This is a genomic window from Candidatus Brocadia sapporoensis, assembly GCF_001753675.2.
Classification (GTDB): domain Bacteria; phylum Planctomycetota; class Brocadiia; order Brocadiales; family Brocadiaceae; genus Brocadia; species Brocadia sapporoensis.
Genome location: NZ_MJUW02000026.1, coordinates 1,000 through 54,019, shown reverse-complemented (window position 1 = coordinate 54,019; position 53,020 = coordinate 1,000). Strand labels below are relative to the sequence as shown.

The window sequence follows — 53,020 nt, the reverse complement described above, 5'->3', positions numbered from 1 at the left end:
TGGGCGATTCATGCCTAAAAATAACCTTTTTTCAGCTCGAATTGCGAAAGTCGGGTTAGCGCAGAACAGTTGAGATACAACCTTCAGGATATTTCGCAAGTAGCCGCCCGAGGTATTGAGGAGTTTTATCCAGACGGTGCTGGTAGAATTTTAGAGAATGCAGGATGAGGATTTCCCGGAAGCCATTTTCGTGTAATGAATGCGGGAATGACAAGGAGTTTATCCGGAATATGAGGTGTGAAAAAATCTACGATTTTTGTTAGATGTAGTTTTTCGTTTGACAAAGCCTTCTCATGGGAGGAGGCCCTGTAATGCTATTCTTTATTGGCGATCAATAGTCCAAGAATATCACTTGCCATTATCTTTGCGATGATTTCATTACCCGATTCGCCAAGATGACACCAGTCTATGTACATAGGTTGCCGTACATCTGCAAATACAAGGCTGATATCGTGAAATGAGCCCCTATATTTTTCAGCGAGTTCGCTCTTATGTACGGCTTCATATGTCTGGCCGACAAACTGCCCGATGGCTTGCATCTCCGCTCGTTTTCCAAGCTCGTAGGCTGCTGTCAATTGTGTTTTCTGAAATATTGTGGGTTGCCAGTAAAAGAGGCATTTAAAATGACATCGTTCGCTTAGAGCATTTACAATGTCTATATTGCTTCTATATATGGCGAGTAAATCTTGAACGAGAGTTTCGTTTTCTGGAGTTGGAATGTCGAAGGATAAAGATTCGGCAGTTACTGCTTTTGGGTACCGAAAACCTAACCTTTCGAGAAGTATCTTTGCAAAGCGAACTGTAGAGAGTTTCTTCGCTATGTTCTGGAGATCCATTTTTTCCCGCCGTGTAAACATGCCCGGCTGTGAGAGGTCGAACTCCTCCTCACGATGATGTTCATTTTGTGGAAGCCCGGCCACGTGTTGCTGATAAGCGGAGTACATATCGTTGACACCATCATAGAAGATTACAAGGTCAGGGAGTTTGCCTTTTTGCAATTGTAGCAGGAGCGTAATGACCTCCTGTGTGCTCACATATCCGGTTTCACCGAAATTCGTAACCTCGGCAGCAATGCCCTTTTGACGAAGTTCTTTTGCAACGACGGAAGGAATGGTGAAAGCGTCTCTCGCCCCCTCGCCCCACATGGTAGAACCACCAAACATGAAGATCTTTACTGGAGTTGGCGACCCTTGTGGCATTGTCTCCGTATAGACAGTAGCTCTAATGCCGTTGTCATCGATGTTTATATAGTTCCCGTGGTACGGTGGCCGTCGCCAATAAACATATGACCTCCACCGGACAACTCCCGAGCGGTGGAACTCCTGCCAGTAATTAGCCACCCAAGTTGCATCCGAATAGGTATCCGCTGTGATGCGGCAATCAGCGGCCGACGCGGCAGGCGCTCTCAACCGATCTCTGATAAAAAAAACCAGGGAAAGACTACCTTCTAACAAACAAAATAAAAGTATTGTGCTGCCGATTATCAACCAGGCATCTTTAATCAGTTTGCCTATCTTATCGATCTTTATCATGCTTCCTTTTGCAAATACACATTTTTAAGCCATACGTACAATTCTATATAACATATGACAAAGTAATGCGTTGTGACTCATTTCTCACATTTGAAGACATTGATTATTACAAGTCTTCAACCGGCCTCCGCGCTTATAACAGGAAAAAACATCTTTTTACAAAATCTTTTACTTCGAAGGGCTTATTTCTTTGTCTTCTGTTTTGCTTTTGCACTGGGTTTTGAAGATGTCTTTGCTTTTGTCTTTACATCTGTTTTGCCCGTGGATCTTTCTTTTCCCATGAGGATCTGCTCTGCTATTTCGCTGTCGGCATCCATGATGTATTTTAAACCGGTTACTTCTGCCGCTTCGCGGGTCAGGGTGACGACATCGTCACGAGTTAAATGTTTTAATCCAAATTTTCTTGAACCGCACATTAACTGCTGTAACCCTTGTGATAATCGCTGATAATACGAATAAACTCCCAATGCCCCTGGCGGTACTTCCCGGCCGTTAGAACAGAACAATCTTTTGGCTTTGGATGCTAAAACAAAAATTTCATCCATTGTCCTGCCATAGGGTTCTATTGTTTTATCAATGGAATTCTTATTGACCTGATCGGCGACCAATTTACCAACATGTGCCGCACACAACGGGGCACGAGCCATTCCAACTGCTTTGACGTAGGGAGCGCCAAGCGCCATGGCCTTAAAGATATCATCCTCAAACGCAAACCCTCCGGCAAGGATAACATCCGGAACATGCTGACCCTTTGACGCTAATGTATGGATATAATTATACGTGAGGGAAGCCAGGTATAGCGTAGGTACACCCCATTCGTTCATCATGTGCCATGGACTCATCCCGGTTCCACCGCCAGCTCCATCGACAGTCAAAACATCAACTCCGGCGATTGAACAGTAACGTACCGCCCTGGCAAGGTCAGCCGGTCGATAAGCACCTGTCTTCAGGAAGACATATTTTGCACCGGCCTTTCTTAAATTTTCAACACGCTTTACAAACCCTTCCTCGTTGACCATTCCTACCCTGGAGTGTCTTTCAAATTCTTTAAACGCCTTGCCGAAGACGGAGGCCACATTGTTATCATACGGGTCAGGAAGCACGATATAACCACGGTCGCGTAACAATCTTGCTTTTTCAAGGGTATTGATCTTAACCTCCCCCCCAATATCCTTGGCACCCTGCCCCCATTTCATTTCCACGGCTTGCACACCTAATTTGTTTATGCCGTATTCAAGGACACCCAATCTGCTATCTTCAACATTTTCCTGCATTACAATAACACCGTATCCGTCTTTTTGCCATTCCTGAAAGGTTTTTACGCGGGATTCGATATCAGGGCAGTGGGTTATTTTTCTGTTCTCTAGCTTGGTATTGACGTCCATGCCACCTACATTTTCACCAATCGTTAGTCCTGTCCCGGAAATTGCAGAGCCAATAGCCAGTCCATCCCAATGTGTTTTGGCAATATTCGTCGAACCCAAACCCGGAATTACGATTGGCAGTCTTAACTTAATCCCCTTATCCTTTCCCAATCTTGCTTCCGTGTTTACATTTTCAAAAATTGCCTTGTCGCTGTCGGCTTCAATTCCCACAGCCCCAACCGTTGTTCCCATGATATTTAAATGTGAAAAATCCAGCGGATATTCTTTATCTGCTCCTGCAGTAATTGTTCCAAAGGGTTGCGGATACAAATTTTCAGTTGCTCTAAAGGCAGATTTTCCAATCTCGCATAAACCCGGACACTCATCTACACAAACCGAACACATACCGCTGGCTGGAGTTCGGTCATTCGGTGTTCTATTTTTTGTACGTGTTGCTGCTGACGCGTTTGGCTTTGAAAAAGACATTTTCAAACCTCTTTCTTAAATGAATGAAATTTATCAAACTTACTGATACAGAAACATAGTCTCCTATACCCGCAATGTAAACTTTGGATATATACAACTTTTCAAATTTACTGTCAATACAATTCTCTTTGAGAAATGAGAACGTTATGTATGGTGAAGCATATTAAGTGCCAATATATGAAACAGGTTCTTCTTTTGTAGAAAATTTCCTTTCGTAATGTTGTATCCTGCTTAAATTGCATTGAGTTGTGGTAATAAAGAATTATAATTTATTTGTAAACAAAAAAACGAAAATATATAATGTTGTGATAAAGAGTGAGGATGTAAAGTAGCATGTTGGCTGAAAAAAACCTCTGAAACAAAAACTCGGAGTGAATATTCGCTGCGGTTCGCCGCATCATAACAAGGGGGGTAATGAAATGTGAAGACTAAGTTAAAAGCTGTGATACATAATCAAAATAAGGATTTCGTGAAAGAGAAGGTCGAAACAATTAAAAGGGAAGTGAGAAAGGTTATTGTCGGCCAGGAAGAGCTGATAGAGGGTATCATTATTGCTCTGCTTTCAGACGGTCATATCCTCCTGGAAGGGTATCCCGGACTTGGAAAGACTGTTACGGTAAAAACCATTGCCCGGATATTGGATGCAAAATTCCAAAGAGTGCAGTTTACCCCCGATCTTATTCCCGGTGATATCACCGGATTTGAAATGTGGGATATGGAAACAAGAAAAAGCAAAGTACAAAAAGGTCCTGTTTTTACCAATCTCTTACTTGCCGATGAAATTAATCGTGCGCCAGCAAAGGTGCAGAGCGCCTTACTTGAGGCTATGCAGGAAAAGCAGGTTACTATTGGCAGAGAGACCTATCCTCTGGAAAAAATATTTCTGGTACTGGCGACACAAAATCCGATTGAGATTTCGGGGACATATCTGTTGCCTGAGGCGGAAATAGACCGGTTTATGTTCAAATTGAAAATTCATTATCCACCCTACGGAAACGAAAGAGAAATCACAGAAAGGCAAATTCGGGATGAAGAAAAAGAGTTAGAGGTTGTTTTATCTCCGAAAGAGATACTCTCCTTTAGGCATACGATCTCCGAATGGCTGCCTTTGCATGAGAACTCGGTTACTATAAAATATATTACTCGTTTAGTCAGAGCAACGAGGCCTGAAGAAGGCAGCGGAACGTTAAAAAATCTTGTAATGTATGGTGCATCACCCAGGGCATCCATTGCCTTAGCACGAGCATCCCGTGTGTATGCCTTCATTCACGGGGAAGATATGGTATTGCCAGAACATATTCATGTAATGGCTTATCCTGTTTTGCGGCATAGAATCATCCTTACCCATGAGGCTGAATCTCAGGGTATTGATTCTGACGAGATTATTAAAAATATTCTGCATGAGGTACCCATTTTGGAATAAACCGGATGAAGAAGAGGATACGGCTTACTTTGCAACGGTTGATAGGGAACCTCTTTGCGGGAACATTTTCCAGTTATATGAATGCGCTCCATGGTTTGGAATTTGACGGGATCCGGCAATATCAAGCGGGAGACGATTGTAAAGCCATTGACTGGAAGTCGACGGTAAAGACAGGAAAACTTCATGTACGCATGAAATTTGTGGATAAACGGGCAACTATCATCTTTGTGGTAGACAAAAGCCGGTCAGAGAACTTCGGGTCTTTTATCCTCACAAAAGAGGAGGTTCAATCAGCCATCCTTTTCACTCTTGTTCGCGCAGCTTCGGAAGCCGGTAATGAAGTGGGCTTCCTTACCTTTGCCGACAGGGTAGAAAACTTTATTCAACCAAAAGTTGGCGAGAAAGAGGCACTGATCAATGCAAAAAATATATCCCAAGAGCGGACTTCGGGCAGTTGCACAGATCTCCACGCAGCATTTACTTTTTTGAATGAAAAGATTCTCCATCCAGCCCTCGTATTTATTTTGTCAGATTTCTTGGCGCCCTACAATTACGAGCAATCGCTGAAGACGCTTTCCCTGCTTCATGAGGTGGTACCCGTGATTGTCTCAGACAGAATGGAAACTGCTTTACCTCACTCAAATGGCTTTTTCATGGCACAAGACATGGAGACAGGCAGCACAAAACTGCTGGACATTTCAACAGCGCAAGCAGAATCTTTGCCTTACATAAATTTATTGAGAAAATTGAATATCGACTATATCTCATTACTTACGGATGAAAATGAGGAAATATGGACAAAAAAGATCTCTGAGCTTTTTGATAAAAGGATCCGGAGAGGGAGAAGGAGGAGAAGATGAAATATATCGGGATCGTTGTATGGGTGGGTATTATCACCGCTGTTTTTCTGGAACAGAGTTTCTTTTTTGCATATGCACAGGAACAACCTCAAATACAAGTCCCATCAGAGGAGAAGGCTGAATTTGCCCTGGCAGATCAACCACTTGAGATATGGACTTTCATTAATGATTACCGGATCATTACCGGAAAGACGTTGTATTTAACGGTTCAGGTTATGTGGAAGTTGGGGGTAACGGTTGATCTGGAAGGGATAGACAGGGTCAACCTTTCGCCATTCGTGATAGAAGATGTAACCCTTGGAGAACGCCAAATCTTCGACAATGAACATGATTATGCCGTCATTACCTATGCCCTGTCTTTGCCCTCAGACATCAGGGCAGGGATTTATTCAATTCCCTCCTTTTCTCTTTCATACCGGAACGAGGTTGATAAGACCGAAGGCATCGCAACCTCTGCACCTATTGCCATTAAAAAGGTGGCTATTCTTATGGAAGGCAAGGTGGATAGAGATGTCATTGCCATTGGCGATCATATTACCTATACCCTTACCATACGGCATGAAAAAAATATAAAACTTTTGTGGGAAAGCATTGAAAAACTGAATTTTTCCCCGTTTGAAGTTTTACACAGGAATATAAAAGAAAGTACGGAAAAGGCTATAGAGAAGGTACTCATAACCTATACGCTTTCCGTGTATGAATTGGGCGGGAAAAAAATGACTTCTGAAATCCCCGCGCTAACGGCTTTGTATTACGGAGAGTCGTCTTCTCAAACCGATAAGTCGAAAGGCGATGGGTCGCTTATCGAAACACATGAAGTGAAGACTGCCCCTATTCCCATTATTATAAATAGCCTGCTCAAGACGGTAGACGTGCCTTTAGAAGGAATCAAAGGTCCGATGTCCTATTCAGGAAAACACGCCTTTTTTCATGGATATTTACCTATGAGTATAGGCATTATTTTGTTTGTCTTTTTGGGGATAACGGGATTGCGTTCCCTCGCGGGAAAACTGTCGCCCGCTTTGCCAAAACCTGTAGTCGAAACTCCGCAGATCGCCATGGAGAAGCTGAAAAGCGTCCTGACAGCATTTCAATTTACCGACGATGATACACTCAACCGGCATATGATTCACAATATCAACAAGTCACTGCGGACGTATGTGGGCATGCTTATTGGCATTTCAAATGAAAGGGCACAGTCTGCCACGACATCGGATTTCCTGAAATACGACACCCAAAGGCAACTTCCGGAACAAATTTCAACGATCATTCAGGCCGTGTTAAAACAGCTCGATGAGCTGATTTTTGGAAGACATCTTGGAAAAGAGTCTGTAGATAAAGTGCTGCAGGGCGTAAAAGAAATTATCGAAAGGACCGGTCTCAAGATTTCTTAAATTCTCTTACGTTTAACTACGCTTTTAACTATTTTAACATACGATGAAACCCACCCCTGATCCCTTGTTCAGAGGGAGGGTGTATATAAGACAGTAATAAAAACTTAGAAATTCCTGGGCGTTAAATATAGCAAACCTGATGGTAGGTGCTGATATATGACCTTTGCAAACCCCTTACTTCTTCTCATCCTCGTTCCTTTTGGTTTTTTATGTCTCTTTTGGCATGAAAAGAAGTTTCTTGGATATTCCAGCCTTTTCTGCGTTAAAGAACCCGCGGGGTTCAGGAAAACGGTAGCCCGTCTCAATAAGCCCGTATTTTTGGGTGCCGTATTTTTTGCAGTTGTTGCCATCGCACACCCTCAGACAAGGTATTATCAGGAGGAAACCACCCTTCAGGGCCGGGAGATCGTCCTTGCTGTAGATACCTCTTTCAGTATGACGGGAACAGCTATTGAAACGATCAAAAAGATCGTCGGGGATTTCATAAAAAAGCGGCCAAATGATCTCATCGGTATTACCATCTTCGGCACAGATGCCGCCCTCATTGTTATGCCCACGATGGAAACCCAACTGCTGGAGAAATCTCTGGAGCGTGTACAGGCTTCTCAGGTAGGTTATCAGACGTCTATTGGAGAAGGTCTTTTTACTTCTCTTGCAGCGCTATTTGAAAAAGAGATGGGAAAGCAATTTACGATAAAAGAATTGAGAAACAGCATTAATAAAGAATACCTTTCCGATTATGCCATATCCTTTATCAAAGAGATGGAAAAGAGGCAGGCACTCAAAAACAAGCTCATTGTTCTTTTTACCGACGGGATATACAATATTGGCATTTCGCCCACACGACCGCTGCGTTTATTGAAAAGAATGGGAATAAAGGCATATGTCGTGGCAGTTAAGGCTTCTGATGTTACAGGTGTTGACCCGGAGGTTGCAGCCCAACATATTGAGGAATTAAAAGAGGCAGTCGAGTCAACGGGGGGGAGGTATTACCATGCAGAAAATTTTGAGGAGGTTGCAAAATTTTATAACGAGATCGACTCTATGGAAAAAGACAAAATTATCATAGAAACTGTGACAAAGAGAAAAGATCTTTATCTGTATCCCACCTTTGCAAGTATTATGCTCCTCTTTGCTGCTATTTTCATAGAACATGTCTGGATGAGAATACCGTAACGCAGCAAAGCCGCAACCAGATCCCCCTATCGTTCGACGGATCCTTCGGCAGACTCAGGATGTTACGCCGTGCATGGTGAGCCTGTCGAACCATCACAACGAAGTCAAGGGTAGCCAGGGGGAGTATAAAAACTTGCAAAAAAAAGATTTTGCACGGTGATACTATAGAACGGCTCGGTAAAGAAAGTCTTTTGTTTTTTTTCACACAAAGACACCGGGCTACTCATGCCTATTGCCAATCGCTCTTAGTGACCTTTGCCTTTGTATAATTGCCTCTGTTAAGACCTTCCTGTAATATCCTCCTTCTCAGGAGAATGGACATGGCTTTTACACTTCGTTCAGGAGAGGGATAGACGGGAAACTCGCGATCTTCAAAGAGCTGTTTGATCCTGAGGGTAAATGCTCCGCCCACCGTGCATATAACGGCTGGCTTTCCTGACCGTTTCATCGTATCAGTGACGAGATCCACCACCTTTGTCGTCATACCTTGTGGCGCCATAAGCGGTATAATAATGGCCGCGTCATATTCATCGCTCTCCAGCATGCACGCGGTTAATGCCATGTGATAATCCCGGTCGCATGCGCTTCCGGTTAAATCAACGGGATTGTTAACGACATAGAATGCTGATAAATTGCTGCGGAGTCTCTCCTTTAACTGCGTAGACGGAATCGGGACTTCGAGTCCACTCTCTGAGCAGTGGTCAGCCACAATGACACCAAAGCCACCGCCGTTGGTGACAATGAGGATACGGTTCCCCTTGGGCGGGTTCTGCATGGACAGGGCCTTAACACCATCGATAAATTCCTCCAGACCGTTCGCCTCAATAATCCCGGATTTCAGGAATGCAGCCCTGTAGATTGCGTAGTTACCTGCAATAGCACCCGTGTGTGATCTGGCGGCGGCGATACCGGCTGCGCCCTTTCCAACCTTGAGAGCAATAATAGGCTTTTTTTCCGAACACGACTTGGCAGCCTCGATAAACTTCCTCCCATGATCAACCGATTCCATATAAATAGCAATTACCCTGGTATGGATATCATTCTGTAAAAATGGCAAGAGGGTAGATTCCCCGACGTCGAGTCTGTTTCCATAGTTTACCATTTTTGCTATGCCCAACCCTTCCTGCGACGCCAGGTCCAGCAAGGCAATAGCGAAGGCTCCGCTTTGTGAGAGAATTGACAGGGATCCTTTTTTTGGGTAGCTTACCCGCTCCCATGACAGAAATGAAGTGGTAAAATTCGCATAATTGTCCAAAACGCCCAAGCAGTTAGGCCCAAGGATTCGTATGCCATTTTCACATGCAACGCGTTTAATGTATTCCTCCATTTCAATGCCTTCCACACCCATTTCCCGAAAACCAGCGCTGATAATGATAGCGTGACGAATTTGTTTCTGTGCCTGTTGCCGCACTACCTCCAGCACGAAAGACGCGGGGATGGCTATAACGGTTAATGCTACTTCATTCGGGATGTCCGGGATCGAGGGAAAACAAGGTAAGCCAAAGATTGTCTTATATTTTGGGTTTACCGGATATATCTTGCCTTGAAAACCCATGTCGAGGAGATTTTTCAGGATAATACCAGGCAAGCTGCCCGGTTTTTCCGTAGCACCTACGATGGCAACTGATGAGGGATTGAAAAAAACTTCCATATACGTTTGTCCTTCCATCTTTGCTAAAACGATGAAAACCACAGATCTTTCAGATGACGCAGATAACCAAAAATCGTAATAATCCAGTGGAGGCAAAGCATTTGAAATAGCCGGTTATATGAGCGCGCATTCCAAATTGGGCAAATGCTTGGTACCTACCCTTTCAAAAAACGTAACAATTTAGTTTTTTTAAAAACTCGCCATAGGAATAATGTTGCCTTGTAGGAGTAGGTTTGAAACCTGTCCCTACTGCATTTAATACCCGGTTTTTATTGGAAATTTTCAAAAAACCAAATTGTTACGTTTTTAAAAAATGGAATTCTAACCACGGAATTTTATACTCGGCAGAGGAAGACGGTAATGGAGAAGTTTTTTTGAACATTATCATAACAAAATCGCCGGGCGCTTTCAACGTTTGATCGTATGATATTCTCATGGCATATTTTGCCATTTTTTCAAAAAGGGATTTGGATTTTAATGGTCTGTCTCAAACTCAAAAAGAAAGAGTTCCCATTGCTTCCTAAAAAAGAGGTTTCTGCGAGGTAATACTTTAACAACAAAACAAACTTGACTATATCAAAGATATAAAGTAATATCACACCGGAATTGATTCGATTGCTCGAAATCCCGGGAACAATGTGCGAATGGGGATTTCTGTGAAGTCTTACCCCGAACCGAAGGGACAGAGAAAAACAATCTCTGCGTTGAGACAGAGCGATTGTGTAAAGCGAAAGCTATCTCCCTGGCCTTCGACCGGATATGTCGTACATTGTCATCGTTGTGAACGGTGACAATTGTTTCATTGGTGGTAGGCGCGGTCACTTAACAGCGGGTGCCGGTTGGTGCAAACGTTGGGCTGCATATAGTGTCGGCACATGGATACAACGCGTACAATCAAGCTTGTTGCCGTGTTTGAGGCGTTGAAAGGTCTTGTGGCCTTGTCCGCCGCATCTGGCGTCCTGATGCTGATTCACAAAGATTTGCATACACTGGCGATACGTCTGGTTGAGCATGCGCATCTCAATCCTGCATCCAAATTTCCCAACATCTTTATCGTAGCGGCCGGTCATTTGCAGAATGGTCGGTTGTTACTGTTAGCAGTAGGGGCTGCCGCTTACTCGGCAATTCGAATAGTTGAAGCGTATGGCTTGTTCTGTGGCAGGATTTGGGCGGAACTGTTTGCCGCAATAAGCGGTGCAGTCTATATCCCGTTTGAAATAGTGGCGTTAATCAGGCATGCTGGTTGGACAAGCTTGGGGGCATTATTGGCTAATGCAGTCGTGGTTTACATCATGGTTAATGCCATGGAGCGAGGACGCAGTGTCAATATCGGCAGACGACCTAACTAATTGCTGTGGGTGATCGGCCCTGACGGTTGCGCCTGATCTCTCTCATTGGATGCGTCCCCCAAAGGAATTCATAACATCCTGAGTATCGGGGATACCTGGCAGCCAGGAACGCCTCGCGACGTGTCTGGAAGGCGCATTGCCCAACTAAATCGTGGGGTGATGAACACGGCTCTGACCGGATGGTTACTTTGCTAGCATTCGGTGTCTTAGTGGATGCAGGAGATAGTTCAAGTTATGTCTTCGGTTACAGAGTGGCATGGACAAACCTTGTTTGTCCATGCCACTCTGTAACCCATTTAAATAAAATTTAATAAGGAGGATTAATATGTCAACCCACATTCGTAACCCGCTTTTGGATCTTTGGTGGCTGCTTCTGCTGCAAGGCATCTCTGCCTTAGTTTTGGGGCTTCTGCTCCTGACTCAACCCGTCAGCACCGTTGAAGTCATCGTCATTTTTACCGGAGCATACTGGCTCGTTAGCGGGATTTTTGCCATCATTCGCATTTTCACTGCGGCGGGGCGGGCGCACTGGGGCTGGTCACTGCTTATTGGCATAATTGGTATTCTCGCTGGCATCTTTGTGCTGAGAAACCCTCTGGTTAGCATTGTGCTTCTGCCCGAAGTGTTGGTAATTGTGATTGCTATTCAAGGAATCCTGATTGGTATTTTCGATGTCGTTCGCGGCTTTCAGGGCGATGGGCTGGGCGCATATGTTCTTGGCGTTATGAACATCCTGATTGGCTTGTGGTTGTGGTTCAATCCGCTTGCTGCTGCCATATCGCTGCCGTTCGTGTTAGGTATCTTTGGCTTGGTCGGCGGTGGCTTCCTCATTTATTATGCCTTCCAGATGCGCAAACAGATACGCTGATTCATACCAGGGAAAGGAGAAAATTTAGGGGGGCGTTATCGATAATGGCCAATTTTGATAAATTTTGGATAGATTCTTTAAGGCTAAACCTATTGCGTATTCGCGTTACATAAAATCGCGAATTAATTTGTTCAGTTTTTCCTGATTACCAAACGACTTCGTCATCCAAAGCATCCGGACTTTTTTCTTGTGCCGCCCAAAGAATTTTTTAAAGGCGAATTATCTTCAAACCTTGCTTTTGAATCGTATAAAAGTCTCTTTGGTTTTTTCATCAACAGTGACGTGAAAATTTTTACTAAGGCGCCTTTTTTGTCTCACCAGTGATGCCCTTAAAAAAGAAGGACATATTGTAGAAGTAAGCACGATCACTACAACAATTGAGGAAAATACAGCATCATTCAGTATTCCCATATCTCTGGCAATTCCAGACACAATTAATGTCCCATCCATCTTCATTACCATTGCTAAACCTACGGCCAGACGATTAATATTGTTCTCAATCGGGCAAACACTGCAAAACATCTTTCCAATAACGGCAGCGCCTGTTATTGCAAAAATAAGCGGAATTGCTTCTCTGTTCAAAAAACTGGTCAGATCTACCTGTGCACCTACCCGAACAAAAAGAATTGGCACAAGGAGCATATAAAATGGCCTTATAAACGATTCAATGGTACGATGCTCCTCATCATCGGAACTCCTCAACTTCACATTGCGCAGGAATAAACCCGCAACAAACGCACCCATTATTGTGTGAAGTCCTACAGATCCAAACATAAAGGCTAATAAAAGGGATAAAACCACCACAATAGGTATGTTCGCACCCTCAGTCATCCTTTTTGTGAGGAAGTTTCCAAATTTCTCACCATATTTTAATATCAGTATCCCGCTGAGTATCAGTAAAGCGATTGCTGTACCAAAACTGGCTGTCATGCCTACCAGAGAAACCCCGCCACTAACCGCAAATCCACTGACAACACCGAAAGTTAAAAACACAATAATATCGGTAAGAACCGTTGCTCCGGTTATTACCCTGCCTTCCAGTGAATTTATAGCCTTTAATTCCTTCAAAACTGCAAGTTTTAAACCAGTGGCTGTATTACAAAGAATGATTGCCAAAATAAGTTTTGTACCAACGGAAGTATCCGGAAGAAAAAAATGTCCAACCATAAGTCCCAGGCCCGCAGGGGCTATTATACCGCCTAAACATACCAGGAGAGAAGAAGTCCCCACCTGCAACAATGCCCTGAGATCAACATGGAGTCCGACTGTGAAAAGAAGTATCAACGTTCCGAAATATGAAATCATCTTTAGGAAGGGCATTGTCTTTAAAAAGTGAAAAAAATCCCATCCTGTAAAGGTGAAAATGTTACCCAAAATTATTCCAATCATCAAATTTCCCACCACTTCAGAAAATTTCACCATACGTGCCAGATAACCGCCAATTTTTGCAGCAATAAGGGTAATAGCAACTGCAAGGATCACATTATGTGTTGGGTCTTTATGCCATATGTCCCACGGAGATTTTATATCTTTCGCCTCGTCTGGCAGGGATTTCCCGCCGGCAATAATTTCATTATGAAATTCCGGTGTGGTGGTAACAATGGGTGCGTTTTCTTTTTTTCCCGCTTCTTGAACGATCTCTGAACGGGTAGGCATTTGCTGGAGTTCTTTGGTAGTCAGAGAATCCTCTTGTTGGCCATTTTCTTCTCTTGCCTCTGAGGAAGGAAGTTCTTTTCCTGTAAGAGACGGGAGCGGTTCGTTACCTTCTTTGTATGTCCGGATTGCGCCTTCCGCAATATCAGGAAGTTGCCGTTCAGCAGCAGATGTGGTTTCAGAACCCGGTATCGTTGATAATAAATGGGCATCCACTTTTTGATTTTCATCAGAGACTTTGTTCTCCGGGACCACGAAATGGTAATCTTCGTCCGCAACAAATCCTTTCTGAATATCTTTTTCCTTCGTTATCGTGGGAACTGGGAGAGTTTTTTCATCGGTAGCAGTTGAGGGAACGTCCTTCTCCGCGACGATAGGCTGGTGCCCGTTATCAGGTAATTTATCCGATAGATATTCTTCCTTTCCGGCAAGAGGCCGGGGAAGTCCGTTAGTTTTTTGGTGTACTCGGATTACATCTTCTTTATCGTCAGGAAGTTGTCGTTCGGCAGTAGGCGTGGTTTCAGAACCCGGTATCGTTGATAATAAATGGGCATCCACTTTTTGATTTTCATCAGAGACTTTGTTCTCCGGGACCACGAAATGGTAATCTTCGTCCGCAACAAGTCCTTTCTGAATGCCTTTTTCCTTTGTTATCATGGGAACAGAGAGAATTTTTTCATCTGTAACGGCTAAGGGCGTTTCCTTCTCCGTGACAACTGGCAGATGCTCATTATCCGGTAATTTCTCCGTCAGGCATTCTCGCTTTGTAGTCTCTAGATATTTCGTTAAATAGTTCTTTAGAGAAAATATTTCCTTAACAGCAGAATGCCAGGATTCCTCTTTAATAATGCCAGGAAATAGTTTGGAATCTTTAGAAAATGAAATATCCTCTGCCTCTGATGAAGGAGATCCAATTGCAATAAAGTAACAAAAGGAAATAAAGATGATGGCGTAAGCCAGATTAAAATTGATAGTGCGCATCGTATCGTAATATATAATGAATTTTGAGATGTTGGCAAATAGTAGAAGCTACAGTTTAATATAATCTCGTTTACTTATTTGTCAAGGAAACGTAAATGTTTTTTACTTACAAAAGTAACCATCCGATAGTTATACATTTCAACGGATTCGTTTTATTTCGTTATCACTGCTGTCAGGAGGCCGTTCCTGGTATTATATACCTGTTTAACAGACAAATTGTTCAAGTGAACGAATTCAAAAGGATACAGGAAATTCCATGGATATATCTTCTCATTCAATGAATCATAGCAGTTGTGTTGTGGAGAGTTAATTTTCACCATGAGTGAGAGTGTTGTTTAGAACAAAACGGCCATAAAGTTAACGAGTGATTTACGTATGCCTTTCATTTCGTTTAAAGTCGTCTCTGTTCGTTGCATATGTCGCTTGGCCTCGTATTGTGGCATTTGTAAAAAACTGAAATAAAAAAATAAAAATGTTGCAATGTTTTCCATGATGGATTATGTTGCAATGGGTAGTAAAAGTACGATGTTAACGGAAATTGTAAAAGACAGAAGCACAATGCGGTTGAGTCGAAAAGCAACGCCGTACAGGAAGTTGGAACGGCCAAAAATCCCTGCATATTCCCCGGTAACTGGTATAAAGGGCATTTGCATTTACGGGCAAGTGGAAAACTGACGGCGGAGCCGCGGCAAACGTTTTTTAAGGCAAGGGGCATAATATCAACTACTATTCTTTTGATTTAATTTTTTCAAAATTTTTTGTTTATCACCTAAATCCTGCAAATAAGGCGAAGCCTTATTTGCAGGATTTAGGTGATATTTAATACAATGATTAAGCAGGAAATAGATGCGTTGCCATTATGGTTTTTTCAAAATCTGTTGGAATATAAAGGAATACAACATTTTGTTTCATCAAGAGTCGGTGGTTACAGTGACCAGCCCTATAATTCCCTTAATTTAGGATTTCACGTTGGCGATAATCCGGAAACAGTGCTTAAGAATCGACAACGTCTTGCCTTGTCCGTTGGGATTCCAATGGAAAATTTTACTTTTGCCGGGCAGGTACATGGGGCTAAGGTAGAAACTATTACAGGCGATTTACGAGGTAGTGGAGTGTTTCATGAAAGCACAGCCATAAAGGCAACTGATGCTATGGTGACAAATATTTCTGATATTTGTCTTATGGTTCTTCAGGCTGATTGTGTTCCTTTTTTATTTTTTGATGCTAAGAAAAAGGTAATAGGTGTGGCCCATGCAGGATGGCGAGGGACTGTTCGCATGGTGGTACAAAATATGATCAGGGTATTTAAGGAAAAATTCTATTGCTCACCAAGCGATATTTTTGTAGGGGTGGGACCATCAATTGGGCCATGTTGTTATGAGATAGGCACAGAAACTATTGCTGAGATCAGGAAAGCCTTGCGGACAGAAGGTGATTATATCCAAGGTGATAATTTTTTGAGTAGCGGATATTTCAATCTATGGGAAGCAAATAAGGTTCAAATAATACAAATGGGTGTTCCGGAAGAAAATATTGAAGTTGCTCATATGTGTACTAAATGCAATTATACGCAATTCTATTCCTATCGCCACCAAAATACAAAAACAGGAAGATTTGGGGCAGGAATCATGCTTAAAAAGGTATAACACAATTCTCTGTTATTATCTTATAAAACGTATGGGCAAGCTTTTATCCCGTAGCAATAGAATTTATCTCAGATATTTCCCAAAAATAATATCCAGTTTCTTTTTGGTACTCTCTGGAATTAAGTCTTTGTGGGTTACAATGGCATCCTGAACTGCCGTTGTACATGTGCAGGTCCTTTTTTGCTCAATTTTTGGAATAACCGCCTTGAGAATTCGTTTTGCTGTTTCAGTGTTTTTGTTCAAATTCCCAATAATCATTTCCAGGGTTACGGCCTCTTCGCTTACATGCCAGCAGTCATAATCCGTGACCATGGCAAGGGTGCTGTAACAGATTTCTGCCTCCCGGGCTAACTTTGCTTCCTGAAGGTTCGTCATGCCAATAACACTTACGCCCCACTGACGATATACCTGAGATTCCGCACGTGTGGAAAACAAGGGGCCTTCCATGCATAAATATGTACCACCTTTATGAACATGCACGCCTATCGATTTCGCTGCATTCCACAAGCTGTTAGCTAGTGTGCTACATACGGGATCGGCAAAACTTACATGACCTACAATCCCTTCTCCAAAAAATGTGCTAATCCTTCCCCGTGTCCTGTCAAAAAATTGATCTGGAATCACCATGTCTAAAGGCTTGATCTCCTCCTTCATACTTCCTACAGCACTGACGGCAATGATGTGTTCTGCCCCCAACTTCTTCATCCCATAAATATTGGCCCTGAAGTTGAGTTCTGATGGTAAAATTGTGTGTCCTTTACCGTGTCTTGGCAGAAAAGCGACTTTACGGCCTTCAAGGATACCTACAGTAAAATTGTCAGATGGTTTTCCAAAAGGGGTATCTACCGATATCGATTTTACCTCCTTGATTCCTTCTATATTATAAAGACCGCTACCACCGATAATGCCGATTGTCTGCTCTTTCATTTTACAACCTCTCCTCTTTGTAAAACATTTTTGCCACAGAGGTACAAAAGATTCTAACCTTTAGTGCCTGCGATTTTAAAGGACTATACAGATAGTCAAAAATATGAACTGGTGAATTATGCTAAAATCCCCCTGTTTATGTCAATAAATAAAAATTGATGTGTTTTAAGTGCACGGATATAATAATCTTTTAAAATTCCCATAGCATCCTTTTGTTTTCAGCAACTGAAGGAAAGCTGAATGTTAAATGGCTTATGAGGGTATTTTAAGAGAAATTCACTGAAATCTTAATATCCTGTTTTCTGAAATTTTAAAGACGAGGAGTGTTACTCCTGAAAAACCACGAAATTGCATCATTGTTTGAGCGAATTGCTGACATCATGGAACTCAAAGGTGAAAATACTTTCAGGATCAATTCATACCGAAAGGCTGCACGGGTAATAGGCGATTTAACGGAGGATATTGAGGAGATTGCCAAAACACAAAAATTGACGGACATTCCTGGTATAGGAAAAGGTACGGCAGAAAAAATCATTGAGTATATTAATACTGGGAAGATGTCTAAATACGAAGAGGTGAAAAAAGGGGTCTCTGAAGAAACCGTCGGCCTTATGCAAATACCGGGTTTAGGCCCAAAGACCGTGTCCCTGCTATCAAGAGAATTAGGCATAGTCGGGTTGCGTGACCTTGAAAACGCCTTGCAGGCGGGAAAATTAAAAGGATTATTTGGAATTGGTGAGAAGAAAATTGAAAATATAGCCAAAGGTATTGAATTGTTCAAGATAAGTCAGCAACGCATATCTATTGGATTGGCGTATCCTATCGTGAAAAGGATTATAGCAGAGTTGCAGCGTAATCCTCATATGAAAGATATCCAGGCTGCTGGCTCATTGCGGAGAATGAGAGAAACGGTTGGTGATATCGACATCCTCGTATCTGGTGCGAAAGGAGCAGAGATTGTGAAGGCTTTCGCTAATATGCGGGGGGTAACGCAGGTATTGGCAGCGGGAGATACCAGAGGAAGTGTTAGGGTTGAGGAGGGTGTGCAGGTAGACGTGAGAGTTGTTTGTGAAGACGACTTTGGTTCAGCGTTGCAGTATTTTACCGGTTCAAAGGAACACAATATTCATCTGCGTGAGATTGCTAAAAAGAAGGGATTTAAGATCAATGAATATGGCATTTTTAAGGGAGATAAGAAGGTCGGAGGACGGTTCGAACAAGAAATTTACAGGATACTAGGGATGGACTGGATACCACCCGAGTTGCGTGAGAATAGAGGGGAAATCGAGGCCGCCCAAAAGGGCACGTTGCCAAACCTCATTAAACTTTCAGATATTAAGGGAGATCTCCACAATCACTCTAACTGGAGCGATGGTACCCCTACCCTCGAAGAGATGGCCGTGCATGCCATGAAGATGGGTTATCAATGTCTGGCGGTTTCAGACCATTCAAGGTCACTTCATGTGGCAAATGGTTTGAAGGAAGAAGAACTGCTTGAAGAGATTGAGGAGATTGACAGGCTTAATAAGAAGTTTAATGGGTTTACGTTGCTCAAGGCAAGTGAGGTAGATATCAAAGCCGATGGAACATTGGATTACCCTGATAAACTGTTGGAAAAATTAGACGTTGTTGTTGCTTCTATTCATAGCGGTTTTAAACAAGGGAGAGAAAAGATTACTGAACGAATGGTTGCAGCTATTCATAATCATTATGTAAATATTATTGCCCATCCCACAGGTCGTTTGATCAGCAAACGCGAGGGATATGAAATAGATATGGATAAGGTAATTGGTGCTTGTTCAGAGACAGGAACAGCGCTCGAGATTAATTGTTATTATGACCGGCTTGATCTCAACGATATCAACTGTAGAAAGGCCAAGGAGTCGGGGGTCATGATTGCCATTAGTACGGATGCCCACCATGTGGACCAAATGTGGATGATGGAGCTAGGTGTGGGGATAGCTCGAAGAGGCTGGGTGGAAAAAAAGAATGTAATAAATACGCTTTTCATTGATAAATTGAAGGCTTTTTGTCTGAAAAAAAGAGGCAGAAATAAGAGGAGCGATCCGGAGATATGATTGCTGAAGAGATCCTTGTCAGGCGGCAGGATGAATAATAATCATCATATATCTAAACTAGGTATCTTTGTTTATTTTCAGAAGGTTCTTTATCAAAATATTTTATATTTGAAATTAAAGTTTTTAAAAGTATAATTATTTGCGTTAAGAAAAGTAATTTTAAATATTTTCTTTTTTTTCTTGATTTATTTATAAATCAAGTTATAATTACCTTTCTTAGTTGAGTAGTTGTTTTATTGCTCTTTTAAAAAATAGAAGTCAAATGCGTGCGAGTAGTGCTGCTGATGTAAAATCAGCTATTTGAGTTCATAAGAAGTTAAGATGTTCAAGTTCTACTTGAAACCTTTATAATATTTTATGAAGGGTATGATCTTGGCTCAGAACGAACGCTGGCGGCGTGGATTAGGCATGCAAGTCGAACGAGGGAGCGTCCCGAAAGGGATGCAAACCGAGTGGCGTAAGGGTGAGTAATGCATTGATAACCTACCTCCAAGATGGGAATAACAACGTTCCAAGCAATTGGGGCTACCGAAAGGGTTGCTAATACTCAATAAAATTATTGTTGCTTCGGCAATAATAGTCAAATAGGAGGAATCGAAAGGTTCCGCTTGCTTGAAGAGGGGTCAATGTCCTATCAGCTAGTTGGTGGGGTAATAGCCTACCAAGGCGAAGACGGGTAGCCGGCCTGAGAGGGTGGTCGGCCACACTGGGACTGAGATACTGCCCAGACTCCTACGGGAGGCTGCAGTCGAGAATCTTTCGCAATGCCCGAAAGGGTGACGAAGCGACGCCGCGTGTGGGAAGAAGGCCTTCGGGTTGTAAACCACTGTCGGGAGTTAGGAAATGCAGGTGCGTTAATAGCGCACTTGCTTGACTAAGGCTCCAGAGGAAGCCACGGCTAACTCTGTGCCAGCAGCCGCGGTAATACAGAGGCGGCAAGCGTTGTTCGGAATTATTGGGCGTAAAGAGCACGTAGGCGGCTGTGTAAGTCGGTTGTGAAAGCCTTCCGCTCAACGGAAGAACGGCATCCGATACTGCATGGCTTGAGTGTGGGAGGGGAGAGTGGAACTTCTGGTGGAGCGGTGAAATGCGTAGATATCAGAAGGAACACCGGCGGCGAAGGCGACTCTCTGGTCCATAACTGACGCTGAGTGTGCGAAAGCTAGGGGAGCAAACGGGATTAGATACCCCGGTAGTCCTAGCCGTAAACGATGGGCACTAAGTAGAGGGGTTTTGATTATCTCTCTGCCGGAGCTAACGCATTAAGTGCCCCGCCTGGGGAGTACGGCCGCAAGGCTAAAACTCAAAAGAATTGACGGGGGCTCGCACAAGCGGTGGAGCATGTGGCTTAATTCGATGCAACGCGAAGAACCTTACCGGGGTTTGACATGGTAGAAGTAGAAGCCTGAAAAGGTGACGAACGGTATCCAGTCCGTAACTATCACAGGTGTTGCATGGCTGTCGTCAGCTCGTGTCGTGAGACGTTGGGTTAAGTCCCCTAACGAGCGAAACCCTTGTCTTTAGTTGCCAACAGATAATGCTGGGCACTCTAAAGAAACTGCCGTCGTCAAGACGGAGGAAGGTGGGGATGACGTCAAGTCATCATGGCCCTTATATCCCGGGCTGCACACGTGCTACAATGGTCGGTACAAAGGGATGCTAAGCCGTAAGGTGGAGCGAAACCCAGAAAGCCGATCCCAGTTCAGATTGGAGGCTGAAACCCGCCTCCATGAAGTAGGAATCGCTAGTAATCGCGGATCAGCTACGCCGCGGTGAATATGTTCCCGAGCCTTGTACACACCGCCCGTCAAGCCACCCAAGCAAGATGCACCCAAAATCACCGGCCTAACCTGAAAAGGAAGGAAGTGCCTAAGGTGTGTTTTGTGAGGAGGACTAAGTCGTAACAAGGTAGTCGTAGGAGAACCTGCGGCTGGATCACCTCCTTTCTAAGGAGTAATCATATGCCTGCTTCGCACGCAGGACTTCTAATTTTAGGGATCGTGGGCCCAGAGGGATTGAGATAATCTTGGGCCTATAGCTCAGTTGGTTTAGAGCATTCCCCTGATAAGGGAAAGGTCAGTGGTTCGAGTCCACTTAGGCCCACTATCTTGTAGCAAAAGATTAGAAAGAGGGGATGTAGCTCAATTGGGAGAGCGCTGCCCTTGCAAGGCAGAGGTTAGCGGTTCGACCCCGCTCATCTCCACCACTTTAAATTGTTGTAAAAAATTTAAGGTGTAAAATTTTGTTGTTTTGTTCTTTGAAAAGTGAATACTTAACGGGTAGCAATTAGATCCTCAATTGTGTGTGATTAGAAGATTACATAAATTGTCAAGCTATGAAGGGTACATGGTGGATGTCTAGGCGCTGAGAGATGATGAAGGACGTGGAAGACTGCGATAAGCTTCGGGGAGTTGTCAAACAAACTGTGATCCGGAGATTTCCGAATGGGGAAACCTACCATAGGTTTATGCTGTGGTATCGGTATCTGAATATATAGGATATCGAAGATAACGGAGAGAAGTGAAACATCTCAGTAACTCCAGGAAAAAAAAGAAATGATCGATTTCCTTAGTAGCGGCGAGCGAAAGGGAAAAAGCCCAAACCGATTGTGTGTCAAACCCTTGTGTGTTGCATAATCGGGGTCGTGGGAATTACATTAGACAGTACAAGGACTGTCTGGAAAGTTACAAACGTAGTTTTTAACCGAATAGTGCAGGAAAGCCTAACCATAGAAGGTGATAGTCCTTTAGGTGAAAAAAATTACGCTTTCTTTGTAATTTCCCAAGTAACACCCGTCTCGTGAAAGCGGATGTGAATTAGGGGAGTCCACTCTCTAAGGCTAAATACTACTCAGCGACCGATAGCGCACAAGTAGCGCGAGCGAAAGATGAAAAGCACCCCTGTTAGGGGAATGAAAAAGAACCTGAAATCGTGTACTTACAAGCGGTGGGAGCATTATGATTTTATTATAAAATTATGTGTGACCGCGTGCCTTTTGCATAATGAACCGGCGACTTACTGTGCATTGCGGGTTAAGTCTATTGTTAGATGGAGCCAAAGCGAAAGCGAGTGTGAAATGCGCAAATATGTAGTGCATAGTAGACCCGAAACCAGGTGATCTACCCTTGGTCAGGATGAAACGAATGTAAAAGTTCGTGGAGGTCCGAACTCATTTACGTTGAAAAGTGATGGGATGAACTGAGGGGAGGAGTAAAAGTCTAATCAAACTTGGTGATAGCTGGTTCTCCCCGAAATAGCTTTAGGGCTAGCCTTGTGTAACTATACAATAGGGGTAGAGATACTGAATGAGTATTGGGGTCCACCAGACTACCAAATTCAATCAAACTCCGAATACTATTGTCTGTACCACAAGAGTCAGACGGTGGGGGATAAACTTCATTGTCGAGAGGGAAACAACCCAGACCGACAGCTAAGGTCCCTAAAATAGACTAAGTGATAAAGGAAGTGAGAGTGCTATGACAGTTAGGATGTTGGCTTAGAAGCAGCAATCATTTAAAAAGTGCGTAATAGCTTACTAATCGAGCATTCTTGCGCCGAAAATATTACGGGACTCAAGTCTATTACCGAAGCTTCGGATTTTTGCATCTATGCGTAGTTGCGAAAGTGGTAGGGGAGCGTTCTATATCAGGCTGAAGAGGGACTGAAAAGACCCTTGGACGAAATAGAAGTGATAATGCCGGTATAAGTAGCGATAATATAAGTGAGAATCTTATTCGCCGCAAGCCTAAGGTTTCCTGGGGAAGGTAAATCCGCCCAGGGTTAGCCGGAGCCTAAGTCGAGGCTGAAAGGCGTAGATGATGGACAACAGGTTAATAATCCTGTGCCACCGTAATAGCGTTGAGCATGGGGGGACAAAGATGTAAAGGTTAGCAAATCTATTAGACACGGTTTGTTCAAGCCAAAGGTGTGCCTTAGGAAAATCCGAGGCGAAAAGCACCAAAGGTGAGTACGTTGGCGTAAGCCTAAAAGTAACCGGAGCATCTTTCAAGAAAAGCCTCGTTTGCGAGCTATTATGGTGTCCGTACTAAAACTGACACAGGTAGGCGAGGAGAGGATCCTAAGGCGCTCGAGAGAACCCTCGTTAAGGAACTCGGCAAAATTACTCCGTAACTTCGGGAGAAGGAGTGCCCCGAGATTTCGGGGCCGCAGTGAAAAGACCCGGGCGACTGTTTACTAAAAACACAAGTCTCTGCTAAGATTTAAAATCAACGTATAGAGACTGACGCGTGCTCGATGCCAGAACGTTAAGGGGATGGGTTAATATTCGAAAGAATGTGAAGCTCAGAACCGAAGCGCTGGTGAATGGCGGCTCTAACTATGAGAGTCCTAAGGTAGCGAAGTTCCTTGTCAGATAATTACTGACGTGCATGAATCGCGTAACGACTTGGGTACTGTCTCAACGAGGGACTCGGCGAAATTGTAGTCGTGGTGAAGATGCCACGTACCCGCGGCAAGACGGAAAGACCCCGTGAACCTTTACTGTAGCCTATTATTGGGTTTTGGCACAATATGCGTAGGATAGGTGGGAGACTATGAGGTCTTGGTTCTGGCCAAGACAGAGTCGACGTTGAAATACCACTCTTATTATGTTAAAATTCTAACTAAATTCCGTGAATCCGGGTTTGGGACAGTTATAGGTGGGCAGTTTGACTGGGGCGGTCTCCTCCCAAAGAGTAACGGAGGAGTCCAAAGGCTTCCTCAGTGCGTTTGGCAACCGCACGAAGAGTGTAAGGGCAGAAGGAAGCTTAACTGTGAGACTTATAAGTCAAGCAGGTGTGAAAGCAGGGCCTAGTGATCCGGTGGTTGTGTGTGGAAACGCCATCGCTCAACAGATAAAAGGTACTCCGGGGATAACAGGCTTATCGCCCCCGAGCGTCCATAGCGGCGGGGCGGTTTGGCACCTCGATGTCGGCTCATCGCATCCTGGGGCTGGAGAAGGTCCCAAGGGTTCTGGAGTTCACAGATTAAAGCGGTACGCGAGCTGGGTTTAGACCGTCGTGAGACAGGTCGGTCCCTATCTGTCGTGGGTGTGCGATATTTGAAGAGATCTGTCCTTAGTACGAGAGGACCGGGATGGACGTACCTCTGGTGCACCAGTTGTCGTGCTAACGGCATAGCTGGGTAGCTACGTACGGAAAGGATAAATGCTGAAAGCATATAAGCATGAAGCCTACTCTAAAACTATATATCGTTTTCCGTTTTCGGAAGAGAGACACCTTGAAGACTACAAGGTTGATAGGCCAGAGGTGTAAGTGCAGTAATGTATTAAGCTGACTGGTACTAATAAGTCGAAAAGCTTGACTTTTTTAGATTAATCATGCACAATTCTTGGTATCAATTGTTACCGTTAAGTCATTCATCAAATTATTTATTCCGGTGGGCATAGTAAGAAGGAAACACCCGTTCCCATTCCGAACACGGTAGTTAAGCTTTTTACGCTGATGGTACTGACGAAAGCTGGGAGAGTAGGTTACCGCCGGGAATATTAAAAAAAACCCGTCCCGATTTATCGGGATGGGTTTTTTATTTAGTAGGGAATATATTATCGGAAAGGATAACATTTAAAAAGAGCTATGCTTTCGAAAGAGGATATATTCAGAGAGTACCTTGAATCGAAAAAATTAAAATTTACCATAGAAAGGCAAAAAATACTTGACCGTGTCTTTGCAAACCACAAGCATTTTGAAGCAGATGAGTTGCTAGTTGACCTCAGACAAAACAAGCTGAAAATTTCAAAGGCTACTATTTACCGTACCTTGTCTTTACTCGTAAAAAGTGGTTTATTGAGGGAGGTAATTTTTGGTGAAAGGCACGCACACTATGAGCAAGTATACGGGTACGAACACCATGATCATCTTGTCTGTAATACCTGTGGAAAAATAATCGAGTTTGTAGAAAACAGGATTGAAAAATTGCAGGATGAAGTCTGCAAAAAGAATAACTTTGAACCAGAATCTCATCGTTTGCAGATTCAGGGATTTTGCGAAGATTGCAGAAAAAAATGACATGAATTGAAAACAATAGTAAAAATAAAAAAATATGGGAGTATCGTTATGTCTCAAGTATGCGTAATGTGTGGAAAAAAAACTCAGGTAGGAAACCAGATAGAACGCAGAGGTTTAGCTAAATGGAAGGGTGGTGTTGGAAGAAAAATTACCGGAAAGACAAAAAGAAAGTTTAAAATAAATCTGCAAAGAGTTAGAGCGAACATCAAAGGTACAGTAAAAAAGATTAAAGTTTGTACGCGATGTATTAGTGCCGGTAAGATAATAAAGGCTTTGTAATAAATTAATTGTTTGTTACGCGCGTATGAAAATAAAAAAAAAGGACATTGAGTATGTAGCCAATCTTTCCAGAATTGAACTTTCTGAAATAGAAAAAGAAACGTTTGTTCATCAGCTTAACGATATATTATCCTATATCGAAAAACTTAACAGATTAAATACTGAAACTGTTAAACCAATGTCCTGTGCTATAGACGTAACAAATATATTTAGAGAGGATATAGTAGAACCCTCGATTTCTCTGGAAGATACTCAGTTAAATGCTCCTGCCATAAAAGGTGTTTTTTTTAAAGTGCCAAAGGTAATTGAATAAAAATATTTGATTTAAGAGAAGTGTCTTTGAGACTTTCTGAATATACTGCACTCCAAATAAAAAAGAAAATCATATCCAGAGAAATACGTCCGATAGATTTAGTCGAGCATTTCATTAAACGGATTAAAGATATTGATCATGATATTCAGGCATATCTCACCATAAATGAAGAAGAAACGATAAAAAAGGCTGCGCAAATACAGAAAAAGATAGAGAACGGCGAAAATGTTGGTATTCTCGCAGGTATCCCTATAGGCATAAAAGATAATATTTGCACAAAGGGTTTGCATACCACGTGTGCCTCAAAAATCCTCGAAAATTTCATCCCGCCTTATGACGCATTTGTTGTTAAACGTCTGAAAGAAGAAGACGCTATAATACTGGGAAAGACAAATTTAGACGAATTTGCAATGGGGTCATCAACAGAAAACTCCAGTTTTAAAATAACTCGAAATCCATGGAATTCTGATTATGTCCCGGGTGGTTCGAGTGGTGGTTCTGCTGCTGCAATAGCTGCCGACCTGTCTATCTTGGCTTTGGGATCAGATACCGGTGGTTCTGTCAGACAGCCAGCAGCTTTCTGCGGTGTTGTTGGAGTAAAACCGACCTATGGCAGAGTTTCTCGGTTTGGTCTCATTGCCTTTGGTTCTTCACTGGATCAAATTGGTACTCTAACGCGAGATGTGAAAGATGCCGCTATTTTACTTCAAGTAATTGCCGGTCATGATTTACGTGATTCAACTTCCATGCAGGTGCCGGTTCCAGATTATTTAAATGAAATTGATTCTGGCGTTCATGGTTTACGAATTGGTATTCCAAAGGAATATTTTGATGCTGGTTTAAACGAGGATGTCCATAACGCATTAAAGAATGCTTTGAGAATGTATGAGCAGTTTGGTGCAAAGGTTGTGGAGATATCTTTGCCGCATACCGAGTTTGCCGTTGCAGTCTATTATATTGTGGCAAATGCAGAAGCAAGTTCAAATTTAGCAAGGTATGATGGTGTTAGGTATGGGTATCGAACATCAAAGCCAAACGGGATTATTGATATGTACTGTCATACCCGCTCTGAAGGATTTGGCAACGAAGTGAAACGTCGTATTATGTTAGGAAACTATGCATTAAGTTCCGGGTACTATGATGCTTACTACCTGAAGGCATCAAAAGTCAGAAATTTAATAAAGAATGATTTCGACGTTGCTTTTCAAAACGTTGATTGTATTATTTGTCCAACATCACCAGTCCCGGGTTTCAAAATAGGGGAGAGAGCAAAAAATCCCTTAGAAATGTATCTTTCTGATATTTATACCATCCCTGCAAATCTAACGGGGATCCCTGGTATTTCTGTTCCCTGTGGATTTTCAAAAGAAGGGTTGCCCATTGGTATGCAGATTCTTGGAAAACATTTTGAAGAGAAAAAATTATTACAAATCGCATATGCCTTTGAGCGAGAAACAGATTTTCACATGAAGAAACCTGTATTGAAATGGTCTACAGATTAAAATGAATAATTAAAAGGCTTTTCCGCATGGAATATGAAGTTGTTGTTGGTTTGGAAACTCATGCTGAGTTAGCTACAGTAACAAAATTGTTTTGTGGATGTAGCACGAAATTTGGTATTGAGCCAAACACACAAGTGTGTCCGGTATGTCTCGGTATGCCAGGAGTTTTGCCGGTAATGAATAAAAAGGCCTTTGATTATGCTTTGAAGGCTGCTATTGCTCTCAATTGTAAGATTGATGAGTTTACAAATTTCGACCGGAAAAGTTATTATTATCCCGACTTACCAAAAAATTACCAAATATCACAAAACTATTATAACTTAGGTGCCGACGGGTATATGGATATTCATGTAAATGGCCTCGTAAGCAGGATCCGCATTCATAACGTTCATTTAGAGGAGGAGGCAGGCAAGCTTATTCATCCTGAAGAAGTTGGTGCAGATTACAGTCTTGTCGATTTCAACAGGGCTGGTGTTCCCTTGCTTGAGATTGTGTCTTACCCGGATATGAGGAACGTGGATGAGGTGGAAAGTTACATGCAAACCTTGAAAAAAATACTTTTATATACGGAAGTGTCTGATTGCAAAATGCAAGAGGGGTCCCTGCGTTTTGAAGCAAGTATTTCGCTCAGAAAGAAAGGTTCTGAAAAATTGGGTAACAGAGTAGAAATAAAAAACCTTAACTCTATGAAGTCGGTTCTCAGAGCTCTTGAATATGAGACAAAGAGGCAGACTGATTCGTTAGGCCGAGGGGAAACGATTGATAGGGAAACGAGGTTATGGGATGAGGTGAACGAAAAAAGTGCCCGTATGCGTTCCAAAGAAGAGGCTCAGGACTATCGGTATTTTCCAGAACCCGATCTGTTGCCAGTGTTGGTTGATAGAAAATGGATTGCTGAAATAAAAGAAACCATACCGGAACTTCCTCTGGCCAAAAAACAGCGATTTATGGAAGTATTTAAATTGTCTGATTATGACACAAGTCTGCTCGTCGAAGAAAAAGTCCTTGCAGATCTCTTTGAAGACTGTATAAAAATTTTAGATCGCCCAAAGGTCTTTTGTAACTGGATTGCGAATGATTTACTCAGGGAGGTAAATGAAAAAAAACTGGACATTCATCAGTTGCCGGTCAGGCCAAAACAGTTGGCGGCTTTAGTTGAAATGATTGAAAAAGGCACGATAAGTTCTACCATTGCAAAAGAAGTATTTTCTGAAATGATCCTAACCGGCAATGACCCTCAGGTGATCGTGGAAGAAAAGAAATTGACGCAAATTAACGATGAAGGATTCATTGGAGCAGTAATAGCTAAAATTATATCAAGCAATCCATCTGCAATAGAAGATTATAAAAAAGGAAAAAAGAATGCACTTGTCTTTTTGGTGGGACAGGTTATGAAGGAAACCAAAGGCAAGGCAAATCCCAAAATGGTCAACGAGCTTTTGCAGAAAAAAATAGACTAAGTCTTCATTGTTTTATAGTGTCATCGTCAGCGATCCATTATCGTATGATAACACCAGATACCATAAGATTCCTGTTTCACATGACGAAAGGGTTCTGTTTTTATTCATGCAGGTGAAAGAATAGCGTGCGAGAAGATGATTCATAAAAAAATGATTGATTATTATGCGCGTGTAGTGTGTGTATTTTTTGTGGTTGTTGGAGTTATCCCAACCAGCCTTTGCATAGTCCTCAGCAGTTGTCATGCCTCAAACGAAGACATGGTAATTTTACAAAATGTAGTTACTCGATCCAAAAAAAATTTCGATGATAAATCGTGGACATACCACGAAAAGGCTGTCAATGGTGTTGCTTTTAGTCCAAATTCCGGAATATTGGCCTCGGCTACGGATAGAGGTATTATATTATGGGATCTAACGAGTATGAAAATGCTTGGTGAACCTCTTTTTGGTCATGATGGGGTAGTGTGGAGTGTTGCTTTTAGTCCTGATGGGAAAATGCTGGTGTCTGGAGGTGCAGATGGTGCTGTTATCCTGTGGGAATTGATGAATATGAAGTCTAGAGATATAGCCATATCCGGACACGAGGGATGGGTGGAATGTGTTTCGTTCAGTCCGGACGGCAAAACATTGGCCTCGTGCGGTGCAGATGGACGCATCGTTTTGTGGGATGTTGCAGACATGAAACCCCATAATGAACCTTGGATTGGGCATGATGAACCGGTAGAGGGCATAGCCTTCAGTCCGAATGGTAAGGTATTAGCATCGTGTGGGGTAGATGGCAATATAATTCTATGGGACATCGGGCTTATGAAGCCAATCGGTGATCCGCTGAAAGGTCATAACATGTGGGTGGAGAGTGTCGCATTTAACCCCGATGGCAAGTTGCTAGCTTCAGGCAGTGATGACGGAACGGTTGTCTTGTGGGATGTTACAGGAAGGAAGCCGGTTGATAAGCCCTTAACGGGCCATAAAGGCGCAGTTGAGATGGTCGCATTTAGCCCGGATGGTACCATGTTGGCCTCTTGCAGTGCAGATAAGACAATTATTTTGTGGAACGTACAAGACAGAAGACCTGTTGGCGAAGCTTTGGCTGGTCATACGGAATCCGTGGGATGCATTGCATTCAGTCCGGACGGTAAACTGTTAGCCTCGGGTTGTGAGGATGGTACTATTATTTTATGGGATGTTTCATGCCGGAAACCAATCACGCCACCACTGGAATTGAACGAATGGGATTGATGGAAAATAGCAGGAGAAAAGATAAATTTCATTAACTTGTCGTGAAGATTATCACTTCATGCCCCTTCTTCTTTAATGCGGCGACATACGCCATCGCAAAATGGCGGGTTTCTTGTTAAATAGCAATTACAGAGTACATATTTCCTTTTCAGTATAATTTTAAACATATGGGGCACTTTGGCCGTTCCTTTATGTGAACCATCACAAAAAGGTTCATTTTTCGTATTTCCACACGTGCACCAATGATAAGTGCCTGGTTCCAGCTCAAGAGTAAGAGGCATCTGTTTTTTCATACGTAATTTCTCCTTCGTGTAAGGAAAAAGTAGGCCCAATCTGTCAAGTAAAATCGTTAGTCTGCTGCATAATGCAGTTACTACAACGGATTCAAAGGTACAAACTGAGGATATAGGTTATAAGCGGTTAGAAAGAAGTACATATTTTAAATTTTTCTGACCCGACAGTCCTACCACCTCTAAATCTTTTCATCTGCTTTCATTCCTTTGTGGAATGTCGTATAAACAAAAATGGGAATAGTTAATTCTCCTAAGTGTTTTGTGACGAGTGGAAAAACAGACTCCCAATTCAACCCCCCGACACCTGAGGCAAGTCTTGGGAGCGCCAGGCTTGTAAATTTTTCTGATTCGACTGCTTTATGCAAGGCTCGTAAGGTATGATTGACATATTCTACCCGGGCGCGTCCCGGTTTTGCACCGTGGCCATATGCAGCTTCCTGAGTGAATAGATTAACAATCCGTCTTCCTTCTGGTTCAGCCCAAATCCAGATTTCACCTACTTTTGGATGCATTGTATGACAATAGTGGCGGAATTCCTTATACATTGCTGGCCAGTGTTCGCGGAGGCTAAGAGCTAAAACGGAGGTAAAATCATCATTTGGTGCAACGCCGTGGGCAATAGCCTGTGCCTTTGTTAAGAGAATATCTCCAGCTACTTCGTAAATCATATGGTATTCCTTATTTGTTATTGGTATGGAAAGTAAAGTAAAGTAAAAAAGATGATAGTAATCCTCATCCCGTTTCATCCATTCTTCGTCATTCTTTCAATTAGGGTGATGCAGAGCCAGAGCGTTAACGGCGACGCGATCCTCCTAATATACCGCCCAGCACACCGCGTAATATTTGTCTGCCGATTTGGTTACCTATAGTACGTGCAGCCTGCTTTGCTATCATTTCCACCATTCCCTGCCGATGCCTGGTACCCCACAGCAGATCGCCAGCCAGTCCCCCGTGTTCTGACGGTTTCTCTGTCCCAGCCTGATTCGACCCAGGTCTGGTTGCTTCCCTCTCAGCGGTTCTCTGGTTCAGGATCTCGTAAGCCGACTCGCGATTTACTGGTGAATCGTATTTACCGCCTATAGGACTGCGCGACCGCACCATGGAACGTTCTTCGGACGTCACTGCTCCCATCCGGCAGCGTGGTGGACAGATTATTGTTCGTTCCACCGGCATTGGGATGCCTTTTTCCTGGAGCATAGAAACCAGGGCCTCGCCAACTCCGAGTTGGGATATGACCTTGGCGACATCAAGCTTCGGATTTGCAGCGAAGGTTTCCGCTGCAGTGTTTACTGCCTTTTGGTCGCGCGGCGTATAAGCACGCAGTGCATGCTGGATGCGGTTCCCGAGCTGACCTAGTATCTCGTTCGGTATGTCGTCGGGAAATTGCGAGCAGAAGTACACCCCAACACCTTTGGAGCGGATGATTCGCACGACCTGCTCAATCCGCTGGCGCAATATCTGGGGGGCATCATTAAATAGCAGGTGGGTTTCATCGAAGAAGAACACTAGTTTGGGTTTGTCGAGATCCCCCACCTCGGGCAGGTTTTCAAACAGCTCTGACAGCAGCCATAGGAGAAAGCTCGAGTATAATCGTGGCTTCAAGATGAGTTGGTCTGCGGCAAGGATATTGATGATACCGCGGCCGCTGAGGTCGGTACGCAGCAGATCGTTCAACTCCAGTGCTGGCTCCCCGAATATGGACTTTCCGCCTTCCCGCTCAAGCGATAACAGTGCACGTCGGATAGCGGCCACGGACTGTGTGCTTACCAGGCCATACTGCTTCGAAATCTCCTTATAATTGTCCGTGACAAACCCGAGCAGTGCACGCAGATCGTCGAGGTCAAGCAATAGTAGTCCCTCGTCGTCCGCTAGCTTGAAAACAATCTCAAGCGTCCCAACCTGGGTATCGTTAATTTCGAGTATCCGTCCAAGCAGGTTTGGTCCGATTTCACTGATTGTGGTACGTACCGGATGACCAGCCTTGCCGTACAAGTCCCAGAACAACACCGGGTTTGCCTCGTGAGCATAACCCTCAATGCCGATTTGAGCAACGCGCTGACGGATCTTCTCGTTGGTGATGCCAGCCAGCGCCAGGCCGGCGACATCGCCTTTTATGTCAGCCATGAATACCGGTACACCCAGACGTGAGAATCCCTCTGCCAGTACCATAAGGGAAATAGTTTTACCCGTCCCAGTGGCTCCCGCGATCAGACCATGGCGGTTGCCGTACTGAGCTGGTAAGTAAACAGGCTGCTCACCCTTCCCAATAAGTATCTGATTCACGCGCCCCCTCTTCTTAGGCAACGAGAACAAAACAAAAAGTCGGTTTGGAAAAAATGAATTAAATCGTTCTTATCCATATCCATACCGCAATGAAAATACAAAGTTCAAATCTACTTCGAGTTCTCTTGATATGCGCTGAAGATATTCACTTCGCGAAGTCACCACAAAAAATTCTTCCCCTTGATAAGCTCGTATCGCGTATCTTCTGATGTATGGAAATAATCCTGATAGGTAAATTTTATCTGTACATGTGTTTTAGTCATGGGAGTGCTGTAAAGTCGGTTTACTATAAACGATTATCAAATCAGCCGTATTACAACGTATAAAATAAGCTTTTTGCTGAAACTAACAGAAATGAGAAATAAAGTCAATGTGAATTATTATGAAGAAACAAATGCAAATCTTCGGAAATTTTTGAGTTAAGAAAGCAAGAAATATTTTATTCCTGTGGATTTTAGGGCGGCTATTTTGTTTTGGAAGATAACTTGATTGTATAGGAAATTTTATTTTATTTAAGCGGGTTGCAAGGTGGTGCTGACAAACTTTGTTTGTCAGTGTGATGTATTCTAAATCCGTGTGTATATTCAAACAACATGGACAAACAAGTGTGTCCATACCGCCTTGTAACCGAAGACATAACTTGAATGTTTGATGCTATGAATAACAAGACAGGGCATAATATCTGATAAATTAGACAATTTATTTAATTAATTTTAGTGTCTTGCCGGCTACCATGAAAACGCCTCTCCCATGATTCAGTATCTCATCCGCCCATACTTTTACTACCTGTTCCATCGATGTCGCTCCCGCTATCAATTTCACGACAACCGTGTGTACACATCACACATCCTATATCGTGCATTTGCGCCTCGCTCCTTATGTACTGCCTTCTGGACTCTCTGTCTGAACAATAACTTCTTCATGGAGGTCAGACTGGCAACAGCCACGCGTGTACCGTTAAACCCTTCCCCCTCATCTCCGCCTTGATTTTCGATTGTTTTCTTTCCTCGTTTTGTGCTATATTTTTTATAAAAACGGTGAGTTGTCTTTTGGTGTCTTCCAAAAAGAATTATGTTATTTACAGCAAAAATTATAAATAAAGTAAACCCTGGTGTGGTTAGCTCATAAATTTCGTGCTTCGGACTTGATCTTTTCCGATTTGTTCGAGCTTGGTAATAAAGAAAGAGATGGAACGTTAAAATCATGTTTCTTTTCCGATCGATTAAAAACAGATTAATACTGATACTCTTACTCTGCTCATTTACGCCCTTGTTACTACTGCGTTTTGTGGCGTTTCCTAAGGCACAAAAGGATTTGGAAGAGGCTTTAATCAGAAACCTGGAGGGGGTCAAGCAAAAACAGGTCGAGATTGTAAAGATGTGGTTTAGTGAAAGGAAACGTGACGCAAAGGTTGTCAGTAAAAATGTGTCTACTGTAATGGAACGGAACACGGATGATAAATCCAGAGGTTTCCCAAAGCTAAACGATTATCTCGAGATGGTTAAGTCAGAATATGGATACAAAGCAATACGTATTACTTCGACTGATGGAACGGTGCTTGTAGCAACAGAACCGGGACGCATTGGTTCCAATATTATGAATGAAGATTATTGTAGGGAGGCATTAAATGGAAATGTTTTCCTATCAAAAGTTCAATATCCTGCGCCGGAAGAAAAAAAAGACGAGCAAGCCGATAACAATGTTCCGGCGATATTCCTCTCTGCCCCATTGATTGATTCTAACAATCGTATGACCGGAGCCGTTGTTCTCACCGCAGACACATTGCCTCTTACTGAGATCACAAAAAGCGCAAAATTAGGGAAAACAGGGGAGACTTTTCTTATCAACCGTGAAGGTTTTATGCTTACCGAATCTCCATTTGCCGATGAAATGAGAATGGCTGGTTTGATTCAGCAAAGGACAGCGTTAGAGTTAAGGGTAATAAACCCGCTTACGGGAAAACTTACGTACGGAGCACAAAAATGTCTGAGTAGTAATAGTGGCTATGATGCAGATGGTTATGAAAATTATGATGGCAGGAGGGTGCTGGGTGCTTGGTGTTGGATTCCTGAGCACGACTGCGGTTTACTTGCACAGATTGATATTCGAGAGGGGTATGGGGCGGCGCTTAGCTTGAAGAAGTTTGTTCTTTCAATGCTCCTGATATTGGCTTTTCCGATGACCCTGGCTGCATTTTATTTTGGAAAACGGATTTCCGCCCCTATTTTTAATATAACCGAGGTGACGAAAAAAATTACCAGTGGCGACCTGGGACAGCGGGCAAAAGACCATGGCAAGAAGGACGAAATTAGCGAGCTGGCACAGGCATTCAACGTTATGGCAGAATCTCTGGAAGAAAAAACAATCAAATTAAGACACTACACCACGGACCTCGAGAATACAGTAAAAGAAAGGACCCTTGAACTACAGGAAACATCGAATTTTTTAAATAGTATTTTAGCAGGTTCTACAGAATATTCGATTATCGCGGAAGATTTGAACGGCAATATCCTCGCATTTAATAAAGGGGCAAGCCTGATCTATGGTTACAAACCAGAAGAAATGATAGGTGTGGCGAATATGAGGATTCTTCACACCGAGGAAGATTTAAAAGCGGGGAAGGTCGATCATATGTTAGAGATAGCACGCAAGACGGGTCGGTATGAGGGAGAAGTTTTGAGAAAGAGAAAAAATGGAGAAGTCTTTTCCGTTCATGTTACATTCACCTTGAGGCGTGATGAAAAAGGGCAACCTATCGGATTTGTGGTTATATCCAAAGATATTACCGAAGAGAAGATCGTGGCGCTCGAAAAGGAAATTGTTAATAACGTCAACAAGATTATTGCATCAGGTTTGGAGATTAAAGAAGCTTACAAAAATATTTATCGTGAATTAAGGCGGAGAATTGATTTTGTCTGGTTGGGGGTGGCGAGTCTTATCGACGGGACAAAAATTGTTGAGGATTCTCATGTTGTTGATGGGATAGTATTGTCCACGGATTGGTTGCATTGCTACCGGGCTCTTTCTCATGCAACGGCGCAGGATATCTCGATCAAAAAGGGCATTCCCGTTTTTGTTAAGGATACCGGTGAGGGTGCGTATCAGTTTGACCGGGAGTTATTTGTAAAAGGGATACATTCTTATGTTTGTTTTCCGTTAAAATCGAAGGGAATAACCACGGGAACTGTTACCCTGGGGAGTAAACAGAAGGATGCTTTTACCGAAGCGCATTTTGAATTATTAAGTCAAATTACGCCGCAATTGGCCATTGCCATAGAAAATGCGAGGCTTTTTCTCTCCACGAGGGAGTCGGAAAAAAAATACCGGGATCTTGTGGAAAATGCGCCGGAAATGATTCATGAGGTTAGCCTGAAAGGAAATTTTATTCATGTCAACAAAACAGAATTAAACAAACTAGGGTATTCTCTCCAAGAAATGAGGCAGATGACCCTGGAAGACATTGTTCCAAATGAATATCGCGGGGAAATAAAGAGGTTTATTGAACGGATTAAGGAGGCCGGAAGTAGTGAATTGGAAACGATGTTTCTGACAAAATCAGGGAAGGAAATTAACGTCGAAATGAACGGGACAGGTATTTATAACACTAAAACAGGGGAATGTATTTGTGTGAGGGCATTTGTGAGGGATGTTACGGAAAGGAAAAGAATGGAGGAACAAGTCCGTCGATCAGAAAAATTAGCTTCGATGGGCGAACTCGCCGCAGCGATTGCGCATGAGATCCGGAATCCACTCGGAGCGATATGTAATTCTGTGGGTATTTTAGATGCCCATTTAAAATTGACGGGACAGGACAAAGATTTACTGGAAATGATTGTCGGTCAATCCGAAAGATTAGACCGAATAATCAGTGATTTCCTGGATTTTGCCTATCCCAGTGAGCCCTCCTTTTCCTTGCAGGATGTACGGGACGTGATTAAAAATACCCTTTTCCTTTTAGCGCAGGATAGCCGGTTTACCGATCAGGTTGAAATAAAAGAGGTGTACGAGAGCGTATTGCCGAAGGTTTATATTGATCCAGACCTCATTCACCAGGTATTATGGAATTTATTGATAAATGCTCTTGAAGCAATGCCGGAAGGCGGGCAAATTAAGGTGATGGCCAGAAAAGCGAATGTTTTTTTACGGGATGCGGTGGAGGTTGTGATATCAGATACCGGGAAGGGTATACCGTCTCATGAGCTGGACAAGATATTTGAACCTTTTTACACGACGAAATCCGAAGGAACCGGCTTGGGACTCGCAGTGGTTCAACGTATCATTGATGATCATGGTGGTACCATTGATGCGAAGAGCAAGGAGGGTAAGGGGACGATTTTCTATATTAAGTTGCCTGTCGGAAATGAAAAATGGGCAGTCCAGGATAAACTTTTAGTAGGATAATGTGGAACTATGGAAAACGGTAAAATTCTTGTTGTGGAAGATCAGGATGCCATGAGAGAATCCCTGATGATTGCTTTCAGAGACGAGGGATATGTGGTTGAGGGTGTTGCAAGCGGGGAAGATGCCATTCAAAAATTAAATAATCACAATGTATATGACCTGGTAGTTACGGACTTAAAAATGAAGAAAATTGACGGTTTGGAAGTGCTTAAGGCTGCGAAGGCTGTGAACCCATCTACAGAAGTGGTGCTGATTACGGCTTATGGCACCATCAGCACAGCGGTTCAGGCGATCCGGGATGGAGCATATGACTACGTAACGAAACCATTCCGGCACCAGGAAATCCTGAAGGTTGCAACGAAGGCGTTCGAAAAAAAGAGATTGAAAGACAGGGTCAGATATCTCGAAGGGGAAATTCGCGATAAGTATAAATTTGAGGGTATTGTGGGAAATTCCAATGCGATGCTGGAGGTGCTAAAAATAACTTCACAGGTATGCCGCACGGAAAGCACTATCCTCGTTACGGGAGAAAGCGGAACAGGAAAAGAATTGATTGCGAGGGCAATCCATTATAATAGCCTGAGAAAGGAGTGCCCGTTCATTGTGATTAACTGTGGGGCGTTGCCTGAGAATTTGCAGGAAAGCGAACTGTTTGGGCACATGAGGGGGGCGTTTACCGGGGCCATTAAAGACAAGGTGGGACTGTTCCTGCAGGCGCAAAAAGGAACGATTCTGCTGGACGAGATTGGTGAAACTTCACCTTCAACACAGGTGAAACTCCTGCGGTTTTTGCAGGATGGCGAGATCCGTCCTGTTGGTGGAAACAAAGCCATATACGTGGATGCAAGAATCATTGCTGCTACCAATGAAAATTTAGAAAAGGCCGTTGAGCTGGGAAAATTCAGAAAGGATCTTTTTTACCGGATCAATGTGATCCGTATCCATCTTCCTCCATTGAGAGAACGAAGGGAAGATATTCCCCTTTTAGTAGACTTTTTTTTAGAGAAGATTCTGGAAAAACTGAAAAAAGGGAAAAGGGTATTTTCCAAAGAATCAATGCGGACGTTAATGAGTTATGATTGGCCCGGCAATATCAGAGAACTCCAGAACATTATAGAAAGGGTGGTTACTTTATCCAAGAATGAAATAATAAATGTGGACGAACTTCCGCTTCCGGTAGAGGAATTTACGGGGCTTAATCTGGATCCCCTGGAGAACAAGAAAAGGAAATCATTCATTGTTGCGACTCTCGCGGAACAGGAGAAAAATGCAATAGTTGAAGCCCTGAATAAATATGGTGGTAATCAAACTAAGGTTTCGCAATTGCTTGGAATATCAACAACGACACTTTGGAGGAAGATCAAAAAGTATAGAATTAAACCACAACATGAAATATCGGATGACATAGATATATAATTTCATACTGAAATTGCTATTGCATATTGGAATGTTTTTCTTAATAGCTAAACGATAATCCATGTAAAGATCCAAAAATAGTAGTGTTTTAATAAAACATTGATTCGATACCACTTATATTAAAATATAGGTGGTATTTTTTTTTGCTGTGTAAAGTTGGTATAGTTTTCGTTATTAGTAGAGAACAATGTATGTTTGCCGTTGAGAAAACAAATCTTTCCGTTGTCTATAATTTTGCGCAATAGGCTTAGCTTCTTGGTACGCAATATTAGTGTTATTGCGGGTAAAAGGATGTTGGCAGATGTTCATGAAGAAAAAGACCTCTGAAACCAGGAATGTCATAGATGTTAAATTTCGGATAGAAAAAAATATTGAAGAAAAAAAAAGGGGTTGCGTAACGCGTGTTACGGATTTTTTGGGAGAATCTTCAAGGGGGGAGAGAAAAAATATGCCGGTGCTAGATGGAATAAGCAAAACAATAAGCGACTGTATGAAATTGCCCAGAGCGCCACAACCAGTGCTCACTTCAAGAGAGGTGGTGCTTTCCTTCTGTGGGGCGATGTTGGGGATAGGGGTAACGGCGTTGATGGCCTTTATATGGAAATGTCCAATGCTGTTGGGGTCTTTTGGCTCTACCGCACCATTGATATATTGTGCATATAAGTCACCTCTGGCGCAGCCAAGAAATGTTGTGCTGGGGCATTTCCTCGGCGCAAGTATCGGTGTTGTTGTCAATGATTTCTTTGGTGTGGTGTGGTGGTCAATTGCGCTTGCCGTCGCCTTGGCTATTCTTCTGATGTTTGTGACATACTCAATACATCCTCCGGCAGGTGCAACGGCATATGTGGCTATACAAACAGGGGGGTTGGGTAACGGATATTTATTTATCCTGAATCCTACCATGGTGGGAATATTTATCATGTTAACAATAGCGATAATCTTCAATAAGATGAGCAAGAGAGAGTATCCACTTCATTGGTGGTAAGCGCTGGTATTTTTAAATAAGCTTATTAATGGGGGTTGGCCGGAAGTGGTAAGGTCATTCAAGAGATTATATATTTATACTTAATAGGCTCACAATTTTGTTAAAATTACGGAGAAAACAATGTATATCTCGATTAAAAATCGACTAATTTTTTTGCTTATTGTATTTACACTACTGCCGTTTGTTTTGTTAAGGTTCGTAGCATATCCAAGGATTCGTGCGGACATTCAGGAAGTTCTTATCCGAAACCTTGATGGCATTGGGCACAAACAGGCAGAATTGGTAACCAACTGGGGGCGGGAGAGGATGAAGAATGTCCGCGTTGTTGCAAACAACCCGTTGATGGTAAGATGTGCCAAGATCACAAAGGACGATAAAGATTATCCGGATGTCGTTCAATACCTGGAGGTAGTAAAGAATGAGTATGGTTATAAAGGCGTTCTCATAAGTAATGATCAAGGATTGGTAACAGTTGCTACATCGGAAGAAGGTGTAGGAATTGACATTTCGCAAATGGATTACTTCAAACAGGCTGCCGAAGGAAAGACATTTGTGTCGAATGTTTTTCCGTCTGAAATCCCGCTTACCAACGAAGTGGGAGAGAAAGAGTTGGGAATGCCTACTATGTTTGTTTCAACGCCACTGAAAGATCGTGATGGAGTTGTCGTTGGTGTTGTTGCTATAAGAGTAGATGAAAACGCACTGAATGACCTGATGACAAGTCTTCATTTGGGACAAACAGGTGAAACCTATCTTGTAAACAAAGATGGGTATATGGTCACGGAATCAAGGTTTGCTGCTCATTTGAAAGAGATGGGGTTGGTAAAAAGAAGGTGTGCATTGGAATTAAAGCTGGTTAATTCAGAAACAGGTGAGTTAACCACCGGTGCTAAGCAGTGTGTTGCGGGCATTAATGGTTTTGATGCGAAAGGTTATAAAGACTATAGCGGTTTAACAGTTCTCGGAGTATGGCATTGGTTACCGGAGTTTAATTTGGGTGTTATTGCAGAAATTGACAGGGACGAAGGTTACGGCCCTGCCTACAACCTTAAGTACGTTGTAGCATCCGTATTATTGATTATCGCGTTTCCCATCGTGATAGTAGCGTACATAATTGGTAGAAAAACTTCGGTGCCAATCATTAAACTGGATGAAGTGGCGAAAAAAATGGCTTCCGGAGATTTAACTCAGAGAGTGGATATAAAACGGGAAGATGAGATTGGTGAATTGGCTGATTCCTTTAATGCGATGGCGAAATTTCTGGATCAGAAAACGAAAGATGTTGTGGAGTCAGAAAAGCGATACCGGGAACTGGTTAATTCTGTCAAAGAAGGTGTGTACCAGTCTGAGCCAGGTGCTGAGGGGGTTTTTACTGTTATTAATAAAACGGGAGCGGAGATATTAGGATACGGCAGCCCGGAAGAAGTGGTAGGGACAAAAGTAAAAAATATTTACGTCGACCCTGAAGATAGAAGACGTCTTTGTGAGAAGCTTGAAAAAGATGGGATATGGAGGGAATTTATATCTCTCTGCAAGCGAAAAAATGGCGAGAGCTTTTATGCGGAACGTACGAGCAGTTTGCTGAGAGACGAGAAAGGAAATCCTGTCGCCATTAACGGCGTATTTAGGGATATCTCTGAGAGAAAAAAGGTGGAACAGGAAATTGCGGAATCGGAGAAGAAATACCGGTTGATGTTTAATTCATTAAAAGAAGGCGTGTATCAATCTGAACCGGAAGTGGATGGGGCGTTTTTGTGGATTAATCAAGCCGGAGCTGAAATTCTGGGGTATAAATCACCAGAAGAAGTAATCGGAACTAAGGTGAAAGATATCTACGTGAAGTCAGATGACCGTGTAAAAGTTGTTGAAAAACTGACCAAAGAAGGCGTTTGGAAGGGTTTTGTATCATTTTGTAAGAGGAAAAATGGCGAACGCTTTTATATGGAAAGGACATGCAATCTGATTACTGATGAAAAGGGGAAGACCGTTCGTATTGATGGAATATTTAGGGATGTTACCGAACGGAAAGAGCTGGAGATGCAACTGCAGGAATCAGAAAAGCATCATAGACTTCTACTGAACTCTTTGAAAGAAGGGATTTATCAGTGTGAACCAACAGAAGAGGGAGTATTTACCTGGATCAACAAGTCAGGCGCTGAACTGCTCGGTTACAGTTCGCCGGAAGAAGTGATTGGTACACGGGTAAAGGATGTATATGTTAATCCCGATGATCGGAAGGAATTGATTGAAAAGTTGGATAGGGAAGGGGTATGGAGAGATTTTACATCGTATTGCAAGAAAAAAGATGGAGAAAGATTTATTTCTGAAAGAACATGCAATCTCGTGCGTGATGAAAATGGTAAACCGCTAAGAATTGAAGGTGTATTTAGGGATATAACGGAAAGATAAAGTGATTATTTATTAAAAAAATTTAAATACACTGAATTTAGGAGTAGAAAATTATGGGAAACGAAGTTTTAAAGGGTATATCGGTAAATGCGAAAACCCTTATTATAATATTGTTATTCGTGAATGTTGGATTTGCATTCAAGATGATAAATAAATACCATGAAATGAAGGAGGCTGGCTATGTCAGGGAAAAGACCTTTCGGGATCAGCTTGAAAAAAGGGTAATGAGAGCTTTTGGTTCTATGGAAGATTTGAATAAGATGGTAAATGACATCACCCGACAAAAGGAGGATGCAGAAAAGCTTGCGGCTTCTTGTAAATCACAAAGTGAGCAATTCCAGAGTACAAACAAAGACCTCATAGATGCGAAGGCAAAACTGGAGGAGGAACATGCCCGATTACAAAAGCAGATATGGGAATTAGAAGACTCGCTGTCGCGTACAAAAAAGACCCTGAGCGATAAAGAGTTGAATATTCAGGAGCTAGAGAATAATTTGGAGAAACTCAGAAAGGAAAAGGCAATACTCGAAAAACAGGTTGAGGAACATTCAAAAACACCAGGAGCGTGGAGCCTTCCCAAGCAATAAATATGATATTCGTGGAAAATACGAAAGATTTTTATGTCAAGGATTTTGATTATCGGGGATCGGAAGACGGTTCGAAGGTCGTTGGTAAACATCTTAAAACAAGATGGTTTTGGAATATGTGAAGGAGTTGGGTGGGATGGAGCGGTGCGATCTTGCAAAAAAAAGGTTTATGATCTTATCCTGATGGATTTAGATTCGGAATCTCAGAATAATTATGAGATTTTAAAAGAGATAAAACAGGTCAATTCTGATGCAGAAATTGTAGCAATCGTCTCACAGGACGGATATGATGCTAACCGAATGAACAGTTGGGGTGTCTACGACTACCTCCAGAAGCCTTTTCGACAGAAAGAAGTAATTGATATAGTAAAAAAAGCGCTGGAGAAAAAACAATTGACTGATAAAGTGCGCAATTTAGAGCAAATTATGGATGTGGATAAATTTGCTCTATAGAGAAAAGATGGAATGGGGTTTTTTGGCGAAGAGTTATTCTTTTGTCTACCTTTAGTCCGGTGAAAGGGGGTGTGATTAAATACGTATAAAAAAGTATTTGAGATATTGTATCGTCGAAGTATGTATTTGAGATCAGAGATGTGATATGAATAGAAGGGGTGTTGTTCTAGAAGTACTGTTCACAACAACATTTTAGAGGAGAATAATTAATGTTATATACTGGAAGTGTAGATACGATTGCAGCAGTGTCTGTAAAGAAATCCACTGCAATGAAGCACAGTCTTTTAGGTTTCTTGTCGCTTGCTTTATTGGCCGGTTGTTATGTTGGGTTTGGCGTCCTTCTTATGATTATAGCTGCTGCGCCTGTTGCAGCGATAAATCCCGGAATAGGTAAAATAATAGGAGGTGCAGTATTTCCTGTAGCTTTGATTTTGGTAGTCATGGCTGGAGCAGAGTTGTTTACTGGATATAACATGGTGATGCTTGGGGGAACTTTAAGGGGCACAGTACCATTGTCTGATGCATTGACTACCTGGTTTTGGACATACTTGGGCAATCTGTGCGGATCCATACTTTTTGCGTGGTTGATTTATATGTCCGGTGTCTTTGCTCCCGATCCATGGCATGCCTTTTTGAACAAGGTGGCTACCTATAAAATGAATGCTCCATGGTTGGAACTTTTCTTTAGAGGTATCATTTGTAACTGGCTCGTCTGTCTTGGTGTATGGTCAGCTGCTCGGTGCACAAGTGATTCTGGTAAGATATTGATGTGCTGGTGGTGTTTGTTTATTTTTGTTACGTGTGGAATGGAACACAGCGTTGCAAATATGACACTTTTATCAATCGCAAATATGCTGCCACACGGCCCTGAGATTTCATGGGGTAAAATGTTTGGATGCAATCTCTTTCCTGTTACCCTTGGTAATATTGTGGGTGGTGGCTTCTTTGTGGGATTCCTTTATTGGTTTGCTACCTATATGGATGAAAGAGGGGCAAAGAGGCTGGAGTCTATAAAAGGAGGTTCTGGAAGCACCGGTTTGCCTCGGGCAGGTGGATCTCCCGAAGAGATTAAGGATGTTAAAGTAAAGATGAAGTCATAACTTCGCAATAATATTTAAGACTAGATAATAACATGTGAAAATCTGTTAAAAAAGTTCCAAGTACTGTTAACTAAAAAGGGTCGGTTTTATACTGGCCCTTTTTAGTTGTTTGAAGTACAACTTGTTTGATCAGGATGGGATGAAAAAAAGAGGCCAGTAGTCGCAGTTTCAACATCTTCAAGCTATCGGAGCTTGCCTTGATTGTATAGGAATTTTCATTTTATTTAAGCGGGTTACAGGGTAGCACTGACAAACTTTGTTTATCGGTGTGATATATTCTAAATCCGTGTGTATATTCAAACAACATGGACAAATAAGTTTCTCGTTCGACTGATCCTTCGGCAGGCTAAGGAGGTGACGCCGTGCATGGTGAGCCTGTCGAGCCATCACAGCAAAGTCCATACCCCCTCTGTAGCCGAAGACATAACTTGAGTTATCGATTGGAAGCATCCCCAATCGCATAAAGTTTTCCATCATTGGAACCAATATAAATGGTGCCATCGGCATCAATGGCCGGTGATGATTCTATTGCACCGCCTGTTTCAAAAAACCATTTCAAACTTCCATCGGCATTTAAGGCATACAATTTTTTATCTCTTGAACCGATATAGATTGTGCCGTTTGCAATAGCCGGTGACGAGTGAACCGAAGATCCTGTCTCGTAGCACCACTTCAGTTTTCCCATGGGCGTAAATGCATAGAAGTTATTGTTTCCGGAACCAAAGTACACGTTTCCTTCAGTATCGATGGCTGCAGAAGAATCAATATCGTAGAGCGTATCAAAAGTCCATTCTACATGACCATCCGGACGAAAAGCGTAAAACCTGGCATCCTCAGAACCGACATAAATATTTCCATTCGGTGCAATTAAAGGTGAGGCGTCGAGCAGATATCTGGTACCAAAACTCCACACTGCTTTGCCTACAGGTTTCATGGCAAATAAGTAATAGTCTCCGGAGCCGAAATAGATCATGCCATCCGGTGCCATGGCAGGAGACGACACAATATGGTCTGCTGTCTTTTGCGTCCATCGAAGCTGTCCATCGTGGGTAATGGCGTGGAGTTTGTTATCCCATGACCCTACATAAATCATACCATCGGGCGCAATGGCAGGGGATGAAATGATACCGCCTTCGGACTTGTACTTCCAGCGTAAAGTACCGTCGGGATTTACTGCATAGAGGTGCCCGTCCCACGAGCCGAAAACAATGACGCCGTCTTTTCGGATGGCAGGCGATGAATCAACCTCATTTTGTGTTTCAAATGCCCATTTCAGTTTGCCATTTCTGGAGATGGCATAGAGTTTTTTGTCTTTCGAACCAAAGTAAATAGTACCGTCTTTCCCGATTGCCGGAGAGGAAGTAACAGGACCTCCGGTTTGAAATATCCATTTGAGTTCAGATTTTTGAATACCCACAGATGCGCTTCTTCCGGTATGCTGTAAGTCGTGCCTGAACATGGGCCAAGGAGAGTCGGCGAGTTGTGCATAAAGTGTTGTTGGCAGTGCGACAAGAAATAACGAAACAAATAATAGCGGCAGTGTAGAAGTTCTAGTATGTTTTTTAAGCATGAATAGTTCCTTATATTAAAGTATTTGAATTTCAAGTGAATCCTCTACCTGATAGGCAAGGCTAAATCTCTTGTAGAGGAGGACAGCCGTTTGCCCCTGCTTCTGGCGCTGATTTAAACTTGTAAAAACTGAACTACGTCATATTAGCAAGGTTGGAATTAGCGCTTGACGTGAGAAGTATTCCAGATATTTCGCTCCAACCGTCTACGATTAAATCAGCACGAAATATACCTTGCCATAGGTGTGCATCGCTCACAAAAAGACAAGCAACGGTGAATAAATGCGTGGTGTTTGATGGCCAATGCAGCTCTTCCCAGTTAACCAGCTATACAAAAAATTAGGTAACAATTTAGTTTTTTGAAAATTTCCAATAAAAACCGGATATTAAATGCAGTAGGGGCAGGTTTCAAACCTGCCCCTACAAGGCAACATTATTCCTATAGGGGGTTTTTAAAAAAACTAAATTGTTACAAAATTGGTAATACGTGTATAGATAGTATCAGAGCATTCCCTTCGTTGACGGAATGTCTTTCACACGCTCGTCTATCCGGACAGCATCTTGCAATGCCTTCGCAAGTCCCTTAAATATAGCCTCTGCTATGTGGTGTGTATTGCTGCCGTACGGCACATTTACGTGCAAATTTATTCCGGCATTTGTGCTGAACGACTTGAGAAATTCTTCAATGAGTTCTGCATCAAAATTCCCAATCTTCCCGGTATGGAAGGTGGCATTATACACCAATGCAGGTCTGCCGCTGATGTCCAGGGCGATTGAGGCAAGAGCTTCTTGCATCGGGACGCTTGAATTTGAAAATCGTCGGATCCCCTTTTTGTCTCCCAATGCTTCTTTCAGCCCCTGTCCCAGGCATATTCCCACGTCCTCTACCGTGTGATGATCGTCTACCATACGGTCGCCAACAGCTTTGAGTTCCAGGTCGAGCAGGCTGTGTTTGGTGAGGATATCAAGCATATGGTCAAAGAAGCCGATGCCGGTAGTAATATGGCTATTGCCCTCTCCGTCGATGTTGAGGGTTAAAGCAATCTCTGTTTCTTTGGTCTTTCGCTGAATGGAGGCTGTTCTTTTTGTCATAATAATTGTATCAATATGGCTGCTGCTTCCGGGCTTACCGACAGCAGACATTACTTATTTTTGAATGTTTGGTAGTTAAAAGTTCTTTCAGATGTTGAATCAGTATGTCGATTTCTTCTCTTGTCCCAATGGTAATGCGCAGACAATCGTCCAGTCGTCGCAGATTAAAATATCGCACCAATATCTTCCGTGATTTGAGCTCCTGGTAGAGCGTGTGGGCGGATATTCCTCTCATACACCGCGCCAATACAAAGTTGGTTTGTGAAGGATATACAAAAAATCCCATTTCCTGCAGGGATTTCATAAGATGGAGTCTTGTTTCCTTTATCTTTTCGACATGTGTCTTCATGCTTTTTTGATCATCCAGCGCTGCTACTACGGCTGCAATGCTAAGGCGATCAACATTATACGAATCCTTTACCTTCATCATTCCTTGAATGAGAGACTCCTGAGCAATACAAAAACCCAGTCTGATACCGGCCAATGAGTAAGATTTCGACAGGGTTCTCAGGATAAGGACATTACGGTGTTGCTCGACCAGGGAAAGGCAATTATCTTCTGCAAAATCAGCATATGCCTCGTCAATGACCAGCACTCCATCAATCTGAGAGGCAATTCTGGATATTTCCTGAGACGGAATCATCGTGCCGGAAGGTGAATTTGGATTTGCAAGAAAAGTAACTTTCGCCCCCTTTATCAGAAAATCTTTGGGAAGGGCGTAGTCTTCGGTAAAGTCTATGTTGCATGCCGTACTATCTTGAAGTTCTGCAAGTGTTTTATAAAGCATATACGAAGGGTAAGGGAAAACCACCTTATCCCCTTCCCCTGCAAAACTCCGTATAATTATCGATAACAGGTCATCGGAACCGTTTCCTGCCATAACGTATTCCGGTTTTGTACCTAAGACATTGGCAATTTTTATTCTGGCTGCCGTTGCGACTGGATCAGGATAAAGACGCAGATTCTCATTCACTGCCTCGTTAATAGCATGTAATACCCTTGATGAAGGCGGATAAGGATTTTCATTGGTGTTGAGCTTTATGTAAATGCCGTCTTTCGGCTGCTCGCCAGGTATATATCCGGACATCCTTTCAATATTGGGTCGAAAATAGCTCAATAAGGTAATCCTTTAAAATTTTGGTAAAGATTTTGTGCCGTTACGACGGACGTTTTCCTTCGGAGTTAGCCGTATTTGAACGGACCATGTATGTGCATCCAAACCCTCAGCTTCTGAAATTTCAGCAATATCTTGATATGCTTCTCTGAGCGCTGATTTAGAATAGGTTATCGCACTATACCTCTTCAGGAAATCATTGACCGATAATCCAGATGAAAAACGCGCAGTTCCCCCTGTTGGAAGTACATGGGAAGGACCTGCAATGTAATCTCCCACAGCAACCGGGGTGTACGGTCCCAGAAAAATTGCCCCGGCATGTTTTATTCGCGATATAAGGGATCTGGGGTTTTGTGTCATAATCTGCAAATGCTCCGGAGCTAAGGTATTGGCTATTTCAACGCATTCTTCAAGGTTTTTGGTCAGAAGAATAATGCCAAATTTTTCAAGACACTCTTTTGTTCCTGCATACCGCTTGAGTTTCGTTAATTGTTGTTTTAATTCCCGATTTACCTGTTCTGCCAGTACCGTTGAGCACGTGACCAGGATTGAGATTCCTGGCGTGTGTTCTGCTTGGGATAACAAGTCAGAAGCAACAAACGATGGATTGGCACGGTCATCTGCGATAATTACCACTTCACTGGGCCCTGCCAACATATCGATGCCGGCATATCCAAAGATTTCCTTTTTTGCAAGGGTTACAAAAATATTTCCCGGTCCCACGATCTTGTCAACCCTTGGAATCGTCTCTGTGCCAAACGCAAGAGCGGCAATGGCCTGGGCGCCGCCTATCTTGTATATCTCACCGACGCCGGCTTCCCTCGCAGCAACAAGCCTTTCTGGTGGAATGGTTCCGTCCTGAGAGGGCGGTGTGGTCATAATAATTTTTTTTACACCTGCGACACACGCCGGGATGGCATTCATCAAGACCGTAGAAGGATAAGATGCTGCGCCGCCTGGGACGTAGACCCCTGCGCTTTCTAAAGGGGCATATAAAGTATCAAGCACAATACCATCTGCCTTCAACGGGCTAACCTTGCGGATACGGATATGTTCCTGATATATCCGTATGTTTTTAACGGCTTTCTGTATGGACTTTACAAAACGATACGATATTTTTCCGTATGCCTCTACAAGTTCCTGCTCTTTTACCAGAAAATCCTTTGGCGAAAGAATCGCATGATCAAAGCGCCTGCTATATTTAACCAGGGCTGCGTCCTTTCGTTTTTTAACATCATGGATAATTTTTAGTACCGTTGCGCGCTGAACAGATGAGTCATTAAAAAGACTGAGCGTTTTCTTGAGTTTATCAATTTCTCTGTCAACGTTACCTTCCCATGTCCTGAGTATCCGCATTATTGAATTACCGTGTAAAAACTTCTTTCTTCCACCAAATTTCCCCACAACTACTCCGTGACCTCTTTTCCATGGAAGACCTGGTTGCAGTTTGCTGCGTTATGGCAGTCTCAAAAATTATCGAGGACCCAACCTCGTTGTCCGTAAGATATTTATCAGTAAGGTATTATCAATAGATAAGTTGGAAATTATATTTTTAGCCAGGAGCATTGTCAAGGAAATACGAAAGATTTTCAGATAATGTTTCCGGTAGAGAGATCATAGATCCATGAGAAATCTGCGGGTTGGTATTCAAAAAGTTCTCCTTTATGGAAAAAGGCGGCTATCTCCCTTTCGGCAGCGGCAGAAGAGTCAGAACCATGGATCAGGTTAAACCGATTGCTGACGGCATAATCGCCGCGAATGGTACCAGGCTCTGCTCTGAAACCGAAGGTCGCTCCCATCATTTTGCGTGCAATTTCTACAATATTTTTTCCTTTCAGAACCATAACGATTACCGGTGCAGAAGTGGTGTATTTGACCAGTGGTTCAAAAAAATCCTTACTCTCATGTTCGGCATAGTGCTGTCTCGCCATGGTTTCAGAAATTTGGATCATCTTAAGCCCTATGATTTGAAATCCCTTTTCCTCAAAACGAGAAATGATCTTGCCTAAGAGACGGCGTTGAAGGGCATCGGGCTTTAAAATGATTAAGGTCTTTTCCATACCCTGTTTTCCTTTCCTTGTAAACTTATATGATGGTTTGTTTTCACATACCTTCCTTGAGTTTTTTGACGTAAAGTGCCCTTGTTTGCAAAAAGAAATTTTGATATTCGGAACTCTTGTAGTCAGGAAACGTCCATGGGAAGGATTCATATCCGCCTCTGCGATAATTCAAGGTTACTTCTGCATAGATGCCATGTTGTAAATAGATACGGTGGGAGAAATCCTTGGTGGAAGCGAGGATGAGCCGGCTTTCATTCAGATAACCAGGGTCAATATTGACCGGACGTTTCACAGGATATTTCATTGAAGCAGCAATGACTTCCTCAAGGGTATTGGTTTGTACTTTAATAATGGCAATCTCATCGGGTGAAATGAGTTTTTCGAAACTGTAAAATTGTCTCCGAATTCCTTCACCCATTTCTTCACGATAATAATCGGTAAAATAAAAAGGCAGTACGTCGCTTTTTAAATCAATGGTGCCAAAAGATGCTTCCAAGGCTTTTCCCGTTTCCGGGAGAAGTTCGGGAATCTTTGTCAAAATACCAATTGTTAAATTTACCGGTTTTGGCTTGAAAATGCGGCCCAAGGTAATTGCTGTTTACAGAGGTTAAAATAATTACAGATACGAATACACAGAAAATGAATATAGAAAAATTATATCATGAAGATTTTGAAAGTTCTTTAAAAAGCAGTTCTATCTTTGGTCGAACCCCATCAGGTGTTGTCTGGAATGTTTCGCCGTTTTTCCTCAACTTTATTTCAATCTCTTTCGTTTCAGTAAATTTCTTGCCGATGATAATTTTTAGTGGGATGCCAATCAGATCTGCATCTTTAAATTTAACACCGGGCCTCTGGTCGCGGTCGTCCAGCAACACCTCCATGCCCGCAACATTTGTAAGATCATCATAAAGGTGATCTGCCACCTGCATGACAGAAGGATCGTTGACGTTGACAGGGATGATGATGATCTTGTACGGCGCCAGTGAAAGTGGCCATATAATTCCGTTTTCATCGTGTGATCTTTCAATGGCAGAGGCAATGATACGGTTAATCCCTATTCCGTAGCAGCCCATGATCATCGATTTCCCCTTGCCATTGGCGTCCAGGAATTTTGCCTTTAGAGTATCGCTGTATTTTGTGCCGAGTTTAAATACATGTCCGATTTCAATTCCCTGTGAAATGTTGATCTCGTGATTGCATATTTTGCACCGGTCGCCCGTGGTTACATAGCGAATATCTGCAACACGGCTGATGTTAAAATCACGTTCGGCATTGACATTGTCTAAGTGCATGTCTGATTTGTTAGCACCGGTAACAAAATTGCGAAGTACGGATACGGCCTGGTCCGCTATGATTTCTACCTTCAGCCCCACAGGACCAGCAAACCCGACCCGGGCATGCGTAACCTGCTCTATAGTGGCTTGATCCGCCAGTGCAACCGCACCCTGGCCAAGTACCTTGGTTAATTTGGTTTCATTGACCTCATGATCACCGCGCAGGAGGACAGCAACCGGTTGACCGTTTGAGATATAAATCATAGTTTTAACCATCTGATGAGGTTTTATCTGTAAAAAGTCACTGACCTCCTGGATAGTATGCTTGTTGGGTGTCGGGATTTCCTTAAGCGTCCGGAGCGCTGCATGGTTTTCTTGCAGAAGAGGGGCAGGTTCTGCACGCTCACGGTTGGCACTGTAACCGCATTTCGGGCATCGGATGAGAACATCCTCACCCACAGGACTCGGAACCATAAACTCATGGGAAACATCTCCGCCCATAGCGCCTGAGTCTGCTTCAACAACGAGATAGTCAAGGCCACACCGATCAAATATGCGGCAGTAGGCGTCATACATGGATTTGTAGCTCTTGTTAAGACCCTCGTAATCCAGGTCGAAGCTATAGGCGTCTTTCATGATAAATTCTTTGCTGCGCAGAACGCCGAAACGGGGTCTCGTTTCATCCCGGAATTTGGTTTGAATTTGGTACAGCGTGATGGGAAGTTGCCGGTAGGAATTAATTTCATTTCTCACGATATCCGTAATAATTTCTTCGTGGGTAGGGCCGAGTGCCGTAATTTTGCCATGCCGGTCTTCAAAGGTGATCAGGTCGTCTCCAAATACCTGTAAGCGGCCACTTTCTTCGAGAAGATCCAGCGGTTGAAGGGACGGGAGGAATACCTCAACTGCACCCGCCCGATTCATCTCTTCGCGTACAATGGCAATGACTTTATTCAGCACGAGGGTTCCCAGGGGTAAATATGCATAAGCGCCTGCCGTGATCCGACGGATCAAACCGGCGCGGATCATTAGTTTATGACTCTCGATTTCCGCCTCTGAAGGGCTCTCTTTCAGAGTGGGAATCAGGGTTTGTGACCATTTCATCGGTTTCTATTCCTTAAAAAGTGTACGTGATAGGTACGGAAGAAAGTTCGTGCTCTGTGAGGAAAACATTATAATTCTTTCTCTGTGGCTTTCAAGGATTAAAATAGAAGCAACACAAATGATGCAGTTCAGTTCCTGACTCCCCTCATTGGGGCGCGAGCAAAGGCGGACCAATGGAACGTTTGTATCAGAACATGGAATGGAAACATCTTAACCCGACTTTCGCAATTCGAGGGGTATGCAACCCGCTGAGCCAGTAAAATCAAGGAGTCGTTCAAAAAGGTCGGCACTACAGGCCGATCTGTCCGGATGCGTAAACCTTAGGCGGCGGTTGTTCAGGAAGCGTCATTCCCAACTGCGCCAAAAGGAGTAAAACGTCCTTCTCCGGCTGGGTATAACGGCTCATGACAATGTGACGGCCATCCGTGGTCGGTAAATGAACGTCTATCATGTGAATGCCCGACAGTTTTTCCAAGATCGCTTCAGACGTCAGCCCGCCGGCCCTCCCCCGCGCAAGATTGCGCAGTGTCGTGTGAAGACAAAAAGCCAAAAAGGAAACAAAGATATGGGCATTAATTCTCCGTTCCCATTGGTGCCAGATGGGGCGGATGGAAAGTGATCCCTTCAAATCCTTAAATGCCTGTTCTATCCGCGTCAACAGCAAATAATTTTCC

36 protein-coding genes, 2 tRNA genes, 3 rRNA genes and 2 pseudogenes are annotated in these 53,020 nt (G+C 43.0%); 26 read left to right on the top strand and 17 right to left on the bottom strand.

Features of this window, described 5'->3' with window-relative positions:
* Nucleotides 1-314: 314 nt before the first annotated feature.
* The gene (locus BIY37_RS02320; protein WP_070066226.1) at nucleotides 315-1,532 is read right to left on the bottom strand and encodes an SGNH/GDSL hydrolase family protein; all 1,218 of its coding nucleotides are present in this window, start codon (nucleotides 1,530-1,532) and stop codon (nucleotides 315-317) included.
* A 182-nt stretch (nucleotides 1,533-1,714) separates the two neighbouring features.
* Nucleotides 1,715-3,382: an FMN-binding glutamate synthase family protein gene (locus BIY37_RS02315; RefSeq protein ID WP_070066225.1), complete on the bottom strand. Its 1,668-nt coding sequence runs from the start codon at nucleotides 3,380-3,382 to the stop codon at nucleotides 1,715-1,717.
* A 421-nt stretch (nucleotides 3,383-3,803) separates the two neighbouring features.
* Here BIY37_RS02315 and BIY37_RS02310 point away from each other — a divergent pair, with 421 nt between their 5' ends.
* From BIY37_RS02310 to BIY37_RS02295, 4 genes are all read left to right on the top strand, one after another.
* Complete coding sequence (locus BIY37_RS02310) at nucleotides 3,804-4,805, top strand: AAA family ATPase (protein ID WP_070066224.1); 1,002 nt, start codon at nucleotides 3,804-3,806, stop codon at nucleotides 4,803-4,805.
* Nucleotides 4,806-4,810: 5 nt separating this feature from the next.
* Complete coding sequence (locus BIY37_RS02305; RefSeq protein WP_070066223.1) at nucleotides 4,811-5,665, top strand: DUF58 domain-containing protein; 855 nt, start codon at nucleotides 4,811-4,813, stop codon at nucleotides 5,663-5,665.
* A complete protein-coding gene (locus BIY37_RS02300; RefSeq protein WP_070066222.1) occupies nucleotides 5,662-7,059 on the top strand; it encodes a COG1361 family protein in 1,398 nt (465 codons plus the stop codon). Before BIY37_RS02305 ends, BIY37_RS02300 begins: the two co-directional genes overlap by 4 nt.
* 156 nt (nucleotides 7,060-7,215) lie before the next feature.
* A complete protein-coding gene (locus tag BIY37_RS02295; RefSeq protein WP_070066221.1) occupies nucleotides 7,216-8,235 on the top strand; it encodes a vWA domain-containing protein in 1,020 nt (339 codons plus the stop codon).
* A gap of 229 nt (nucleotides 8,236-8,464) precedes the next feature.
* On the opposite strand, the gene BIY37_RS02290 is transcribed toward BIY37_RS02295, so the two are convergent.
* Nucleotides 8,465-9,886, bottom strand: coding sequence for an acetate--CoA ligase family protein (locus tag BIY37_RS02290; RefSeq protein WP_070066234.1), 1,422 nt, complete (start codon nucleotides 9,884-9,886; stop codon nucleotides 8,465-8,467).
* 875 nt (nucleotides 9,887-10,761) lie between these two features.
* Between BIY37_RS02290 and BIY37_RS02280 the strand changes: the two genes are divergently transcribed.
* Complete coding sequence (locus tag BIY37_RS02280; RefSeq protein ID WP_070066219.1) at nucleotides 10,762-11,235, top strand: DUF2127 domain-containing protein; 474 nt, start codon at nucleotides 10,762-10,764, stop codon at nucleotides 11,233-11,235.
* 325 nt (nucleotides 11,236-11,560) lie between these two features.
* Nucleotides 11,561-12,103, top strand: coding sequence for an HdeD family acid-resistance protein (locus BIY37_RS02275; RefSeq protein ID WP_070066218.1), 543 nt, complete (start codon nucleotides 11,561-11,563; stop codon nucleotides 12,101-12,103).
* Between the two features lie 225 nt (nucleotides 12,104-12,328).
* Here the strand turns inward: BIY37_RS02275 and BIY37_RS02270 are convergent, their stop codons facing one another.
* Nucleotides 12,329-14,737, bottom strand: a complete 2,409-nt coding sequence (locus BIY37_RS02270; RefSeq protein WP_070066217.1) for a cation:proton antiporter — start codon at nucleotides 14,735-14,737, stop codon at nucleotides 12,329-12,331.
* 827 nt (nucleotides 14,738-15,564) lie between these two features.
* On the opposite strand from BIY37_RS02270, the gene pgeF reads away from it, so the two are divergent.
* Complete coding sequence (gene pgeF / locus BIY37_RS02255; RefSeq protein ID WP_070066214.1) at nucleotides 15,565-16,383, top strand: peptidoglycan editing factor PgeF; 819 nt, start codon at nucleotides 15,565-15,567, stop codon at nucleotides 16,381-16,383.
* Between the two features lie 63 nt (nucleotides 16,384-16,446).
* On the opposite strand, the gene mtnP is transcribed toward pgeF, so the two are convergent.
* Nucleotides 16,447-17,310: an S-methyl-5'-thioadenosine phosphorylase gene (gene mtnP / locus BIY37_RS02250; protein ID WP_070066213.1), complete on the bottom strand. Its 864-nt coding sequence runs from the start codon at nucleotides 17,308-17,310 to the stop codon at nucleotides 16,447-16,449.
* Nucleotides 17,311-17,633: 323 nt separating this feature from the next.
* Here mtnP and polX point away from each other — a divergent pair, with 323 nt between their 5' ends.
* The 12 genes from polX (at nucleotide 17,634) to BIY37_RS02190 (ending at nucleotide 30,207) form a co-directional block, all read left to right on the top strand.
* Complete coding sequence (polX, locus tag BIY37_RS02245; RefSeq protein WP_230402412.1) at nucleotides 17,634-19,388, top strand: DNA polymerase/3'-5' exonuclease PolX; 1,755 nt, start codon at nucleotides 17,634-17,636, stop codon at nucleotides 19,386-19,388.
* Nucleotides 19,389-19,742: 354 nt separating this feature from the next.
* A 16S ribosomal RNA gene (locus BIY37_RS02240) occupies nucleotides 19,743-21,334 on the top strand.
* Between the two features lie 82 nt (nucleotides 21,335-21,416).
* A tRNA-Ile gene (locus BIY37_RS02235) sits at nucleotides 21,417-21,491 on the top strand.
* A gap of 27 nt (nucleotides 21,492-21,518) precedes the next feature.
* Nucleotides 21,519-21,594, top strand: a tRNA-Ala gene (locus tag BIY37_RS02230).
* A gap of 120 nt (nucleotides 21,595-21,714) precedes the next feature.
* Nucleotides 21,715-24,714: ribosomal RNA gene (locus BIY37_RS02225) — 23S ribosomal RNA — on the top strand.
* A gap of 67 nt (nucleotides 24,715-24,781) precedes the next feature.
* A 5S ribosomal RNA gene (gene rrf, locus BIY37_RS02220) occupies nucleotides 24,782-24,891 on the top strand.
* The 16S, 23S and 5S rRNA genes sit together here with 2 tRNA genes alongside, the layout of an rRNA operon.
* Before the next feature lie 91 nt (nucleotides 24,892-24,982).
* Entirely contained in the window at nucleotides 24,983-25,414 is a 432-nt protein-coding gene (locus BIY37_RS02215) for a Fur family transcriptional regulator (RefSeq protein WP_070066212.1), read from the top strand.
* Between the two features lie 6 nt (nucleotides 25,415-25,420).
* Nucleotides 25,421-25,693: a 50S ribosomal protein L28 gene (rpmB, locus tag BIY37_RS02210; RefSeq protein WP_230402411.1), complete on the top strand. Its 273-nt coding sequence runs from the start codon at nucleotides 25,421-25,423 to the stop codon at nucleotides 25,691-25,693.
* Nucleotides 25,694-25,718: 25 nt separating this feature from the next.
* Nucleotides 25,719-26,006, top strand: coding sequence for an Asp-tRNA(Asn)/Glu-tRNA(Gln) amidotransferase subunit GatC (gene gatC, locus BIY37_RS02205; protein WP_070066211.1), 288 nt, complete (start codon nucleotides 25,719-25,721; stop codon nucleotides 26,004-26,006).
* 26 nt (nucleotides 26,007-26,032) lie between these two features.
* Nucleotides 26,033-27,508: an Asp-tRNA(Asn)/Glu-tRNA(Gln) amidotransferase subunit GatA gene (gene gatA, locus BIY37_RS02200; RefSeq protein WP_070066210.1), complete on the top strand. Its 1,476-nt coding sequence runs from the start codon at nucleotides 26,033-26,035 to the stop codon at nucleotides 27,506-27,508.
* A gap of 26 nt (nucleotides 27,509-27,534) precedes the next feature.
* Complete coding sequence (gene gatB, locus BIY37_RS02195) at nucleotides 27,535-28,968, top strand: Asp-tRNA(Asn)/Glu-tRNA(Gln) amidotransferase subunit GatB (RefSeq protein WP_070066209.1); 1,434 nt, start codon at nucleotides 27,535-27,537, stop codon at nucleotides 28,966-28,968.
* A gap of 135 nt (nucleotides 28,969-29,103) precedes the next feature.
* On the top strand, nucleotides 29,104-30,207 hold the full coding sequence (locus BIY37_RS02190; protein WP_070066208.1) for a WD40 repeat domain-containing protein: 1,104 nt from the start codon (nucleotides 29,104-29,106) through the stop codon (nucleotides 30,205-30,207).
* 56 nt (nucleotides 30,208-30,263) lie between these two features.
* Here the strand turns inward: BIY37_RS02190 and BIY37_RS02185 are convergent, their stop codons facing one another.
* The 4 genes and pseudogenes from BIY37_RS02185 to BIY37_RS13770 all read right to left on the bottom strand — a co-directional run.
* Nucleotides 30,264-30,500, bottom strand: coding sequence for a CDGSH iron-sulfur domain-containing protein (locus BIY37_RS02185; RefSeq protein WP_070066207.1), 237 nt, complete (start codon nucleotides 30,498-30,500; stop codon nucleotides 30,264-30,266).
* A 179-nt stretch (nucleotides 30,501-30,679) separates the two neighbouring features.
* Nucleotides 30,680-31,168 carry a macro domain-containing protein gene (locus tag BIY37_RS02180; RefSeq protein ID WP_070066231.1) on the bottom strand — a complete coding sequence of 163 codons (489 nt, stop codon included), beginning with the start codon at nucleotides 31,166-31,168 and terminating at the stop codon, nucleotides 30,680-30,682.
* A gap of 124 nt (nucleotides 31,169-31,292) precedes the next feature.
* On the bottom strand, nucleotides 31,293-32,783 hold the full coding sequence (locus BIY37_RS02175; RefSeq protein WP_070066206.1) for a helicase HerA-like domain-containing protein: 1,491 nt from the start codon (nucleotides 32,781-32,783) through the stop codon (nucleotides 31,293-31,295).
* A 708-nt stretch (nucleotides 32,784-33,491) separates the two neighbouring features.
* A pseudogene (locus tag BIY37_RS13770) lies at nucleotides 33,492-33,813 on the bottom strand (IS1380-like element ISCku8 family transposase); the annotation flags it as partial.
* A 257-nt stretch (nucleotides 33,814-34,070) separates the two neighbouring features.
* On the opposite strand from BIY37_RS13770, the gene BIY37_RS02165 reads away from it, so the two are divergent.
* From BIY37_RS02165 to BIY37_RS02135, 7 genes are all read left to right on the top strand, one after another.
* Nucleotides 34,071-37,184, top strand: a complete 3,114-nt coding sequence (locus tag BIY37_RS02165; RefSeq protein ID WP_230402410.1) for a PAS domain S-box protein — start codon at nucleotides 34,071-34,073, stop codon at nucleotides 37,182-37,184.
* A gap of 9 nt (nucleotides 37,185-37,193) precedes the next feature.
* On the top strand, nucleotides 37,194-38,600 hold the full coding sequence (locus BIY37_RS02160) for a sigma-54-dependent transcriptional regulator (RefSeq protein WP_070066203.1): 1,407 nt from the start codon (nucleotides 37,194-37,196) through the stop codon (nucleotides 38,598-38,600).
* A gap of 307 nt (nucleotides 38,601-38,907) precedes the next feature.
* Entirely contained in the window at nucleotides 38,908-39,585 is a 678-nt protein-coding gene (locus BIY37_RS02155; protein ID WP_179129226.1) for an HPP family protein, read from the top strand.
* 186 nt (nucleotides 39,586-39,771) lie between these two features.
* Complete coding sequence (locus BIY37_RS02150; RefSeq protein WP_230402409.1) at nucleotides 39,772-41,994, top strand: PAS domain S-box protein; 2,223 nt, start codon at nucleotides 39,772-39,774, stop codon at nucleotides 41,992-41,994.
* Between the two features lie 53 nt (nucleotides 41,995-42,047).
* Nucleotides 42,048-42,581 carry a hypothetical protein gene (locus BIY37_RS02145; RefSeq protein WP_070066200.1) on the top strand — a complete coding sequence of 178 codons (534 nt, stop codon included), beginning with the start codon at nucleotides 42,048-42,050 and terminating at the stop codon, nucleotides 42,579-42,581.
* A gap of 33 nt (nucleotides 42,582-42,614) precedes the next feature.
* Entirely contained in the window at nucleotides 42,615-43,034 is a 420-nt protein-coding gene (locus tag BIY37_RS02140) for a response regulator (protein ID WP_070066199.1), read from the top strand.
* A 209-nt stretch (nucleotides 43,035-43,243) separates the two neighbouring features.
* Entirely contained in the window at nucleotides 43,244-44,134 is an 891-nt protein-coding gene (locus BIY37_RS02135; protein WP_070066198.1) for a formate/nitrite transporter family protein, read from the top strand.
* A gap of 433 nt (nucleotides 44,135-44,567) precedes the next feature.
* Here the strand turns inward: BIY37_RS02135 and BIY37_RS02130 are convergent, their stop codons facing one another.
* The 8 genes and pseudogenes from BIY37_RS02130 to BIY37_RS02095 all read right to left on the bottom strand — a co-directional run.
* Nucleotides 44,568-45,704 carry an outer membrane protein assembly factor BamB family protein gene (locus BIY37_RS02130; protein WP_080324782.1) on the bottom strand — a complete coding sequence of 379 codons (1,137 nt, stop codon included), beginning with the start codon at nucleotides 45,702-45,704 and terminating at the stop codon, nucleotides 44,568-44,570.
* A 499-nt stretch (nucleotides 45,705-46,203) separates the two neighbouring features.
* A complete protein-coding gene (gene hisB / locus BIY37_RS02125; RefSeq protein ID WP_070066229.1) occupies nucleotides 46,204-46,794 on the bottom strand; it encodes an imidazoleglycerol-phosphate dehydratase HisB in 591 nt (196 codons plus the stop codon).
* A gap of 34 nt (nucleotides 46,795-46,828) precedes the next feature.
* A complete protein-coding gene (gene hisC, locus BIY37_RS02120; RefSeq protein WP_080324781.1) occupies nucleotides 46,829-47,911 on the bottom strand; it encodes a histidinol-phosphate transaminase in 1,083 nt (360 codons plus the stop codon).
* 12 nt (nucleotides 47,912-47,923) lie between these two features.
* Nucleotides 47,924-49,312 (bottom strand): histidinol dehydrogenase, encoded by a 1,389-nt coding sequence (hisD, locus tag BIY37_RS02115; RefSeq protein ID WP_230402408.1) that lies wholly within the window; start codon nucleotides 49,310-49,312, stop codon nucleotides 47,924-47,926.
* Between the two features lie 185 nt (nucleotides 49,313-49,497).
* On the bottom strand, nucleotides 49,498-49,968 hold the full coding sequence (ndk, locus tag BIY37_RS02110; protein ID WP_070066197.1) for a nucleoside-diphosphate kinase: 471 nt from the start codon (nucleotides 49,966-49,968) through the stop codon (nucleotides 49,498-49,500).
* Between the two features lie 43 nt (nucleotides 49,969-50,011).
* Nucleotides 50,012-50,554, bottom strand: a complete 543-nt coding sequence (locus tag BIY37_RS02105; protein ID WP_179129224.1) for a DUF4416 family protein — start codon at nucleotides 50,552-50,554, stop codon at nucleotides 50,012-50,014.
* Between the two features lie 73 nt (nucleotides 50,555-50,627).
* Nucleotides 50,628-52,346, bottom strand: coding sequence for a proline--tRNA ligase (locus BIY37_RS02100; RefSeq protein ID WP_070066195.1), 1,719 nt, complete (start codon nucleotides 52,344-52,346; stop codon nucleotides 50,628-50,630).
* 289 nt (nucleotides 52,347-52,635) lie between these two features.
* A pseudogene (locus BIY37_RS02095) lies at nucleotides 52,636-53,020 on the bottom strand (IS1634 family transposase); the annotation flags it as partial.

Excerpts from the sequence above, each read along its gene's own strand:
- BIY37_RS02320 (WP_070066226.1), bottom strand. The coding sequence starts at position 1,532 with ATGATAAAGATCGATAAGATAGGCAAACTGATTAAAGATGCCTGGTTG.
- BIY37_RS02315 (WP_070066225.1), bottom strand. The coding sequence starts at position 3,382 with ATGTCTTTTTCAAAGCCAAACGCGTCAGCAGCAACACGTACAAAAAAT.
- BIY37_RS02305 (WP_070066223.1), top strand. The coding sequence starts at position 4,811 with ATGAAGAAGAGGATACGGCTTACTTTGCAACGGTTGATAGGGAACCTC.
- BIY37_RS02300 (WP_070066222.1), top strand. The coding sequence starts at position 5,662 with ATGAAATATATCGGGATCGTTGTATGGGTGGGTATTATCACCGCTGTT.
- BIY37_RS02295 (WP_070066221.1), top strand. The coding sequence starts at position 7,216 with ATGACCTTTGCAAACCCCTTACTTCTTCTCATCCTCGTTCCTTTTGGT.
- BIY37_RS02290 (WP_070066234.1), bottom strand. The coding sequence starts at position 9,886 with ATGGAAGTTTTTTTCAATCCCTCATCAGTTGCCATCGTAGGTGCTACG.
- BIY37_RS02280 (WP_070066219.1), top strand. The coding sequence starts at position 10,762 with ATGGATACAACGCGTACAATCAAGCTTGTTGCCGTGTTTGAGGCGTTG.
- BIY37_RS02275 (WP_070066218.1), top strand. The coding sequence starts at position 11,561 with ATGTCAACCCACATTCGTAACCCGCTTTTGGATCTTTGGTGGCTGCTT.
- BIY37_RS02270 (WP_070066217.1), bottom strand. The coding sequence starts at position 14,737 with ATGCGCACTATCAATTTTAATCTGGCTTACGCCATCATCTTTATTTCC.
- pgeF (WP_070066214.1), top strand. The coding sequence starts at position 15,565 with ATGATTAAGCAGGAAATAGATGCGTTGCCATTATGGTTTTTTCAAAAT.
- mtnP (WP_070066213.1), bottom strand. The coding sequence starts at position 17,310 with ATGAAAGAGCAGACAATCGGCATTATCGGTGGTAGCGGTCTTTATAAT.
- BIY37_RS02215 (WP_070066212.1), top strand. The coding sequence starts at position 24,983 with ATGCTTTCGAAAGAGGATATATTCAGAGAGTACCTTGAATCGAAAAAA.
- gatC (WP_070066211.1), top strand. The coding sequence starts at position 25,719 with ATGAAAATAAAAAAAAAGGACATTGAGTATGTAGCCAATCTTTCCAGA.
- gatB (WP_070066209.1), top strand. The coding sequence starts at position 27,535 with ATGGAATATGAAGTTGTTGTTGGTTTGGAAACTCATGCTGAGTTAGCT.
- BIY37_RS02190 (WP_070066208.1), top strand. The coding sequence starts at position 29,104 with ATGATTCATAAAAAAATGATTGATTATTATGCGCGTGTAGTGTGTGTA.
- BIY37_RS02185 (WP_070066207.1), bottom strand. The coding sequence starts at position 30,500 with ATGAAAAAACAGATGCCTCTTACTCTTGAGCTGGAACCAGGCACTTAT.
- BIY37_RS02180 (WP_070066231.1), bottom strand. The coding sequence starts at position 31,168 with ATGATTTACGAAGTAGCTGGAGATATTCTCTTAACAAAGGCACAGGCT.
- BIY37_RS02160 (WP_070066203.1), top strand. The coding sequence starts at position 37,194 with ATGGAAAACGGTAAAATTCTTGTTGTGGAAGATCAGGATGCCATGAGA.
- BIY37_RS02155 (WP_179129226.1), top strand. The coding sequence starts at position 38,908 with ATGAAGAAAAAGACCTCTGAAACCAGGAATGTCATAGATGTTAAATTT.
- BIY37_RS02145 (WP_070066200.1), top strand. The coding sequence starts at position 42,048 with ATGGGAAACGAAGTTTTAAAGGGTATATCGGTAAATGCGAAAACCCTT.
- BIY37_RS02140 (WP_070066199.1), top strand. The coding sequence starts at position 42,615 with ATGTCAAGGATTTTGATTATCGGGGATCGGAAGACGGTTCGAAGGTCG.
- BIY37_RS02135 (WP_070066198.1), top strand. The coding sequence starts at position 43,244 with ATGTTATATACTGGAAGTGTAGATACGATTGCAGCAGTGTCTGTAAAG.
- BIY37_RS02130 (WP_080324782.1), bottom strand. The coding sequence starts at position 45,704 with ATGCTTAAAAAACATACTAGAACTTCTACACTGCCGCTATTATTTGTT.
- hisB (WP_070066229.1), bottom strand. The coding sequence starts at position 46,794 with ATGACAAAAAGAACAGCCTCCATTCAGCGAAAGACCAAAGAAACAGAG.
- ndk (WP_070066197.1), bottom strand. The coding sequence starts at position 49,968 with ATGGAAAAGACCTTAATCATTTTAAAGCCCGATGCCCTTCAACGCCGT.
- BIY37_RS02100 (WP_070066195.1), bottom strand. The coding sequence starts at position 52,346 with ATGAAATGGTCACAAACCCTGATTCCCACTCTGAAAGAGAGCCCTTCA.